General features: G+C 41.9%; 63 protein-coding genes (2 of these 63 cut by a window edge). 33 read left to right on the top strand and 30 right to left on the bottom strand.

What is annotated here, in order from left to right:
• Together GQS54_RS05690 and rmf are read left to right on the top strand one after the other, a co-directional pair.
• A protein-coding gene (locus tag GQS54_RS05690; protein ID WP_166423039.1) for a DUF3466 family protein crosses the window boundary here: on the top strand, positions 1 to 262 show its 3' portion. The gene continues 1,448 nt to the left of window position 1, outside the view; only the last 262 of its 1,710 coding nucleotides appear in the window; its start codon lies beyond the left edge, outside the window; the stop codon is at positions 260 to 262.
• A 258-nt stretch (positions 263 to 520) separates the two neighbouring features.
• Positions 521 to 694 (top strand): ribosome modulation factor, encoded by a 174-nt coding sequence (gene rmf / locus GQS54_RS05685; RefSeq protein WP_166423038.1) that lies wholly within the window; start codon positions 521 to 523, stop codon positions 692 to 694.
• Between the two features lie 74 nt (positions 695 to 768).
• On the opposite strand, the gene fabA is transcribed toward rmf, so the two are convergent.
• Positions 769 to 1,287 (bottom strand): bifunctional 3-hydroxydecanoyl-ACP dehydratase/trans-2-decenoyl-ACP isomerase, encoded by a 519-nt coding sequence (gene fabA / locus GQS54_RS05680; RefSeq protein WP_158770092.1) that lies wholly within the window; start codon positions 1,285 to 1,287, stop codon positions 769 to 771.
• A 167-nt stretch (positions 1,288 to 1,454) separates the two neighbouring features.
• On the opposite strand from fabA, the gene GQS54_RS05675 reads away from it, so the two are divergent.
• Positions 1,455 to 1,691: a hypothetical protein gene (locus GQS54_RS05675; protein WP_158772234.1), complete on the top strand. Its 237-nt coding sequence runs from the start codon at positions 1,455 to 1,457 to the stop codon at positions 1,689 to 1,691.
• Positions 1,692 to 1,792: 101 nt separating this feature from the next.
• On the opposite strand, the gene GQS54_RS05670 is transcribed toward GQS54_RS05675, so the two are convergent.
• The 8 genes from GQS54_RS05670 to GQS54_RS05635 all read right to left on the bottom strand — a co-directional run bounded on the left by GQS54_RS05670 (position 1,793) and on the right by GQS54_RS05635 (position 9,098).
• The gene (locus GQS54_RS05670; protein ID WP_166423037.1) at positions 1,793 to 2,269 is read right to left on the bottom strand and encodes a YchJ family protein; all 477 of its coding nucleotides are present in this window, start codon (positions 2,267 to 2,269) and stop codon (positions 1,793 to 1,795) included.
• 173 nt (positions 2,270 to 2,442) lie between these two features.
• On the bottom strand, positions 2,443 to 2,826 hold the full coding sequence (locus GQS54_RS05665; protein ID WP_166423036.1) for a hypothetical protein: 384 nt from the start codon (positions 2,824 to 2,826) through the stop codon (positions 2,443 to 2,445).
• Between the two features lie 67 nt (positions 2,827 to 2,893).
• On the bottom strand, positions 2,894 to 3,541 hold the full coding sequence (msrQ, locus tag GQS54_RS05660) for a protein-methionine-sulfoxide reductase heme-binding subunit MsrQ (protein ID WP_166423035.1): 648 nt from the start codon (positions 3,539 to 3,541) through the stop codon (positions 2,894 to 2,896).
• Entirely contained in the window at positions 3,541 to 4,542 is a 1,002-nt protein-coding gene (msrP, locus tag GQS54_RS05655) for a protein-methionine-sulfoxide reductase catalytic subunit MsrP (RefSeq protein WP_166423091.1), read from the bottom strand. The genes msrQ and msrP overlap by 1 nt, the downstream gene beginning before the upstream one ends.
• A gap of 88 nt (positions 4,543 to 4,630) precedes the next feature.
• Complete coding sequence (locus GQS54_RS05650; RefSeq protein WP_166423034.1) at positions 4,631 to 5,986, bottom strand: anti-phage deoxyguanosine triphosphatase; 1,356 nt, start codon at positions 5,984 to 5,986, stop codon at positions 4,631 to 4,633.
• Positions 5,987 to 6,381: 395 nt separating this feature from the next.
• Entirely contained in the window at positions 6,382 to 7,146 is a 765-nt protein-coding gene (locus tag GQS54_RS05645; RefSeq protein WP_166423033.1) for a ThuA domain-containing protein, read from the bottom strand.
• A 114-nt stretch (positions 7,147 to 7,260) separates the two neighbouring features.
• Positions 7,261 to 7,872 carry a 5'-deoxynucleotidase gene (yfbR, locus tag GQS54_RS05640; protein ID WP_166423032.1) on the bottom strand — a complete coding sequence of 204 codons (612 nt, stop codon included), beginning with the start codon at positions 7,870 to 7,872 and terminating at the stop codon, positions 7,261 to 7,263.
• 5 nt (positions 7,873 to 7,877) lie between these two features.
• Complete coding sequence (locus GQS54_RS05635; RefSeq protein WP_166423090.1) at positions 7,878 to 9,098, bottom strand: pyridoxal phosphate-dependent aminotransferase; 1,221 nt, start codon at positions 9,096 to 9,098, stop codon at positions 7,878 to 7,880.
• 53 nt (positions 9,099 to 9,151) lie between these two features.
• Here GQS54_RS05635 and GQS54_RS05630 point away from each other — a divergent pair, with 53 nt between their 5' ends.
• The 17 genes from GQS54_RS05630 (at position 9,152) to GQS54_RS05550 (ending at position 26,179) form a co-directional block, all read left to right on the top strand.
• On the top strand, positions 9,152 to 9,361 hold the full coding sequence (locus tag GQS54_RS05630) for a hypothetical protein (protein WP_166423031.1): 210 nt from the start codon (positions 9,152 to 9,154) through the stop codon (positions 9,359 to 9,361).
• A 43-nt stretch (positions 9,362 to 9,404) separates the two neighbouring features.
• Positions 9,405 to 10,199: a DUF2189 domain-containing protein gene (locus tag GQS54_RS05625; protein WP_166423030.1), complete on the top strand. Its 795-nt coding sequence runs from the start codon at positions 9,405 to 9,407 to the stop codon at positions 10,197 to 10,199.
• Positions 10,200 to 10,567: 368 nt separating this feature from the next.
• Positions 10,568 to 11,761, top strand: a complete 1,194-nt coding sequence (locus tag GQS54_RS05620) for a thiamine pyrophosphate-dependent dehydrogenase E1 component subunit alpha (RefSeq protein ID WP_166423029.1) — start codon at positions 10,568 to 10,570, stop codon at positions 11,759 to 11,761.
• Positions 11,754 to 12,731, top strand: coding sequence for an alpha-ketoacid dehydrogenase subunit beta (locus GQS54_RS05615; protein ID WP_166423028.1), 978 nt, complete (start codon positions 11,754 to 11,756; stop codon positions 12,729 to 12,731). Before GQS54_RS05620 ends, GQS54_RS05615 begins: the two co-directional genes overlap by 8 nt.
• A gap of 25 nt (positions 12,732 to 12,756) precedes the next feature.
• On the top strand, positions 12,757 to 14,391 hold the full coding sequence (locus GQS54_RS05610) for a dihydrolipoyllysine-residue acetyltransferase (RefSeq protein WP_166423027.1): 1,635 nt from the start codon (positions 12,757 to 12,759) through the stop codon (positions 14,389 to 14,391).
• A gap of 174 nt (positions 14,392 to 14,565) precedes the next feature.
• The gene (rlmJ, locus tag GQS54_RS05605; protein ID WP_166423089.1) at positions 14,566 to 15,447 is read left to right on the top strand and encodes a 23S rRNA (adenine(2030)-N(6))-methyltransferase RlmJ; all 882 of its coding nucleotides are present in this window, start codon (positions 14,566 to 14,568) and stop codon (positions 15,445 to 15,447) included.
• A 27-nt stretch (positions 15,448 to 15,474) separates the two neighbouring features.
• Positions 15,475 to 17,337 carry a protein kinase gene (locus GQS54_RS05600; protein WP_166423026.1) on the top strand — a complete coding sequence of 621 codons (1,863 nt, stop codon included), beginning with the start codon at positions 15,475 to 15,477 and terminating at the stop codon, positions 17,335 to 17,337.
• A gap of 32 nt (positions 17,338 to 17,369) precedes the next feature.
• Positions 17,370 to 18,224 carry an acyl-CoA thioesterase domain-containing protein gene (locus tag GQS54_RS05595; protein WP_166423025.1) on the top strand — a complete coding sequence of 285 codons (855 nt, stop codon included), beginning with the start codon at positions 17,370 to 17,372 and terminating at the stop codon, positions 18,222 to 18,224.
• Between the two features lie 13 nt (positions 18,225 to 18,237).
• Positions 18,238 to 18,762, top strand: a complete 525-nt coding sequence (locus GQS54_RS05590; protein WP_166423024.1) for a gamma carbonic anhydrase family protein — start codon at positions 18,238 to 18,240, stop codon at positions 18,760 to 18,762.
• Between the two features lie 376 nt (positions 18,763 to 19,138).
• Positions 19,139 to 20,266 carry an alanine--glyoxylate aminotransferase family protein gene (locus tag GQS54_RS05585; RefSeq protein ID WP_166423023.1) on the top strand — a complete coding sequence of 376 codons (1,128 nt, stop codon included), beginning with the start codon at positions 19,139 to 19,141 and terminating at the stop codon, positions 20,264 to 20,266.
• A gap of 145 nt (positions 20,267 to 20,411) precedes the next feature.
• A complete protein-coding gene (locus tag GQS54_RS05580) occupies positions 20,412 to 21,173 on the top strand; it encodes a glycosyltransferase family 2 protein (protein WP_166423022.1) in 762 nt (253 codons plus the stop codon).
• Positions 21,174 to 21,543: 370 nt separating this feature from the next.
• Positions 21,544 to 21,966 carry a MarR family transcriptional regulator gene (locus GQS54_RS05575; RefSeq protein WP_166423021.1) on the top strand — a complete coding sequence of 141 codons (423 nt, stop codon included), beginning with the start codon at positions 21,544 to 21,546 and terminating at the stop codon, positions 21,964 to 21,966.
• 61 nt (positions 21,967 to 22,027) lie between these two features.
• The gene (gene modF, locus GQS54_RS05570; protein ID WP_166423020.1) at positions 22,028 to 23,503 is read left to right on the top strand and encodes a molybdate ABC transporter ATP-binding protein ModF; all 1,476 of its coding nucleotides are present in this window, start codon (positions 22,028 to 22,030) and stop codon (positions 23,501 to 23,503) included.
• Between the two features lie 18 nt (positions 23,504 to 23,521).
• Positions 23,522 to 24,097 carry a GNAT family N-acetyltransferase gene (locus GQS54_RS05565; protein WP_166423019.1) on the top strand — a complete coding sequence of 192 codons (576 nt, stop codon included), beginning with the start codon at positions 23,522 to 23,524 and terminating at the stop codon, positions 24,095 to 24,097.
• A gap of 85 nt (positions 24,098 to 24,182) precedes the next feature.
• Positions 24,183 to 25,103 (top strand): glutaminase, encoded by a 921-nt coding sequence (locus tag GQS54_RS05560; RefSeq protein WP_166423018.1) that lies wholly within the window; start codon positions 24,183 to 24,185, stop codon positions 25,101 to 25,103.
• Between the two features lie 110 nt (positions 25,104 to 25,213).
• On the top strand, positions 25,214 to 25,834 hold the full coding sequence (locus GQS54_RS05555) for a flavin reductase family protein (protein WP_166423017.1): 621 nt from the start codon (positions 25,214 to 25,216) through the stop codon (positions 25,832 to 25,834).
• A 33-nt stretch (positions 25,835 to 25,867) separates the two neighbouring features.
• Positions 25,868 to 26,179: a cupin gene (locus tag GQS54_RS05550; protein ID WP_166423016.1), complete on the top strand. Its 312-nt coding sequence runs from the start codon at positions 25,868 to 25,870 to the stop codon at positions 26,177 to 26,179.
• Positions 26,180 to 26,273: 94 nt separating this feature from the next.
• Here the strand turns inward: GQS54_RS05550 and GQS54_RS05545 are convergent, their stop codons facing one another.
• The 7 genes from GQS54_RS05545 to GQS54_RS05515 form a co-directional block, all read right to left on the bottom strand.
• A complete protein-coding gene (locus GQS54_RS05545) occupies positions 26,274 to 27,503 on the bottom strand; it encodes an allantoate amidohydrolase (RefSeq protein WP_166423015.1) in 1,230 nt (409 codons plus the stop codon).
• A complete protein-coding gene (locus tag GQS54_RS05540) occupies positions 27,503 to 28,690 on the bottom strand; it encodes an alanine--glyoxylate aminotransferase family protein (protein WP_205967642.1) in 1,188 nt (395 codons plus the stop codon). Before GQS54_RS05540 ends, GQS54_RS05545 begins: the two co-directional genes overlap by 1 nt.
• A gap of 99 nt (positions 28,691 to 28,789) precedes the next feature.
• Positions 28,790 to 29,611, bottom strand: coding sequence for a sulfite exporter TauE/SafE family protein (locus GQS54_RS05535; protein ID WP_166423013.1), 822 nt, complete (start codon positions 29,609 to 29,611; stop codon positions 28,790 to 28,792).
• Positions 29,612 to 29,677: 66 nt separating this feature from the next.
• The gene (locus GQS54_RS05530) at positions 29,678 to 31,270 is read right to left on the bottom strand and encodes a gamma-glutamyltransferase family protein (protein WP_166423012.1); all 1,593 of its coding nucleotides are present in this window, start codon (positions 31,268 to 31,270) and stop codon (positions 29,678 to 29,680) included.
• Complete coding sequence (locus GQS54_RS05525; RefSeq protein WP_166423011.1) at positions 31,267 to 32,484, bottom strand: amidase; 1,218 nt, start codon at positions 32,482 to 32,484, stop codon at positions 31,267 to 31,269. Before GQS54_RS05525 ends, GQS54_RS05530 begins: the two co-directional genes overlap by 4 nt.
• A gap of 233 nt (positions 32,485 to 32,717) precedes the next feature.
• Entirely contained in the window at positions 32,718 to 34,052 is a 1,335-nt protein-coding gene (locus GQS54_RS05520; protein WP_166423010.1) for a class II fumarate hydratase, read from the bottom strand.
• A gap of 437 nt (positions 34,053 to 34,489) precedes the next feature.
• Positions 34,490 to 35,308 carry a MurR/RpiR family transcriptional regulator gene (locus GQS54_RS05515; protein ID WP_166423009.1) on the bottom strand — a complete coding sequence of 273 codons (819 nt, stop codon included), beginning with the start codon at positions 35,306 to 35,308 and terminating at the stop codon, positions 34,490 to 34,492.
• A gap of 410 nt (positions 35,309 to 35,718) precedes the next feature.
• Between GQS54_RS05515 and cobB the strand changes: the two genes are divergently transcribed.
• The 5 genes from cobB to GQS54_RS05490 all read left to right on the top strand — a co-directional run bounded on the left by cobB (position 35,719) and on the right by GQS54_RS05490 (position 39,435).
• The gene (gene cobB, locus GQS54_RS05510) at positions 35,719 to 36,429 is read left to right on the top strand and encodes a Sir2 family NAD+-dependent deacetylase (protein ID WP_166423088.1); all 711 of its coding nucleotides are present in this window, start codon (positions 35,719 to 35,721) and stop codon (positions 36,427 to 36,429) included.
• Between the two features lie 4 nt (positions 36,430 to 36,433).
• On the top strand, positions 36,434 to 37,069 hold the full coding sequence (locus tag GQS54_RS05505) for a LysE family transporter (protein ID WP_166423008.1): 636 nt from the start codon (positions 36,434 to 36,436) through the stop codon (positions 37,067 to 37,069).
• A gap of 104 nt (positions 37,070 to 37,173) precedes the next feature.
• Complete coding sequence (locus GQS54_RS05500) at positions 37,174 to 37,917, top strand: hypothetical protein (protein WP_166423007.1); 744 nt, start codon at positions 37,174 to 37,176, stop codon at positions 37,915 to 37,917.
• A complete protein-coding gene (locus GQS54_RS05495) occupies positions 37,910 to 38,770 on the top strand; it encodes a glucosaminidase domain-containing protein (protein ID WP_166423006.1) in 861 nt (286 codons plus the stop codon). Before GQS54_RS05500 ends, GQS54_RS05495 begins: the two co-directional genes overlap by 8 nt.
• Positions 38,767 to 39,435 (top strand): DUF2987 domain-containing protein, encoded by a 669-nt coding sequence (locus GQS54_RS05490; protein ID WP_166423005.1) that lies wholly within the window; start codon positions 38,767 to 38,769, stop codon positions 39,433 to 39,435. Before GQS54_RS05495 ends, GQS54_RS05490 begins: the two co-directional genes overlap by 4 nt.
• Before the next feature lie 122 nt (positions 39,436 to 39,557).
• Here GQS54_RS05490 and rssA read toward each other — a convergent pair whose 3' ends face one another.
• Together rssA and ttcA are read right to left on the bottom strand one after the other, a co-directional pair.
• Entirely contained in the window at positions 39,558 to 40,529 is a 972-nt protein-coding gene (gene rssA, locus GQS54_RS05485; protein WP_166423004.1) for a patatin-like phospholipase RssA, read from the bottom strand.
• A gap of 9 nt (positions 40,530 to 40,538) precedes the next feature.
• Positions 40,539 to 41,468: a tRNA 2-thiocytidine(32) synthetase TtcA gene (gene ttcA, locus GQS54_RS05480; protein ID WP_166423003.1), complete on the bottom strand. Its 930-nt coding sequence runs from the start codon at positions 41,466 to 41,468 to the stop codon at positions 40,539 to 40,541.
• A gap of 139 nt (positions 41,469 to 41,607) precedes the next feature.
• Between ttcA and GQS54_RS05475 the strand changes: the two genes are divergently transcribed.
• Positions 41,608 to 42,321 carry an ABC transporter ATP-binding protein gene (locus GQS54_RS05475; RefSeq protein WP_166423002.1) on the top strand — a complete coding sequence of 238 codons (714 nt, stop codon included), beginning with the start codon at positions 41,608 to 41,610 and terminating at the stop codon, positions 42,319 to 42,321.
• Positions 42,311 to 43,588 carry an ABC transporter permease gene (locus GQS54_RS05470; protein ID WP_166423001.1) on the top strand — a complete coding sequence of 426 codons (1,278 nt, stop codon included), beginning with the start codon at positions 42,311 to 42,313 and terminating at the stop codon, positions 43,586 to 43,588. The genes GQS54_RS05475 and GQS54_RS05470 overlap by 11 nt, the downstream gene beginning before the upstream one ends.
• Positions 43,589 to 43,677: 89 nt before the next feature.
• Here the strand turns inward: GQS54_RS05470 and uspE are convergent, their stop codons facing one another.
• The 9 genes from uspE to ccoN form a co-directional block, all read right to left on the bottom strand.
• Complete coding sequence (gene uspE, locus GQS54_RS05465) at positions 43,678 to 44,610, bottom strand: universal stress protein UspE (protein WP_166423000.1); 933 nt, start codon at positions 44,608 to 44,610, stop codon at positions 43,678 to 43,680.
• A gap of 186 nt (positions 44,611 to 44,796) precedes the next feature.
• On the bottom strand, positions 44,797 to 45,459 hold the full coding sequence (locus GQS54_RS05460) for a sulfite exporter TauE/SafE family protein (protein WP_166422999.1): 663 nt from the start codon (positions 45,457 to 45,459) through the stop codon (positions 44,797 to 44,799).
• On the bottom strand, positions 45,446 to 45,658 hold the full coding sequence (gene ccoS, locus GQS54_RS05455) for a cbb3-type cytochrome oxidase assembly protein CcoS (protein WP_166422998.1): 213 nt from the start codon (positions 45,656 to 45,658) through the stop codon (positions 45,446 to 45,448). The genes GQS54_RS05460 and ccoS overlap by 14 nt, the downstream gene beginning before the upstream one ends.
• Positions 45,659 to 45,675: 17 nt before the next feature.
• Positions 45,676 to 48,057, bottom strand: a complete 2,382-nt coding sequence (locus GQS54_RS05450) for a heavy metal translocating P-type ATPase (RefSeq protein ID WP_166422997.1) — start codon at positions 48,055 to 48,057, stop codon at positions 45,676 to 45,678.
• Positions 48,057 to 48,566, bottom strand: a complete 510-nt coding sequence (locus GQS54_RS05445) for a FixH family protein (RefSeq protein ID WP_166422996.1) — start codon at positions 48,564 to 48,566, stop codon at positions 48,057 to 48,059. Before GQS54_RS05445 ends, GQS54_RS05450 begins: the two co-directional genes overlap by 1 nt.
• 71 nt (positions 48,567 to 48,637) lie before the next feature.
• Positions 48,638 to 49,591, bottom strand: coding sequence for a cytochrome-c oxidase, cbb3-type subunit III (gene ccoP / locus GQS54_RS05440; protein ID WP_158770046.1), 954 nt, complete (start codon positions 49,589 to 49,591; stop codon positions 48,638 to 48,640).
• On the bottom strand, positions 49,584 to 49,763 hold the full coding sequence (locus GQS54_RS05435) for a cbb3-type cytochrome c oxidase subunit 3 (protein WP_158770045.1): 180 nt from the start codon (positions 49,761 to 49,763) through the stop codon (positions 49,584 to 49,586). The genes ccoP and GQS54_RS05435 overlap by 8 nt, the downstream gene beginning before the upstream one ends.
• Position 49,764: 1 nt before the next feature.
• Positions 49,765 to 50,370, bottom strand: coding sequence for a cytochrome-c oxidase, cbb3-type subunit II (gene ccoO, locus GQS54_RS05430; RefSeq protein ID WP_166422995.1), 606 nt, complete (start codon positions 50,368 to 50,370; stop codon positions 49,765 to 49,767).
• 11 nt (positions 50,371 to 50,381) lie between these two features.
• Positions 50,382 to 51,821, bottom strand: a complete 1,440-nt coding sequence (gene ccoN, locus GQS54_RS05425) for a cytochrome-c oxidase, cbb3-type subunit I (protein ID WP_166422994.1) — start codon at positions 51,819 to 51,821, stop codon at positions 50,382 to 50,384.
• Between the two features lie 239 nt (positions 51,822 to 52,060).
• Between ccoN and GQS54_RS05420 the strand changes: the two genes are divergently transcribed.
• The gene (locus GQS54_RS05420; protein ID WP_346766552.1) at positions 52,061 to 52,522 is read left to right on the top strand and encodes a hypothetical protein; all 462 of its coding nucleotides are present in this window, start codon (positions 52,061 to 52,063) and stop codon (positions 52,520 to 52,522) included.
• A 90-nt stretch (positions 52,523 to 52,612) separates the two neighbouring features.
• Here the strand turns inward: GQS54_RS05420 and bfr (GQS54_RS05415) are convergent, their stop codons facing one another.
• From bfr (GQS54_RS05415) to GQS54_RS05405, 3 genes are all read right to left on the bottom strand, one after another.
• Positions 52,613 to 53,080: a bacterioferritin gene (gene bfr, locus GQS54_RS05415; protein WP_166422993.1), complete on the bottom strand. Its 468-nt coding sequence runs from the start codon at positions 53,078 to 53,080 to the stop codon at positions 52,613 to 52,615.
• Positions 53,080 to 53,559 (bottom strand): bacterioferritin, encoded by a 480-nt coding sequence (gene bfr / locus GQS54_RS05410; RefSeq protein WP_166422992.1) that lies wholly within the window; start codon positions 53,557 to 53,559, stop codon positions 53,080 to 53,082. Before bfr (GQS54_RS05410) ends, bfr (GQS54_RS05415) begins: the two co-directional genes overlap by 1 nt.
• 304 nt (positions 53,560 to 53,863) lie before the next feature.
• Entirely contained in the window at positions 53,864 to 54,937 is a 1,074-nt protein-coding gene (locus GQS54_RS05405) for a DUF21 domain-containing protein (protein ID WP_166422991.1), read from the bottom strand.
• 298 nt (positions 54,938 to 55,235) lie between these two features.
• Between GQS54_RS05405 and GQS54_RS05400 the strand changes: the two genes are divergently transcribed.
• The 5 genes from GQS54_RS05400 to GQS54_RS05380 all read left to right on the top strand — a co-directional run.
• Positions 55,236 to 55,469, top strand: a complete 234-nt coding sequence (locus GQS54_RS05400; RefSeq protein ID WP_166422990.1) for a hypothetical protein — start codon at positions 55,236 to 55,238, stop codon at positions 55,467 to 55,469.
• The gene (locus GQS54_RS05395; protein ID WP_166422989.1) at positions 55,466 to 56,296 is read left to right on the top strand and encodes a mechanosensitive ion channel domain-containing protein; all 831 of its coding nucleotides are present in this window, start codon (positions 55,466 to 55,468) and stop codon (positions 56,294 to 56,296) included. The genes GQS54_RS05400 and GQS54_RS05395 overlap by 4 nt, the downstream gene beginning before the upstream one ends.
• A 23-nt stretch (positions 56,297 to 56,319) precedes the next feature.
• Entirely contained in the window at positions 56,320 to 56,847 is a 528-nt protein-coding gene (locus GQS54_RS05390) for a sigma-70 family RNA polymerase sigma factor (protein WP_166422988.1), read from the top strand.
• A gap of 134 nt (positions 56,848 to 56,981) precedes the next feature.
• Complete coding sequence (locus GQS54_RS05385) at positions 56,982 to 57,194, top strand: lipopolysaccharide assembly protein LapA domain-containing protein (protein ID WP_166422987.1); 213 nt, start codon at positions 56,982 to 56,984, stop codon at positions 57,192 to 57,194.
• A 108-nt stretch (positions 57,195 to 57,302) separates the two neighbouring features.
• Positions 57,303 to 57,671: the 5' end (the start) of an OmpA family protein gene (locus tag GQS54_RS05380; RefSeq protein WP_166422986.1), read on the top strand. The gene runs 732 nt beyond the window's last position; only the first 369 of its 1,101 coding nucleotides appear in the window; it begins with the start codon at positions 57,303 to 57,305; its stop codon lies off the right edge, out of view.

Below are 57,671 nucleotides of genomic sequence, written 5' to 3'. Positions count from 1 at the left end.
TTCAGCTCTAGTGCGCACACAGTCTAAAAATATTTTTGGTGATGTGGTGCTAGACAGCAACGGTGATGAAGTCATAGTTGATAGAATTATCAGTGTTCGCTTAGAGCCAATTGCGGGAGGCTTTATCGAGGACTGTGATGTGACAGAACCTGGTGACGACAAAAGCGACAATGACACTGACCGTCAAGGAGCGGGTTTTGGTCTTATCTCACTGTTCGGCCTAATGGTAATAGCAATACGCAGACGTATAAAGTTGTCGTAAAAAAAACTGACTCCTGAAGCCCGCATTTAGCGGGCTTTTTTGTGGATGTTTAGTTTTTTATTACTAAATACAATAAATAATCTGTCTAATATTCGAATTGAGTTTATTAAATTTATATTAATTAAATCAATGTCCTGTCGCTATTTTCTGATTATATTAGCCAAACGCTATTGAACCAATATGCCTGATCTACTATCTCTATACACGTGCTTAATTTAAGCACGGTTATCGCTACGTAAAAATAGGAAACTCGATGAAATGAAGAGACAAAAGAGAGATAAACTTTCCAGAGCGCATTCAAAGGGATACCACGCAGGCATTTCCGGTAGATCTAAAGAAAACTGTCCATTTCAAGCCACGACGGCTCGTTCAGAATGGTTAGGAGGGTGGCGAGAAGCCATGGGAGACCGAAGCGTCGGTCTTAAATTCTAGTTAAATGTAGCCCCTTACGGGGCTTTGTTTTTTACAGCAAAAATTTGCGGTTACTGTTTTTGCTTAGACTTTGCTTAGAAAGTGCTCGTATCTTGAAACAAGCCCACTTTAAGATTTTTAGCTTGATAGATTACGCGGCCATCAACAGACACTTCACCGTCGCCAATTCCCATATACAATTTACGCTTAATCACACGTTTCATATCGATACGGTAAGTGACTTTCTTAGCTGAGGGAAGTATTTGACCTGAAAACTTAACTTCACCCACACCCAAAGCACGGCCTTTTCCTGGTCCGCCACACCAACCTAAGAAGAAGCCAACTAACTGCCACATTGCATCTAGGCCTAAGCAGCCTGGCATCACGGGATCGCCAGGGAAATGACAATCGAAAAACCATAAGTCTGGCGAAATATCTAATTCGGCAATGATAACGCCTTTTCCATGCTCTCCTTCTTCCTCAGAGATATTAATAATACGATCCATCATTAACATGTTTGGTGCAGGTAGCTGGCTATTACCAGGACCAAATAACTCACCTCGACTGCAGGCTAATAATTCTTCTTTTGTAAAACTGCCTTGATTCATTGTCATAGTATTCCGAGTCTAATATTTTTAAAGGACGTAATTTAGCGAACACTTGTAAGCTAAACAACTCTGAGCAGTTAATTATTTTACATCTCTGCCATAGTAATGGATGATATCAGCGAATTTATCATCATTTTAACCTTAATAATGACATTGTAATGAAAAATCCCAAAATGGTTGCCAATGCTCAGAAGCAACGCAGATTTAGAGAGCGTCAAAAAGAATTAGGAAAACAACAAGTTCGTGGTTATGTAACCCCTCAAGGTATGGAGAGCTACAAAGAACTATCTGCGAAAACAGGTTGGTCTGACAGTGAATTATTGTCTAATGCGTTACGCATAACCTATGCAGCCTATAAGTGTGGGCAAATAAAGCTGTTAAACGAGTGGCTTAAAGACAACGATAAATAAGTATAAATAATTAACAGAAAATAGCGCTTAAAAAGGCCAGAACTTATCTATCTTTGTCACACGCTTTGTTTAGTTACTTATAAGTGGTAGTCAACTGACGTTTATATGCAGCACTTTTTAAATTTTTTTCCACTGCCACATAAACAACTATCATTGCGTTGGGGTTTGTACACGCCACCGTCTTCAAATAATACTCCTGAGTCATACCGCCATTGATCTTCTTCACGGAAAAACTTCGAACGCTCGTGCATCTGGTAAATTACGTTGTTTTGCCGGTAATAGGCAACAAATTCAACTTCACCTGCCTGAGTGCGATTGTCTGTAAACGTGTCTAATACATCTAAACGAAGCCAATGGCTGTCGTCACCGCCTTGAGATAATACTTGCAAGGTCAAATTTTTGCGCTGGGTGATAGTGTAGGTATCTAAAATGTACTGGAAGTTCTTTGTGGCATATGCGCTAAAACGTGAGCGCATAAGCTGTTCAGGTGTCTCAGGACAGCTAACATTGTGTATATAAGGTTTGCAACACAGCTCAAAGGTGCGGCCGCTATTACAAAAGCATAAAGGATCATTCATTTATTCTAGTTAACAGCAAAAAATATCGCCATTTCCTCCATATCGTTACAAGATCAATAAATAGATTATACACTTTTGACAATGGAGATAACGCTATTGTTCAGCGCTAAGCTAAGCATAATTGTTTGCCTTTATGTATTAATGCACACATCCGTATTGTTCAGTAAACATACTCAGTTGTTTAGCCATGGACCTTTTATCACGCTAGCTTGATTTTGCGTCATTAAATTAACCACATTTACGTTGTGAATAGCACATAGTTGAGTGAGACGTATTTGATTCATTTCGTCTAGGTGTAATTGCTCAACGTAAATATTGGCACATTGTTCAGCGGTAATAAGTTTCTCTAACCAAATAGCCATTTGCGCCTGAGTGGGTTTTTTTAGCTTAATGCAGCGCGTGTTAGGGTGAGTAAACGCAATATTATCTGCAATAAGATACGACCATTTTGTTTTACTTTCGCCCCTAAGAATTGTTTGTAAGCGTTTTTGATTAAAAACTGAAACACTGTCGAAGTGGCTAATTTTAGGGTTTGATATTGCATGTACGCTGGCCATTTGCTTTTACCTGTTTGTTTATACAGTGGTTGCAAATACAATAGTACTGTATAAAAACACATGCAAGTTATTTTTTGCTTATTTGCGTATTATTTATTCGATTTTTTACCCAACGTTTTAACTTACCTCGTCTGTAAAGCAGCAGTGATAAGGTTAAGAGTATATAGATAAGCGGTTCTATTACATCTGACTTAACTGACCATAAGAAGTGAAGAGCCACAAGCCCCACCGCTAGATAAACCCAATTATGTAGTTTTTGCCAACGTTGGCCTAAATTGCGCTGAGCTTTTTTGTTTGATGTTAAAGTGAGACAAAACAAAATTATCCAGGCGACAAAGCCTACCGTTATATAAGGGCGTTTGACTATTTCGCTCAGTAAAAGCGACCAGTCGAGTTGTAAATCGAATAATACGTAACTTGCCAGATGAGCAAATGCATAACTGAAACTATACAGCCCAAGTAATCTGCGAACATTGATAAGTAAGCCTTGCTTAAATTGTCGCGCAAGGGGGGTGATAAGTAATGACAGCAACAGCAACTTAAACGCACCTAGACCAGTAAAATGTATAAGTGCGGTGACGGGATCGCCGCCTAATTGGTCATTAAAAGCTTGATAATACGTTATTAGTAAGGGCAACAATGCCCCTAAATGAATGCCAAGTTTTAACCAAGGCACGTGTGCCTTGGTTAGCTTAAAGGAAGGAGTCTTTGCCATTAGAAATTTTTTCTTAGATCCATGCCTTGATAAAGCGATGCCACTTCATCGTAACCGTTGAACATCTTGGTATCTATTCGATTTCGCGAGAACAAACCGGCCGAGCTAATGCGGCGTTCGCTAGCTTGACTCCACCGGGGGTGGCTAATCTCAGGATTCACATTGGCATAGAAGCCATATTCGCTGGCTGCTAAAATATTCCACGTTGTAGGCGGGCGTTTATCGGTTAGGCGAATACGGGTAATAGACTTGATACTTTTAAAGCCGTATTTCCAAGGCACTACGAGTCTAATTGGTGCGCCATTTTGAGCAGGTAACGTCTTACCATAAAGTCCAACAGAAAGTAGGGTAAGAGGATGCATGGCTTCGTCTAAACGTAATCCTTCAACATAAGGGTACTCAATACCGCCACCTGCAAAGCGATTTTTTTGCCCCGGCATTTGCTTAGGATCATATAACGTTTCAAATGCAACGTATTTGGCTGAGCTTAACGGTTTGGCTTTTTTGATTAATGCCGCCAATGAAAAACCAATCCATGGAACGACCATGGACCATGCTTCAACACATCGCATGCGATAAATTCGTTCTTCAAGAGGAAATTGGCTGAAAAGTTCATCGTAATTTAACGTAAATGGTTTCTCAGCTAACCCTTCTACGCTCAGGCTCCACGGGTTCACTTTGAACTGTTGAGCATTTTCAACCGGATCTGATTTAGCTGTACCAAACTCATAAAAATTGTTGTGAGTGATTATTTTCTCTTCGGGCGTAAACGCCTGGCTCTGTTGCTGTTTTGCCGCCGGGGCATAGTCAAGCGCTCGGGTTTTAAATGTCTTTTTATCGTCGTCAGAGAAAAAACTAGCTTGAGCAGATTGACTAGTGAGTAGCGCTGAAGCACCGACGAATCCCATAGATTTAAGGATGTCACGGCGCTGGTTGAATACCTTCTCGTCGGTGATTTCGCTCTCTTTGACAGCGCTTGCTTTGGGTACATTGATTAACATGGTGGCCTTAATTGCGTTAAATACCTTAATGATTACTACTAAGGACAATGAATTAAGACCAAAAATTTCAATTGTTTTTAATCGGCAGCTAAAGTCCTATGCTATCGGGAATAACACCACTTTTGGGAATAAACAAATTTGCGTACAGGCGCGAGGCAAATTCATCTGTCATACCGGCAATATAATCACAAATTATACGCATTCCGTTATATTCGTTCTGCGCATTAAGCCAGCGAAGGCGAGTATTTTCTGGCAATAAACGCTCAGGATCTGATGCGAAGGCTTCAAATAGCCCCATCACAACTTGCTGTCCTTTGTATTCCAGTATTTGTATTTCTGGTTTGCGGATCACCCGCTGATAAACAAACTGTTTAAAGATAGACAGAGCCTGTTCAAACTCAGGTTGGAATACTGCGTTGTATTTGAGCAAGTCATGCTCAAAGGCAGGATCCGTTTGGATTATTTCTATATTGGTAATGAAACTATTGACCAGCGCGCCTATCGCATCTTTGCGTTCGTGATGGTGCTTACTGAACAGTTTTTTAGCGAGCATTGAAATATGCCCAGCCAACCATGTTTCACTTAATGCCTCTATTGGTTCAACAATTTGTTCTTCAAACTGCGGTAGGTTAACGATCCCCATAACAATGGCATCTTCTAAGTCGTGTATGCCATAGGCGATATCGTCGGCCAGTTCCATAATTGAGCAGTCAAAGGATTTAAATGTGGTTTTATGGTGTCGCTGCAATGAGGTACTCGGCGCTATCTGGCAAAGTAAGGCTTGATCTTGCAAAGACAAAGGCTGCAATAGCCAGTCAAACATTCCCTTCTCACATGCATACAGCCCCTTAGGGGGAACCCAATCAGCGGCTTTAATATTGCGATGTGATGAAGTGTATATATTCGTGTCTGCTAAGGCAGGTTGGATGTTGGTTAATGGTTCAATAAAGTTTGGATACTTTACCAGCCCAAGTAAAGTTCGGCGACTGAGGTTCATTCCATGAGATGGGGTATAAGGCTCTAACTTGGTAACGATTCTGAATGTTTGTCCATTTCCCTCGAAACCACCATATTCACGCATCATGAAATGCAGAGCAATCTCACCGCCATGGCCAAAAGGAGGGTGTCCAATGTCATGCGCTAAACACAAGGCTTCAATTAGCGTGTCGTTAAGGCCAAGTTTATCTGTAAGAATTGGATGTTTTTGGCGAAGCTGTGCAGCAATTCCCTGACCTATTTGCGAGGCTTCAAGGGAGTGGGTCAATCGTGTGCGATAGAAATCGCTCATGCCCACGCCCAATACCTGCGTTTTGGCTTGCAGACGTCTAAATGCCGCAGAGTGCAGTATACGGGCTTTGTCACGTTGAAACGGTGAGCGATGATCGCCATCACGTTGTACTTGCTGTGAAAAATGTCTCGCTGACCACATGTTAGGTTGCTGCATGGACGTTTATACCTCTGTGAATACCTCTGGGAATGATTGTTTTGCCGGAATTCCCTTACCTGTTGTCGCTCAATATATACCACCGTAAATGTACTGTAAAAACGCATTGTCTTGATAGGCAATAGATTTATGCCCTAGCGCAGTATAAAAAACGCTAAGGCATAGAATTGGTGGTACTAAGAAATAGCATGAAACTAGTCCATACCGTCACCTGTATTGTTCCTCGGCGGAGCATAATGTATATGCTTGTTTTTATGGGAATTAACAACCACGCCAAATGCTACTGCAGGTAGATTGAGCGGTTACCCTACGTCAGTTAAAAAGCCATTTTTGGCTGATCACAGGGTAGGTTGCTGCACGGACGTATCATGCTTTAAATATATCGCTAAGAATTATTATTTCGCTGGGATCCCTTTTCCTGTTGCTGCCCAATATATCCCGCCGTAAATATGCTGTAGAAATGCATTGTCTTGATAGGCAATTGGTTTATGTCCCAACGCAGTATAGAAAGCGCGTCCACCATCGAATTGGTGATACCACGAAATAGGATGAAACGTACCCATGCCATCGCCTATATTGTCTCCCCACTGAGCATGAGGAGCAAAAGTATTCTCATCTACTGTTAGGAGGTAATGTAAGTTTTTGCTTTGAGCAGGGCCAAATTCATACCATTCATCAGTCCACAGCAATGTGTTAGGCAAATACTCCAGTCCAGGAAAATCTCTAGAGACAACCTTCATCTGTGCGCTTTGTACTTCAGGATGGATTTTAAACACATGCCCCACCAGCTGATTATACCAAGGCCATGTTTTCTCTGTATCGGATGCGCTATGGATCCCCACAAATCCTTTACCGGATTGAATAAACCGTTGTAGTGCTGATTCTTGCGGCGTATTTAATATATCGCCAGAAGTAAGCAAAAATACCACCGCATCATAGTTTTTAAGGTTGTCATCATTAATAAGTGTTGCATCTTCTTGCCAGTCAACCCCAAAATGATGTTTAGTCCCTAGGGTCTCAATGGCTTGTACTGCGCCGTTGATTGACTTGTGATGCCATTCGGCTGTCTTGGTAAAAAGTAATATATTAAATTGCTCGGCATGCGCAAGAGATGATGTGATTAATAAGCTGGCGCATAGAATGATGGTGGCGCTTTTCATAAGGTAACGTCCATTTTCAAGTTGACCAGCGATATTATTGGCTTCTTGTAGAAATAGTATTCAGTTAGTTCATTATTCCATTAACAAATTTTGTGTAGCGTTTATCCGCTATGTTTAAAGCGCATTATCTTCTTGGGTAATCTCGTCCAAACTTAAGCTAAAGCTAGGTACATAAGCGCGCATAAAATAATCCACTTCCTCGGAATGGTAATCTTTAAGAATTTTATCTAAACGTTTTTTTGCTAGGCCAAACTCCTGATTACCTGCAGAGAGTTCCTCTAAGGTTTTTAAATACGCGCAGATAACATCAGCGGCTTTGATGATGAAGGCTTCCGTTTCATCTTGGCCTTCATGCTGTATCAGTGCCGCGTAGTCTTCTTTAAAATCGGCCGGTGCCATATCAATGAGTTTTTGCTCGGCTATTTTTTCAATCTTTTTATATTCAGCTTGAATAGCTGGATTGTAGTATTTTACAGGGGTAGGTAAGTCGCCGGTTAGCACTTCAGATACATCGTGAAACATCGCTTGCGTGGCTATTTTGTATGCGTTGACCTTTCCGTCAAAATATTTGTTGCGAATTAATGCTAATGAATGGGCGACCATAGCGACTTGCAAACTATGTTCTTGTACATTTTCCGTTCTTACATTGCGCATTAACGGCCAGCGATTAATGAGTTTCATGCGTGATAGATGGGCAAAAAAATGACTTTTTTGTGGGGTACTCATAATAGTTAGTCAGCCTGGCGGTAGTGTTTAAAGAAATTTGCAATACGCTCAATTGCCGGGCGCAGTACATCAACATGTGGAAGAAAGACTAAGCGGAAAAAGCAGCCCTGGGATAAATTGAATGCGTTACCGTGTACCAGTAATACTTTTTCACTGCGTAGCAAGTCCATAATCATTTGCTCGTCACTGTGAATATTGAATTTTTCAGCATCGACTTTAACAAAGCAATACATGGCACCGTTAGGCGCCACGCATTCAAGTCCATCAATTTGATTGAGCATAGTGGTGGCTAAGTCTCGTTGTAGTTTAAGACGACCGCCATCAACAATCAGATCATTGATGCTTTGGTATCCACCTAATGCGGTTTGAATGGCGTGTTGGCTCGGTACGTTGGCGCACATGCGCATTGACGACAACATGTTTAACCCGTCTATATAGTTTCGGCCAAGTGCTTTATGTCCACTTACCACAAGCCAGCCCGCGCGGAACCCTGCAACCCGATAATTCTTAGACAGTCCTCCAAGGGTAATAAAAAAGATATCCTCCGCCAATGCAGCGATACATTGATGTTTAGCGCCGTCATACAGAATTTTGTCGTAAATTTCGTCACTAAAGACCATTAATTCGTGCTCTCGAGCAACGTCAATTATCTTCAGTAGTAATGCCTTACTATAAACTGCGCCAGTTGGATTATTTGGATTGATAAGAACGATAGCCTTAGTATTCGCCGTGATCTTATTCTTGATGTCATCTATATCTGGCTCCCATCCAGCGTTTTCGTCGCAGCGATAATGTACTGGTTTACCCGAAGACAAACTGACGGATGCGGTCCACAGTGGGTAATCCGGGCTTGGCAGTAATACTTCGTCCTCGTCATCAAGCAATGCTTGCATCGCCATTACGATAAGCTCGCTTACACCGTTGCCAATATAGATATCATTGACCGATATATTTTTAATTTGTTGTTGTTGGTAATACTGCATCACAGCAACACGCGCTGGATAAATGCCCTTGGAATCTGAATAACCTTGGGATTTTGGTAAATGATGAATAACATCTTTCAAAATATCATCCGGTGCCTCAAATCCAAATGAGGCAGGGTTACCAATATTAAGTTTTAAAATACGGTGGCCTTCATCTTCCATTTTTTGAGCTTGCTCTAAAATAGGGCCGCGAATGTCATAACAAACGTTATCGAGTTTTTTTGATTTTTTGAAAGTGCGCATGATCATGATGTATAACAAAAGGTGGTAGCAAGAGTAATACAGGGCACTAGGGTATGTTAAGTATAATTGCGCCTTCGGGACGATTATTTGCGTATTCTATGTCGTTTCCAGTAATAGGCGTTAATGCTACTAAAGCCTGGGGGCATGGCGATGTGTTACGGGCAGTTAAAACACGGATCGTCGAGATCCACGAAAACTCTCCTGACAGTGGCAATTTTTACCTGACAAGTTTGATTTATAGGATTAGTCTTAAAGAGCAGTAAGATAAAACAGACACAAATTCCCTTTTGTTTGGAGTACCTCTCTATGTCACAGTCTTTTAAAGAAGCCCCGCAAAATGCCATAACCGGTAGCAGTATTGCTCGCGTCATACCCTGTAGGGAATTGACTATTACCGATCCTATTAATTGGCTCAGGTTGGGTATTCAAGATGCTATACGCGCCCCTATATTGACGTTAATTTTTGGATTGTTTTTTGCCGTTATCCCGTGGTTTATCACCTATTTAGTTGAACTAACAGGTTGGCACCTCGTTATTTTACCTGCCATCGTGTGCTTTATGCTCATTGGACCGTTTTTAGCTGCAGGTCTCTACGATATCAGTTGGGAATTGGAGAAAGGGCATAAACCCTCCTTGTGGCACAGTATTAAAGCGGTTAAACGTAACGCAGTGAACGAGTGGGGTTTAGGCATCTTATTAATGGTACTGATGATTTTTTGGTTACGTGTTGCATCATTGATACATGCTTTATATCCCCCTTACCTAGATGAGAACTACGAGAACTTATTTCCGTTTTTAGCGTTAGGAGGGGTAATCGGGGCAGGTTTTACATTGTTAGTCTTTTTTCTTAGCGCATTTACTCAGCCTATTTTAATGGAGCGTAAGGTAGACTTGGCTACCGCGGTATTAACCAGTATGAATACCGTTTGGAGTAATAAAATTCCAATGCTGTTTTGGGCGAGCATTATTTTAGTATCCGTGTTAATCGGCTTCGGAACCCAATTCTTTGGGTTTATTATATTAATGCCTATTATTGGTTATGCTACTTGGCATGGTTATATTGACAGCGTTGAAGTTAAGCGTAAGCGTTTATACGCATAATTCTTTTTTAGTGTCTTAAACGCTGCCTGTGTTAGGTATGGTCACCCACATAGGCGGCGAACACTTTATCTTATATTCAGCCGTTTTGCGCTGTGCACCCTGTTATTTCACTATTTTCGCCTTCATTAATCATTTCCTCTAGCACGAACGTCTCTACAGCATGGTTTTACCGATAAAGTGGTCAGAAAAAAAGGCGGATGAACATCATGTTTTCGTACGTTAATTAGGTTAAGCATTCTTTCTTTCAGTCATTTCGTTACTAATTTGGAAATGTCCTATCCTTAAATTCACATTACTATTAACACTCAAATAACAATTTTTAAACATCGTCTATCGTGACGGTGTTAGATAAATTAAGAGGGTTCGTGGTGAAAGATAGAAATCATCTCTTCGATGTGGGAATTAGTCATACGGTGAATATCATCGATAAAGGGACCGTAGATATTCCCATGCTACAAATTTTACAGCCCGATGGTAGTGCCCATAGTGATGCGCAGATGCCAGATATGAGTCAGGAAACGGCCCATAAAATATTTCAAACCATGCATTATATACGGGTGCTCGACGAGCGTATGGTCGGAGCTCAGCGTCAAGGGCGAATCAGCTTCTATTTGGCTTGTAGTGGTGAAGAGGCATCAACGGTAGGCAGTGCTGCGGCGCTAAGTGAACACGATATGATAATGTCCCAATACCGAGAGCAGGGAGCGTTAGCATATCGAGGTTACCGTACTGAGCAATTTATGAATCAAATGTTCAGTAACAAGCTTGATCCCAATAAAGGTCGTCAAATGCCTATTCATTACGGGGATAAGGCGTTGAACTTCATGACTATCTCATCACCACTGGCGACGCAAATTCCTCAAGCTGCCGGCTATGCTTACGGTCAGAAAATGGCAGGTAACCAGGCCATAACCATTTGCTACTTTGGGGAAGGTGCTGCATCAGAAGGTGATTTTCATGCAGGGCTGAATATGGCTGCTGTACTGAGTTGTCCCGTTATTTTCTTTTGTCGTAACAATGGCTATGCCATATCGACTCCATCGAGTGAGCAGTTCTGCGGGGATGGAATTGCCGCTCGCGGATTGGGCTACGGTATCAAAACCATTCGCGTTGACGGCAACGATGTACTAGCTGTTTATCTCGCCACGCAAAAAGCGCGAGAAATTGCCCTAACTGAAAATTGTCCTGTGTTAATCGAAGCGATGACTTATCGCCTTGCCGCGCATTCTACATCTGACGACCCGACGGGTTATCGCTCAAAAGAAGAGGAGCAAAAATGGCGGGAGAAAGATCCCGTGCAACGTTTTGAAAATTGGATGAAGAGCAAAGGTTGGATAAACGAAGAGCAACATAAGCAATTTATTGAACAAACCCGCCAAGAGGTTTTAGCAGCAATGAAAAAAGCTGAACAAGTCGATATTTGTGAGATTGATGATTTGGTTAACGATGTTTACGACATGCCACCTTGGCATTTACAAGAACAACTGAGTCAATTGAAAAAACATATTCGCTTATATCCTGATGCTTACCCGAAGACTGCCGGGAGAATTCGCCATGATTAAAATGAATATGCTACAAGCAATCAACGATGCTTTGGTTACCGCAATGAACGACGATGAAAAAGTCATGGTATTTGGCGAAGATGTAGGTCATTTCGGTGGTGTATTTAGAGCAACAAGTAATTTACAACAAAAGTTTGGTAAAGGGCGCTGCTTTAATACGCCATTAACAGAGCAAGGCATTATTGGTTTTGCCAATGGTCTTGCGTCTCAGGGCTCAGTACCCGTCGCTGAAATACAATTTGGCGATTATATTTTCCCAGCATTTGATCAAATCATTAACGAAACCGCTAAGTTTCGTTATCGCTCAGGTGGACAATTTACGTGCGGTACACTCACCATACGAACACCTTATGGTGGTGGTATTGCTGGTGGTTTATATCACTCACAATCCCCTGAAGCCTTTTTTGCTCATATACCTGGAATGAAAGTGGTGATCCCTCGTAATCCTTATCAAGCCAAAGGACTATTATTAGCTTCTATTAGAGATGATAACCCAGTGTTGTTTATGGAGCCTAAGCGCTTGTATCGTGCGTCAGTGGGAGAGGTACCAGAAGAGGACTATGAGTTGCCACTTGGCAAGGCAGATGTTGTTAAAGAAGGGGAACATATTACCTTACTCGCGTGGGGAGCTCAGGTCGATGTTATTGAAAAAGCAGCTGAAATGGCTGAGAAAGACGGCATATCATGTGAAATCATCGACTTGCGCAGCATTTTGCCATGGGATGCTCACACCGTTAGCGAATCAGTTAAAAAAACCGGACGTCTGATTATTAATCATGAAGCTCCTCAAACGGGCGGCTTTGCCAGCGAGATTTCTGCCACCGTACAAGAGCGATGTTTCTTATATTTGGAGTCGCCTATCACGCGTGTTTGTGGCTTAGATACGCCTTATCCTTTAGCCCATGAAAAAGAATACATGCCGGATCATCTAAAAACGTATGAAGCAATTAAACGTTGCGTGAATTATTAATCATCAATATCGAGGAATAGCTGAAATGAAAGATTTTATCTTGCCAGATATTGGTGAAGGGATAGTGGAATGTGAACTACTAGCATGGTTAGTATCAGAAGGGGATATCATCGTCGAAGACCAACCAGTTGCTGAGGTTATGACGGATAAAGCCACGGTGCAAATTCCTGCCATGTACAGTGGTAAAGTGCATAAGCTTTATTACCAAACAGGCGAAATCGCACAGGTGCATAAGCCTCTGTTTGCAATGGACATTGACCTTCAAAGCGACGACGCTCGAATGCCTGATAGCCAAGATCTTGGTTCACAAGAGGCTCTTATGCCAGAGACGGATTCTACAACAAGTCATAAAGACAATGCCCCTGCGTTACGCGAACATCAAAGTAACGTGCCGGCTCATAGTGGGTATATTGAAACGTTTATCTTGCCAGATATTGGTGAGGGAATTGTTGAATGTGAATTGGTTAAATGGTTGGTCAGCGAAGGCGATGACATAGTCGAAGATCAGCCGGTGGTTGAGGTGATGACTGATAAAGCGCTGGTAGAAATCCCAGCAAAATACAGTGGTACAGTGGTGAGTCTGTGTTATCAACAAGGTGAAATTGCGAAAGTACATTCTGCTCTTTTTACCATGCAGGTGACAGAAGCTAACAGCGTAGAAGGTGACATTAAATCAAGTTTAGATTTGCCTGTCTCTACTGCTAACAAAGCGCAGAAAGACGAAATAGGCAACCGAGAAACTAAAACGGTTACAGATAATGGCGTTAACCTTAATCATAAAGTGTTAGCCAGTCCTGCAGTGCGTCGTGTCGCAAGAGAAAAAAGTATTGATCTATCACTTGTTCATGGTTCGGGTGATAAAGGCCGTATTTTAAAGAGTGACTTAATGCAAAAGCCGGTTGAGGTTGCAAAAACCAGTACAACATCGGTAGTGACAAAAAGCACAAATCAAGGACAAACTAGGGTAGAGCGCATAAGCGGTATTAAAGCGGCGATGGCGAAACAGATGGTGAACAGTGTTTCAACTATCCCGCATTTTACTGTGAGTGAAGAAATACAGATGGATGCCTTGATAGCGTTACGTGCTCAGTTAAAAGATGATTTCACCGTACAAGGGGTTAAATTAAGTTTTATGCCGTTCTTTATTAAAGCGATGTCTATGGCACTTAAAGCTTTCCCGGTCATTAATAGTCAAGTGAATGATGATTGCACTGAATTGACCTATTTTCACGATCATAATATTGGTATGGCAGTGGATGGCAAATTCGGATTAATGGTGCCAAACATAAAAGGGGTGCAAGACATGTCCCTTTTAGAAATAGCCGTAAGGGCAGGTGAATTGATTGAGCAAGCGAGGCAAGGCAGACTAAAAACAAGTGATTTAACCGGTGGTACCATAAGCATATCCAATATTGGCGTGTTAGGTGGAACGGTTGCTACACCTGTTATTAATCATCCGGAAGCAGCGATTGTTGCATTAGGGAAAATTCAACGTTTACCTCGTTTTGATGAGCATGACCAGGTGCGTCCAGTCAATATAATGCATGTGAGTTGGTCTGGTGATCATCGCATAATTGATGGAGCCACTATGGTGAGGTTTAATAATCTTTGGAAATCTTATATAGAAAAACCGATGACCATGCTCAGTACAATGCGTTAGGGAATGATTCATTATTAAGCGTTTGGTCAGCTAGGTAAGCCGTTACACAAACCCGCATTATGCGGGTTTGCTTTTACTTACTTTTACTTTTGCTTAAGCATAGGTTACAGGTAAACTAGCCAGCTACAGGCTATTTAAGTCTATTAACGTATTGCACAATAAGGAATGAATCAGTTGTTTAGTTATCGCCACGGCTTTCATGCAGGTAATCATGCGGATGTGTTAAAACACATTTGCCAGATGTTGATCATCGACAAGTTAAAACGTAAAGACAAAGGATTTACCTATATTGACACACATAGCGGTGCCGGTATGTACGATTTGGCTTCTGAGCAAGCCCGAAAAACCAATGAATTCAAGCAGGGGATTACGCGACTAGTCGACTACGCCGGTGCTGAACCAACACTTTTAGCCTATCAAGAGTTAACGGCCAGTTATATTAAACATCAGCAATACCCTGGCTCACCAGAAATAGCACGTGTGCTAATGCGTGAACAAGATAGCTTGCACTTGATGGAATGGAATAATCAAGAAGTTGTTAACCTTAAGCGCCAAATAAGAGGCCATAACGTAGCAGTACATCACAGAGATGGCTACGAAGGATTGATCGCTTTGACACCACCTGAATTGAAACGTGGTTTGGTACTCACTGACCCTTCTTATGAAACCCCAGACGATTATCAACAAGTCGTCGACAGCATTAGCAAAGCTTACAAGCGCTGGCCTACAGGCATTTTTGCTATTTGGTATCCGTTATTATCTAAACGGGACGATGAGCAAAGCGATGGTTTTGAGCGAGCAACGTCTAAACATCAAAAAAGTCAGCAGATGCTTGAGGCGCTTAGTCAAGTGGGTTTTAAAAACTTACTACAAGTAGAGCTAGCAGTACAAGATCCCAGTACGTACGCTGGTATGTACGGGTCAGGTATGGCAATCATTAATGCGCCGTGGCAATTAGATGAACAAATTAGTGATTGTTTAGCTGAGCTAACCCCCTTGTTAGCGCAAAACAAAAGTGCGTCTTACCTAGTCAATTGGCTGGTGGCAGAGGCTTAACGGAAAATTTAGGTATCGATCATCCACATGGTTTCCCAAACTGATCTAAAACACTTTTATATCCCGGACGAGCAATCTATTTATTTGCTATCCCATAAAGATGCGCAAAAGCTCAAGGCTTGGTTTAAGTTATGTACCGAGCAACTTGAGCGGTTGGGCTATCGAGATATTGAGTTGATTGGTAAAGGAGCCTTTGGGTTCGCATTTGCCGGTACCCCAAAGTTAGATCAAGAAAAACAGTACGTTTTTAAATTCTCTCGGGCCAATTTACCGCAACATGTACAAGACCGCCTTGAAGAAGAAGCCTATATGCTGGGTCACGTTAGGCACCCTCATGTGCCCGGATTAATAGAGTTTCAGCGAGTTAAAAAGCAATCTATCTTGGTAATGCAACGCGCAAAGGGAAAGGATCTCGAAAAAATATCATTGGAGTATGGACCTTTATCACCCCGGCTGGTGGTTAAAATAGCCGTTCAACTCAGTGATATTTTACAAACGTTACGAACTTTTACTGAAAACGGCCAAATAAAGCCTATTGTTCACGGTGATATTAAGCCGTCAAATATCGTGTTTGACCCACTGACTGAAGAGGTAGGCCTAATTGATTGGGGTTCCTCGGTCTTTGCACAGTTAGACGAGCAGGGTAATTATTTAGCAAATAATGTGATGGATTTAATGTCCAGTGATATGCAACAAACCAATGCTCGTTTAGGGGATGTGTATTTTATTGGTCCAGAGCAATTGAGTGGTAATTTATCCTCACCGCGCTTCGATGAACAAGGCCTTGCAAGTACCTTGTATGCATTAGCTTCTGGGCAGTCAAGCCGGTTTGGTGCTCAGGTCATTCGACCAAATGCCCTTGGTTTGCCTAAAATTCTAGGAGAGATACTGACAGCGATGCTCAGTGACGATGAACAAAAAAGGGCACAGGGCGGCGATTATTTACTGAACAATACTCATTATTTGAAAAACATGGTATTTCACCCCAAAGATCCGCCCCTTAGCGCCCCCCTTATTCCAGGCTGGTGTCATCCAAAAGCACGAGAAATAGACACGGTGGTTTATAGCTCACGTAAATCCTTTCTACGAGCTGAAGCATATCAAAGTACAGAGCAGCTTCGTTATCTTAACGACGAGCAGTTCGAACGTTATTATAAAAACTACTTGCAAGGTATGGGGGAAACTGAAAAAGCATTTATTTCAGAGGTGAGTCGATTAGGTAAATATCCGGTGGTTGGCGGTTTAGCTGTGCGCTGGGCACCGCAAGGGGTCTATATCGATTCAAGTTTAAATATCTATGATCCTGCATTAAAAAGTGCGTTTGATGCAACGGTTAATAATATCGTGACGTTGGCCCGATCTATTCATCGCGTAGGGGTGTTTAAAAGCTGTATGTTTAATGCGCGGGATACCCTTCATATTGAACGAGATGATGAGAGTGCGCCGTTTATTCCTGAATCTGGTACACATATTCCTTATGAGCTGAATAAAACGTCCGTTAAAGAAGACGAAAGTAGAATGCATTCTTACTTTGAAGATGGGGCCGATCCTGACGAGCTTCTGACATTGCCTGATGAACTGATGAGCATTATCCATCAGTTAAACGCCATACACCATACAGGTTGTATTATATTCGAGGCGTTGCCAACCCATCTAAAAATTCATAGCTATTACACCTTGTTAGATCATTCAGCGGTAGATGAATTTAAAACATTACTAAATGAAATTATTAACCTGGTGCCAACGATAAACGGGGTAGGTATGTCAGGTTTTATGAAACTACCTTATAAAGATACGCGTTTTTTCGAGCATCAAGCCCATTTACCTGATAAGTTTTATCCAAGAAATCCCTATGCAGATCGGGTAACGGTCGCGGATAAAATCCAGTAACAGCCATTATTATTGAAACCTTTTGAGAGATTATGAGCGATATTAAATTAGTAGATTTATTAACATTAGAAAAAATAGAGGAAGGTTTGTTTCGTGGGCAAAGTTGGGATCTCGGCTTTCGCGCATTGTTTGGTGGGCAGGTTATGGGGCAAGCCATTGCTGCTGCACAACTCACATTACCAGAGGGACGCGTCGCTCATTCATTTCATGCTTATTTTTTGTTGCCAGGCGATGCGAAAAAGCCAGTGGTATTCGATGTGCAGACAGTCCGTGATGGGCGTAGTTTTTCAACGCGCAGAATCAAAGCTATTCAAAATGGTCGCAGTATTTTTTATATGACAGCCTCCTTTCAGCAGCCTGAGCCGGGTTTAGAGCATCAATTTGCCGTTATGCCGGATGTACCTTCGCCAGAATCATTGCCACGAGATACCATGTTTGATGAGGTGGCGCCAGAAAGCATGTCGACGCGTATGCGAGAGGCGCTTGGATACCACAAACCCATTGATATGCGCTCTGTACAGCAATTTGACTCTGCATCTTCAGGGATACATGAACCAAAACGCTATATTTGGATGAAAGCAGAAGAAGTGTTGCACGGTAATGTACATCTAAACCAAGCCATGCTGTCTTATGCATCTGACTACCATTTTTTATCTACCGCTACTCAGCCTCATGATGTCTCGGTAAGAGATAAAAACCTAATTATGGCCACTATTGATCACGCTGTATGGTTTCATCATCCGTTTGATTTTGACGATTGGTTATTATATTGCGCGGAAAGTCCGTTTAGTGGGGGCGCAAGAGGCTTAGTTCGGGGGCAATTCTTCAACCGTCAAGGAAAGCTAGTTGCATCAACTATGCAAGAAGGATTGATGCGTAAAATTTGAATAAGGAGTAAACATGTTGTATTCATTAGGCGATGATCGCGTCAGTGTTGGAAAAGATGTATTTATCGCACCAGGCAGTCATGTAATGGGTAAGGTGAAACTTGCTGATAACAGCAGTATTTGGTTTAACGCAGTATTACGTGGCGATTGCGATGTTATTTCAATTGGCGAGGGCAGTAATGTACAAGACGGTAGTGTACTGCACACCGACGTTGGCATACCGCTGACTATAGGAAAAGGGGTAACGATAGGCCACAAAGTGATGTTGCACGGCTGTGATGTGGGAGACTTCACACTTATCGGTATCAATAGCGTTATTTTAAATGGCGCTAAAATAGGTAAGCACTGTGTTGTTGGTGCAAACAGTCTTGTGACAGAAAATATGGTGATACCCGATGGCTCACTTGTGATGGGCTCACCAGCAAAGATAGTGAAAAGTATTCCTGACCAACAAAAGAAAATGTTAGAGGCCTCAGGAAAGCATTACGTTGAAAACGCCAAGCGTTTTTTACGGGATTTAACGCCGCAACAAGCATAGTTTTAATAATTAGTGTTCGTTCAAGAGTTTAACGTTTGGCAAGATTTTTTAGTATCAAGGCAAAAAAAACTCGGATCATAATAATCGATCCGAGTCTAAGGGAACGGCTCAATTAAGAGCCTAACGCTAACTATTTCCAATGTTCAAATAAAGTGTAGGTTAGTTATTGGTTTTTACTAATTTATTCCTTAGTTTATTACCTTTGTAAGTTTGAGTTGTTTTATTACCATCAGGTTAACAATAATAAGCATTCATAAACTCCTATATCACTACATTTTTCCATTCATCTTATTTATGTCGGATATGCAAGCCTTGTTGAAGGAGTCAATCAAGGTAATATAATCGGTAAATTAGTAAAAATAAGGCATAGCTACTCATGACAGTGCAATTTCACACTTTTATTCCTCCTGTTAGAACATTGATGGGTCCGGGACCGTCAGATGTTGATCCGCGTATATTAAATGCACTCTCACGTCCGACGTTGGGTCATTTGGATCCCGCATTTATACAGTTGATGGACGAAGTAAAACAGTTATTACAATATGCTTTTCAAACACAAAATCAGTTGACTATGCCAGTGTCGGCACCAGGTTCAGCAGGAATGGAAGCCGTATTTGTCAATTTACTCGAACCGGGTGATAAAGTAATTGTTTGCCAAAATGGCGTGTTCGGTGGGCGCATGCAACAAAATGTTGAACGATGTGGCGCGACTGCCATTATGGTGCAAGATACGTGGGGCAAGCCAACCGATATAAATAAGCTAGAAGACGCATTAAAAGCGAATCCAGATGCTAAAGCCGTCGCTTTTGTGCATGCTGAAACATCTACAGGGGTGCGCAATGACGCACAAGCGCTTTGTGCTTTAGCCAAACAATATAATTGCCTAACCATTGTCGACGCAGTGACCTCATTAGGGGGAATAGAACTTGATGTTGACGGTTGGCAGATAGACGCTATTTATTCTGGTACACAAAAGTGTTTGTCATGTGTGCCAGGTTTATCTCCCGTTTCATTTAGTCAACAAGCTGTAGAGGTCATTAAAGGCCGCAAAACTAAAGTGCAAAGTTGGTTTTTAGACATGGAATTAGTCATGGGGTATTGGGGACAAGGTGGTAAACGTGCTTACCACCATACCGCTCCGGTCAATAGCTTATACGCCTTGCACGAAGCACTGCGTATTTTGCACAATGAAGGTCTGCAATCGGCTTGGCAGCGTCATGCTGACATGCACCTGGCATTAAAAGCGGGTTTAGAAAATATCGGCCTTGAGTTTGTTGTCGAAGAAGCGTATCGCCTGCCACAACTCAATATGGTGAGCATTCCTCAGGGGATTGATGATGCGAAGGTTCGTGATCAGTTACTCAATGAATTCGGCCTTGAGATTGGCGCCGGGTTAGGGGAGTTAGCCGGTAAAGTATGGCGCATAGGGCTTATGGGCTATGGCTGCAATAAGAAAAACGTAGATTACTGTGTTAGTGCGCTAACAAGCGTTTTAAAACGTTAATTCTTCATATAGCAAGACAGACCCTATTCTGGGTCTGTCAGATTTCAATCAGAGTTTATTAAACCCCACTCTATACGCTAGTGAATTAACTGTTATACAATTAAAAACTTCTGGGCATTATCCAATCGAGTATTTGACGGTATAAATGAAAAATAAAATATCTGTAGTTATTATTTGTAAAAATGAAGAGCGAATTATACGAAGCTGCCTCGATTCTGTGAGGTGGGCAGATGAAATTGTGATTGTTGACTCAGGTAGTACAGATAAAACTATCGAAATTGTGTCTGAGTATACGGACAAAATATTTGTTAACTCCGATTGGCAAGGATTTGGATTTCAAAAGCAATTAGCGGTAAGTAAAGCGTCTAATGATTGGGTGTTGTCACTTGATTCAGATGAGGTGGTCAGCGACGAACTAAGAGATGAGCTATTGAATCAGCTTGATTCATTAAATGATCAAACAGTTTATCGTATTAACCGACTAACACATTTTTGTGGAAAGTTTATATATCACAGCGGTTGGTATCCTAGCAGGATAGTCCGATTGTTTAATAAAAAAAATTATGGCTTTAATGACAAACTCGTACATGAGACTGTTTCTTGTAAATCAGCTAAAAAAATAGACATAAAAGGTAATCTTTATCATTATACCTTTGATTCATTAGAAGAATACATTGATAAACGTAATCGTTACGCGAGAGCTTGGGCTAAAGGCAAGTTCGAGCAGGGTAAAAAAGTGAATGGATTATCAATCATTACACACTCTCTTTTTGCCTTTATACGTCATTACGTTATTCAACTGGGTTTTTTGGACGGTTACCATGGATATTTAGTCGCTACAATTCAAATGCAGTATACCTTTAATAAGTACAACTTTTTAAAATTTAAGAACTTATCAAATAAGTAGGCTCATAGCTTAATCTTCATTTCCCCCTCGCATTATCAGGTTGCGAGGGTCATCACACATTTTTCTTTTTCTAATAAATATTCTCAATATCAATCCTTATTTTTAAAAAAAACATCAAAAATTTACTAACTTATTTTCATAATAATAAAAATACGCAAGTACTAACTATCTCTGTGGGTCAATCTAATGTGGGCTTAAGAAGTTTTTTAGTATGACTAATATAATTCGCAAACTTAATAAATGGTTGATTTATTGTTGTTTGGTATTTGCGGTATGCTTGATTAGTCAATGATTTGTGTTACTTATCTATTTACGTTAAAGTGGGCTCATTGACACTATCTTATTTGCTTCTTACTTGGAGATAATCAGCATGGAACAACTCCCTTCCTCTTTAGCCTTATTATTTTCACTGTCGGGAAGCGTGTGGAAACTGACGAAAAAAGCAGACCGCGTACTGGGTGTACACGGTATAAGTTTGAGCGAGTTTATGGTGCTGCATCATTTAAATTATGCACAGAATCAAACGATGAGCCGCACTGAATTAGCCGAAGCTGTTAACCTTACTGCGTCAGGTATTACACGTTTATTGACACCCATGGAGAAAATTCATTTAGTTGAAAAAGAAAAAAATAGTCGTGATGCACGGGTAAGCTTAGTTAAACTCACGTTTACAGGACGCGACATATATAAGTACGCTTTCCTTAGCTGTAAAAACACGTTTGACGAATCAGTTAAGGATATAAGCCAAAAACAGCTCGCTACTGTATTAGAAGTACTAAACAAATTAACGTGAGCGTAGCAGCATCCACGAGCACGTCATGTATTTATCACTGTATTGGTAGTCAAGGACCTTCATGAGTATTCATTTATCGGACATTAGTGTCGATTTTTCACAACAATTTAGCGTAAAGCACGTAACGTGGTCACTAGAGCAAGGGCAGCACTGGGTTTTAGTGGGGCAAAATGGCGCGGGTAAATCTGCATTAGCAGCGTTGCTTGCTGGACACGGTGAGATAATTAACGGCACATTAACCACGACGTTTAAACGCATTGCGCTGGTTTCCTACGAGGCACAACAAGCGTTGATTGACAAAGAGCGGGAAAAAGACTCTGCCGATATTTTAGATGTTGTATCCACACCGAGTACCGTTAAGCAGATATTGTGTGAAGATTTACCAGACAACAGCAAAATCATGGATTCTGCTGGGTGTAAAAGGTTGCTCAATTTATTCGAATTTTCAGATTTATTGACGCGAAATTTCATCGATCTTTCGACTGGTGAAACACGAAAATTATTGCTAATTAAAGCGTTACTTTCACAGCCAGATTTATTAATTTTGGATGAACCCTTTGATGGCTTGGACAGCAAAATGCAGGATAATCTGCGTCGGCTCTTAAATGAGTTACACCAGGATATATGTATTGTGTTTGTGCTAAATCGTTGGTCTGAAATTCCATCATTTGTCACCCATTATGCACTCGTTGTACAAGGTCAATTGCAGTCTACCGTGAACGCAAATGACATTGATGCGATAGGGGATTTGCAAAGATTATTGAGCTTACAACACGATGATTTCATTCTCCCTGAGTCAGATCATGATATTACGCGTAACCATTATAAGCCAGGTGATACAATTGTTTCACTGAAATCTGTCAATATTCGTTATCCTCAGGGCGCGATAATAGAAAATCTTTCATGGGAAATTAAGTGTGGTCAGCATTGGCAATTAAGTGGTCCAAATGGTTCAGGTAAAACGTGTCTATTGCAACTCATATCAGGTGATCATCCACAATCATACGTAAATGATATTTATGTCTTTGGTTATCAACGTGGTTCCGGTGAGAGTATCTGGGATATTAAGCAGAATATTGGATTCCTTTCCAATGCGTTCCATCTATCTTACAGAGTGAATTGTAGCTTGCTGCACGTTATACTTTCTGGTTTTTATGACAGTATTGGTTTGTACCAACAACCCTCTAAAAAACAAACTTATCTGGCCAAGCAATGGCTGACGTTGGGTGGCTTAATAGAATATGAAAACACGCCGTTTCAGCAGTTGTCATTTGGTGATCAGAGGTTAGCGCTTATATTGAGGGCAATGGTTAAGCATCCCCCATTACTTATTCTAGATGAGCCTTGCAATGGACTTGATGAAATCAATCGTCAGCGAGTTTTGGCGGTAATCGAAACGATTACTTTGAGTGATAAGACATCCATTATATACGTTAATCACCATGGCGATGATGTTATCGGTGGCATTCACAATCACATTGAATTAGAAGGGGGCTCATCGGGCTCGAAAATATATTATGCCTCGATTAATGCTTAGCTTACGAGCAGCAAAACCATGAATAATATCCGTATCAGAGAAGTTACTGAGGCTGACTTTGTGCGTATTATCGGCCTCAACCAAGCAGAGGTTGCTCATACCAGCCCCATGAACCTTGTGGATATAGCTAAATTACATGGCTTTTCGGCTTATCATAGAGTGATAACAGTTGATGATGCCGTTGCTGGTTTTTTATTAGTGATGTGCCCAGAAAGTGAATACATCAATGAAAACTATGGCTGGTTTAAAAAGCATTACGATAACTTTATGTATATCGATCGTATTGTGCTTGATATCCGCTACCAAGGAAAACAATTAGGGCACGCTTTATATCGTGATTTATTCTCATTTTCGCTACTTCGTGGCTGTCAGCGTGTGGTATGTGAATATAATGTTGTACCGTCTAATATCCCTTCAGCAAAATTCCACCAACGTATGGGATTTACAGAGGTAGGGAGTCAATGGCTACCAAGTGCGCAAGCCGTTACAGCTGATATTAATGACAAAGAGAACAGGTTACCGGCGTTGACAGCAGAAAATCACAAGGGGCAGAAGAAAGTTTCGATGCAATGTTGTCATTTGCTATCACAATAACGCTTTAACCCTATGCGATAAGGAAAGAGTACTTACCTTAGGCGTGAATGTCATTCAAAATACCGCATCTATCTAAGGCGTAATAATGCAAAAAATCGTTGATAATATATATCAAAAAATGTGCGCGCGTACGGATCGCGGTAAAGTTGCTAACTATATTCCGCAGTTAGCCTGCGTAGATCCTAATCAATTTGCATTAACCATCGTTACTCAAGACGGGCACGTCTATAGTTCAGGCTGTGCTGATACCTTATTCTCTATTCAAAGCATCTCTAAAGTATTTACTTTAACGATCGCCCTTGGCAAGTTAGGGGATGCATTATGGACACGTGTTGGGCGCGAACCCTCTGGTGATCCATTTAATTCCATTGTTCAGCTTGAGCATGAAAGCGGGATCCCGCGTAACCCTTTTATAAATGCAGGTGCTATTGCTATAGCTGATGCCGTAATGGGCCAAAACGCACCGAAAGAGTCTCTTGCTGAAATATTACATTTTGTGCGCTTTATTGCCAATGACGATAGTATTTCCATTGATGAAAAAGTGGCTCAGTCTGAAATGAATACTGGCAGTAGAAATGCGTCGCTCGCTTATTTTATGGACTCATTTGAGCGGTTGGATAATCCAGTCGAGAAAGTGCTGGGCACGTATTTTCATCATTGCTCTATTTCTATGAACACTCAGCAGCTGGCAAAAGCGGGGATGTTTCTGGTATCAAATGGTACTAATCATTGCACCGGCGTGCGCGTCGTTCCTGAGCACCGTGCCAGACGTATTAATTCTCTGATGCTTATGTGCGGCCATTATGATGGGTCAGGCGAATTTGCTTATCGCGTTGGACTGCCGGGTAAGAGTGGTGTTGGAGGTGGTATTTTAGCCATTGCCCCGGGCAAAGCGTCAATTGCAGTGTGGTCACCGGGCTTAGATAAAATTGGTAATAGTAAATTGGGTACCGAAGCACTTGAAATGTTAGTCCAGGAAACTGGTTGGTCCATTTTTGGCTATTAATCATTTTCATTTTCTAAAATAAGTTTATAAAATAATAAGATACGGTTTATTTTTGTCTATTCCGTCCACACCTTTAATTGGTTTTTAACAGTATCTCCAAGGATTATTATATGTCGGAGCACAGCCATTTCTATCAACCTAGTCAGGGCCATGGTCTCAAACATGATCCATTTAACGCATTAGTCGCGCCACGTCCTATCGGATGGATTTCGACAAGAAGTTTAACTGGCATATTAAATATAGCGCCATATAGCTTTTTTAACGCTTTTAACTATCATCCTCCCATCATCGGTTTTGCCAGTATAGGGTACAAAGATACCGTTAAAAACATTCAAGAAACCGGCGAGTTTTGTTGGAATCTTGTTTCTGCATCATTGGTGGACGCAATGAATCAAACCAGTGCGGCTTTACCCAGTGATGAAAGCGAATTTGAGTTCGCTGGTTTAAAAACACGGAAATCTAAAATCATCAATGTTCCCAATGTTGCGGCGAGTCCCTCGGTCTTAGAATGCCGTAAAAGCCAGATCATTCAGTTAACTGGTGCTAACGGTAAATTGGTCGATACATGGATGGTATTAGGAGAAGTTGTTGGCGTGCATATTGATACAGCATTTATTCAAGATGGTGTTTATAACACAGCTGCAGCTAAGCCAATATTACGTGGCGGTGGGGCAGGTGATTATTTTAATATTGATTCTGCACAGAGGTTTACCATAAATAGGCCACAATAAAGGCGCCCGGGCAGTTAATTTAAAGAGGAATATATGGAAATTATTAGAAGTAAAAAATTTACCGCATCACTTCCTTGGGGTTCACTAAAAATTGCTAATATGAGTGGTATTACGACCAAGTTACATTGGACTAACGAACCATATCGATGGCATGTGAATGAGGGGGAGGAAGTATTTGCGGTGCTAGATGGTATGGTTGAAATACAGTATAAACATGATGGGGTAGTGCACACAGACTTACTCAACCCAGGCGATATTTTTTATGCCAATGAAGGTACCGAGCATGTTGCTAGTCCTATAGGCGAAGCTAGAATTTTAGTTATAGAAAGTGAAGGCAGTATCTAACATTATTGTGATCAATTATGTAAACATGCCGCTCGTGTTAATTACATTACAAAACGTTGGTCAACCTTTTTATCGTTCGGGTTGACCCGTTTGCTTATTCGCTATAATCCTCGATAAACGCAGACATAACGCCTAATGCGATTTCAATGTCGCGTACCGTAATCGCTTCACCAGGATGATGACTTAACCCTTTTTCGCAACGCATAAAGAGCATCGCAACGGGACAGATTGCCGCCATTGCCATGGTGTCGTGCCCCGCACCGGAACTTAGAATAAATTGAGGAACATCACTTTTTACGCTTGCATCTAGTAAGCGTTGTTGTAGGCGTTCATCACACTTTACTGCCGGTGCTTGATGGGTAGGCGTGATATCCATCTTGATACGCCGTTTATCTGCAATTATGTGAAGTTGTTCGATAATTTCATTAAGTGTTTCATCGCGCAATGTGTCATCAATACTGCGAATATCCAGACTAAATGTCGTCGCGCCTGAAATCACATTAACCGCACCAGATAGGCAACGAAGGAACCCAACTGTTGCTACAATACCCTTTTGCGTGGCTATTTTTTCAATCGCTAGAATCATCTCACTTGCACCAGCCAGTGCATCTTGACGCATGGGCATGGGCACCGTGCCCGCGTGTCCCGCTAAACCTTTTAACGTTACGGTAAAACGTTTAGCGCCTGCAATTGCGTTAACAACACCCACGGCTAAATCTTGCTCTTCAAGGACGGGTCCTTGTTCTATATGAAACTCAAAAAAATCGTCAGTATTGGCATTGTTGCGCGCAGCTGTATGTACTTCGTTAATATCTAACCCTGCATCAGTGAAAGCTTGGGTTAGTGATATTCCGTTTTCGTCAGTTAGGGTATTCCATTTTTCCTGCCAAGTGCCTGCTACAGCACAACTGCCTAGTAGTGTTGCGCCAAACCTAGTGCCTTCTTCATCACCGAAACCGACTAATTCAAGATGAAATGGCAGTTCGATATGATGATCATGCAAATATTGAATTAAACTTAGCGGCGCCAAAACACCAAGAATGCCATCGTACTTACCGCTATTGGGGACCGTATCTAGATGACTACCGATCACCAGCGTTTTAGCTTGTGGATTGGTACTTGAATAGCGACCCCATTGATTCGCTGCTGAATCTTGCCAGGTAGTCATACCGGCTTGTTCCATCCACAGTGAAACTTGACGATTGGTTTGCAAATGCTCCGGCGTTAAATATCGCCTATCTATGCAGTCTGGATCTTGACTAAAGTGCGCGAGCACATCACAGCGCTCGTAGGTCTGAATTGCATAAGGCGCAAATGTGGTCATTAACCTTTCTCACTATAAATACTAAACGCACTATCTATTGCTAGGCCCGGTTGAAGCTTGTGCCCAGCTCGGCGAAGTAGCGTCTCGAGTGACTGTAGTGTGTGTAGTACCGTATCTTGGCGGGCGTTATAACCCATTGTGCCGATACGCCAAATTTTTCCATGCAATGGCCCAAAACTGGTGCCAATTTCAATATTGAAATCATGAAGTAGCTGCTGACGAATTTGTTCGCCATTTACACCATCGGGTATATATACACCAACGACGTTATTCATCTTGTTAGACAGATCACCGAAAGCTTTAAGATTCATACCCTGAATGCCTGCTAGCATAGCGCGGCCATGTAATTTGTGGCGAGCGATAGATGCCTCAATACCTTCTTCGAGTAGGGTAATTGCACATTCGCGGGCGCAATAAAGCATTGATGTCGCTTCAGTGTGATGGTTTAAACGTTCCTCCCCCCAATAATCAAGGATCATGGGTATGTCGAAATAATTAGAACGAATACGACTGCCTGTGCCTGCACTGTGATGGTCCGCCTTTATGCCTGCTTCAACGTGTTGACGCCCGCGCACTAAATCCACATAACGTTCGCTAAGTGTAATAGGGGCACTGCCACTGGGTCCGCCTAAGCATTTTTGCAATCCCACAGAGACTGCATCAAGTTGCCATTTGTCTGTTTCAAATGGGTTGCCACCGATCGAAGCAGTAGCGTCAGAATAAAAAATAACATCAAAGCGTCGACAAATTTCACCAATATGCTCAAGAGGCTGCAACATAGTGGTGGACGTATCACCTTGAACTAGCGCAAGCACTTTAGGTTTTACCCGTTTTATCGCATCTTCTATTTGTTGGGGCTCAAATATTTCGCCCCAAGTTGCTTCGATACAGTGCACATCGGCGCCAGCACGTTCTGCAATCTCTTTAAGCAAGTGGCCAAAACGACCAAATATAGGCACCAATACCTTATCGCCAGGTTCAATACAAGAAACCAAGACTGCTTCAATTCCGGCACGAGAAGTGCCATCTATCAGTAATGTGGCTTTATTTTTAGTAGCGAACACATCTCGATATAAGTGCATAACTTCATTCATATAGCCAGTCATAACGGGGTCATATTGACCAATCAGTTGGGTAGACATGGCACTCAACACCCGGGGATAACAGTTTATTGGTCCAGGTCCCATAAGAAGGCGAGGAGGGGGAGTAAGGTTTTTCACTATGTGTTGTGCTCCGACGTTAAATTATAATTTGAATGGTTGACTGATTGTTGCTGACACGCTGCGTTAGATAAACAACTGCGCTAACATGCGTGTCCCGGTAATAAGTAAAACGACGGCAAAAATCTTTTTCAACATATTTGCATCAAGCTTAGATGCTATACCAGCACCGATTGGCGCGCATAAAACCGTTAGAGGTACGATACATACAAAGCCTACGAGGTTAATGTATCCGAAGGTACCAAGTGGCGCATCCTGAGGAGTTTGACCGAATATCAATAAATACAAAGCTGCCGGAAAAGATATAACAAGCCCGATGGCGGCCGCAGTACCCACTGCTTTATGCGCCGGGTAATTGAACGCGGTTAAAATAGGCACCGATAACGTGCCACCACCAATACCAACCATTGAACTGAAAAAGCCAATGCATCCTGCTATAACAGATTGCCCAACACGGCCAGGCAAACTGTCAGCCAGCGCTGATTTACCTGTTCTAAACAACATATTTAAGGCTGATAAAGTCGCGACGATACCAAATAGCGTCGTAAGGTAACTACCATCAACTTTTGTCACCAACCAGCTACCAAGTAGAACGCCTATCAAAATGAGTAATCCCCACTGTTTCAGCAAAGCGACATCAACATTGCCCTTTTTTTGATGAGATCGAATGGAGCTAATCGAGGTAGGAATAATGGTTGCCAGTGATGTACCGGTAGCAATCACCATGGCGCTTTGTGGGCTAACACCAAACGATTGAAATAGAAAAAACAGCACAGGGACAATAACAATACCGCCTCCTACACCTAATAATCCTGCTAATAAGCCAGCAAAAATACCGGTGCCGATCAACGCAGCAATCGTCGGTAGATTGTTTAACACTAATTCCATAATTTTCTCATTTACGTTGTATTTTAAGCAATGGGTTGGTTTTTATTTATTATTTATTGGCAGCGCTTACTCATAGGTATGCGCTGCAAACGCGTTGCCATCACTACGGGGGTCTGTTGCTGCGGAAACGTTATCGTCTGGGCGCATGACAACTGCACCAGCGTGTCCCATTAATTCATTACGCGAATCTACAAGTGCAATGTCATGGCCCTTGGCACGGAGTTCGCTTTGAATTTCATCCGCTAAGTCTTGCTCTATTTTAAGATTATGACTTTCATCTCCCCACGTTCGTCCGAGTAGCCAACGCCCTAAACTGATGGATTCTGCTAGAGATTTTTGTTGGTAAACATAGCGACTAAATATTGCCGCCTGAGTTTGTGGTTGGCCTTCGCCTCCCATTGTGCCGTAGCTGATACGACGGCCATCGTTTAGTTCAGCAAATGCGGGATTTAACGTGTGGAATGGTTTCATACCCGGAGCAAGCTGCTGCAAACTGTTACGTTGCAGTGAAAACGATGTGCCACGGTTGTTCCAAACAATCCCCGTTTGTGGAGATACCACACCGCTACCGAATTCCCAGTAAATACTTTGTATGTAACTGACCATTCTTCCTTCGCGGTCACAGGCCCCCATCCAAATGGTGTCACCTGGTTTTGCCATATGTGGCCAGGACAGTGCACGGTCAAGACTAATATCAAGCACCATCTCATCAAGTGACTTAGGTGCAAGCAAGCTTTGTAAATCGATACTCACCCTGCTTTGATCTGCAACATATTGATTACGCTTAATAAAAGCTTGTTTAGTACATTCAACTAATAAGTGGACAAAATCAGCCTCGCTTGTGGCTAGGTGCTGTACTTTGTCGAACAACGCGAGAATCAATAACGATGCGATCCCCTGTGTTGGCGCAGGCAAATTATATAGTTTGCCTACCGAGGTCTTGACCGATAGAGGCGGAACAATTTTAGCTTCGTAAGCGTTAAGATCTTCAAGGGTAATAGGCGAGCCTGCGGCGCGTAAATCTTCAGCTAAAGCCTGTGCTATCTCTCCTTTGTAGAAATCCTCAAGACCATTTTCTGCCAGCTTAGACAGTGTTTTAGCGATAGCGGGTAATTTAAGGATCTTACCTTTTTTAAGGCTTTTCCCTTTAATCAAAAACTGCTCAAAATGCGGGATGGTTGATAAGTCATCAAATGTTTTTTCGCTGGCATCCTGCAGACTTTGAGTGACTTCAATACCCCATTCGGCTTGACCAATGGCAGGTGCAAGTAATTCGCTTAAGGGTAAGCCAGATTGCCAGGTATGACTTATCTCCAGCGCTTTTTGCCAACCAGCAACAGCGCCAGCCATGGTCAGTGCTGCGTCTGGTCCACGAGAGGGTATAGAGCCGTGTTTTGCGTAATAAGCGAGATCAGCTTTAGCACAGGCAGTGCCACTGGCATCAATAGCCACTGGTTCTTTGCCGGGTTCGCTGATAAGCCAAAAGCCGTCGCCCCCCATACTGTTCATATGTGGGTAAACAACTGAAATAGAAGCGGCAGCCGCAACCATTGCTTCAATGGCTGTGCCTCCGTGCTGTAATACATTTTGTCCTACTTGGCTTGCTGCATAGTGTGGGGCCGTAAAGGCGACAGGCCGCAACGTGGTTGAATTGCTCATGATAGTGTCTCTAAAAACATGCGCGCGATTTCAATTAATTGTTTGTCATGATTTTTTTGGCCAATTAATGAAAATCCCATGGGCGCATGGGAGTTAATCGATAACGGAATATGTAACTGGGGTAGACCACATAAGCCTGCAATGCAGGTTAGTCTCATCAGTGTATTCCGATAATGTGCTAAATCGTCACCAGCCATACTTAAAAGAGGAGCAGGGCCTGGCGTCGTAGGTAAAAATATCACATCACATTGGGTAAATAGATGATTAATATGTTCAATAAACGTTTGTTGTTGCTTTAACGCTTGCTGGTATTGGGATTTATCTATTGTGGCACACCACATAAACCGATCTTGAATATCAGGCGCAAAAGTAGGTTGGTGGTTGGTGATCCATTGACCGTGAGTTTGCCATATTTCATAGCCTTGCAAGATCCGAAATGTTTCACTGGCTTGACTCAAGAGTGTGCTAGATAGGCCAGATGAAAGTTTATATGACGTAGCGGAAATTTTGCGATAGGTCTCTGTCAGCATATCAGCATATTCGCACTGAGCAACGAGCTCTTCAGCGAAGCCAATTCTCGGTGCAGTATTGGCACTAATTTCCACCAAGTCTAACTCTTTGGTGTCTTCAAATAGCACATCGGCGACGGTTGCTAAGCTATCTAAATCTCTGGTTATCCAGCCTACTGTATCAAAGCTTGGTGCCAAGCTGACCATATGTTCGCAACTGATCCGCCCATGAGTCGGGCGAAGACCAAACAAACCATTGTAGCTGGCAGGTACGCGAATTGAACCTCCGGTATCGGTACCCAAGCCTATTCTTGCACTGCCTTCTCGAACCGCAACTGCTGAGCCACTTGAGGAGCCACCAGGTACGCGATTTGGCGCAGAAATATTGAATGGCGTGCCGTAATGTAAATTCTGGCCATTAAGACTGTAAGCCAGCTCATCGGTGATTGTTTTACCGACCAAAGATGCACCTTGTTGTAATAACCTTTCAACCGCTGGAGAGGTATGCTCAGGTATAGGGTGACTTGCTAACCAGTCAGGATTACCAGCAGTTGTTGGCAGACCCTTTATATGAAATAAGTCCTTTACCGCCAATGACATACCATACAGAGGTAAATCCGTTGATTTTGCTTTGTCGTCAACTTTTACGTCTAAATGCAATACGTAAGGTGTCTGACTGGTAAAATGTTTAGCAGCGTGGCTCATGGATCTTAAAAAGTTGACTAAATGGTCTTATATGAAACAAATGTTTCATCAAATAGTCAAGAGAAACATTTGTTATAGTGGATATATCGTTTAATTTAACAATTTTTTAATAATTGTTGTTTTATAATCAACTGTTGCGTCAATTCTACAATAACAAATTTTAACTTTTAGAATGAAACAAGCGGAGGCAGATTCACCAATACCCTTGCTCGCTATTTCATAACGTCAACGTGTTAAGTCATAGATTTAGGATCTAATAGTGTGCGTAATGTTTCGATTGGAATATCAGTCATTTCAGCAGCCACATCTACCACAGGTCGCTTTTGTTCATAGGCGGCTTTGGCGATAAGGGCCCCCTGTTCGTAACCTACTTTACTATTTAACGCGGTAACCAATATCGGATTCATGCCCAGTGATTGTGCCATTTTATCGATATTGGCTTTCATCGGTACAATGGCTTTGTGCGTTAACGCACTGATACCATTCGTCAATAAACTTAAGCTGCTGAGTAGGTTGAATCCGATAAGTGGCAGCATAGTATTGAGCTGAAAGTTACCTGATTGCCCTGCAATGGTGATACTTTGATGGTATCCCATTACTTGCGCGCACACCATGGCAACCGCTTCTGGGATCACAGGATTCACTTTGCCTGGCATAATACTGCTACCTGCTTGCAGTTTCTCCAGTGATATTTCGCCCAATCCAGTCAGCGGCCCGCTATTCATCCAGCGAAGGTCATTGCATATTTTCATTAAACTAACCGCTAGAGTATTTAAATGACCGCTGACCTCTACCGCCGTATCTTGGCTGCTGATCGCGGCAAAATAATTATCTGCTGGTAGAAAACGCAATCCGGTGAGTTGACTCAATTCACGACAGGCTGAGCGAGCAAAATCAGGATGGGTATTTATACCTGTTCCTACTGCGGTACCGCCCAGAGCGAGAGCAGAAATTCTCGGCAACACTTCTATTAAGCGTGTTATAGCGAATTGAATTTGCTTGCTCCAGCCACTTAATTCTTGTCCGAGTGTAATCGGCATAGCGTCCATTAAGTGCGTGCGGCCGGTTTTCACCGTCTCGCGATACAATATACTTTTAGCGTCAATCGCTGACATTAAGCTTTGTAATGCAGGGATTAATTCTCGGCTGATAGCTAAGGTAGCACTGACATGGATAGCGCTAGGAATAACGTCATTAGAACTTTGTCCCATGTTCACATGGTCATTCGGGTGAACGGGTTTACCAAGCTTATCAGTGGCCAGCGAAGCAATGACTTCATTCACATTCATATTCGTACTGGTGCCTGAGCCGGTTTGAAATACGTCAACCATAAAGGCATCATCATGCTTACCTTGGGACACTTCCATCGCTGCTCGCTGTATATCTATGGCTATTTCGTCATTTAGGCCCGCATGTTCTGCGTTAGCTTTGGCAGCACTGGCTTTTATTAGCGCAAGAGCGTGGATAAATTCGCTTGGCATAGGCGTGCCGCTGATCCTAAAGTTCTCTAGGGCGAGGGCGGTTTGCTCTTGGTATAATATAGGCTTTTCGATTTCAGGGGATTGCATAGTATTTCCTTAGTCTTTTGTGTCTATAGGGATTTCATCGTCTAATAGATTTCGCATTGATATCGTGAAGTAATGTTTAGCGCTAGCTCGCATCGTCACTTTTTACATGCACATGCACATTCACATCAAGAATACTCTCGCTTGGGCACTATTCATACTCAGGTGCTGTATGAATTGTGACATGTTGAGAACTGAAAATTAGCGAAACAACAGGGTTTCTCTTCAATGATTATTTAGCAAATTGAAAATCTAGTTATGCCACGACTTGTGCCATCTTCCCGCTTCTAACGAGGAACACCTTATCATTAGCAAGTGTGTCACTCGTTATTTAGTTGTTGGTGTAATAATTAATCTTTCAAGGTGGGATGAACAAGAATTCTTTCAGTCAATTAAGATAGGGTCATTTCTCCAGAATATGCACTTTTGAGGAAGTTTAATTAACGTTTTTCGAGTTCATCTAGTTCTTCGTAAAGAGATGATATCTCGCTGATCCGTTTGTCCGAGGAGTTCCCGAGTAAGGTAAAGACCTGATTACAAATTATAGAAATGACACTCATTGGTGCTGCGTAGCTATCAAGGGCTTGCTCTTGACCAAGTTGACAAATAATTAACTGTTTAACTTGTTCGGCGTATATTTGACCAGACGGATCCGCTAGTAGCGCGACATTGTGGTGTTGAATTTTGTTAAGCAAAGGTTTGAATATTTTAGGTCTACGCCGAAAACCAATTAAAATAACCAATTCATCGTCACTAATATCACGCAGTTCTTCACTTAACGTTTGCCCAGGTTGGGGCAAAAGACGCACCTTGCTGCGAATTTGTAATAATTGTTGGCGAAAATGAAGAGCCACTGGATAGCTATTACGAAAGCCAATAAGCGTAATGCGAGACGCTTTGCATATAGATTGAATTAGCGCATTTAACTGGACTTGATCTAGATTACTCCAAGTTTGTTCAATTCGCTGTATTTCTCGACTTAAGGCACCGCCCTGATCTGACTCCATGTACATCGGGTAGCCATTTGCCCTAAATGCATTTAGCTCTTGTTTTGCATCTGAGTGTGAGTCATAACCAAGCTGACGAAAAAAACGACTCACGGTTGCTTTAGACGTATGGGTTTTTTGAGCAATTTCAGCTACCGAACAACTCAATACATCAAGCGGGGTATGTTTAAGGTGATCAGCTATTAACCGAGCATTAGGAGAGAGTTCTTGGTATTGCTGTTCTATGCGATCAATAAACGGAATTTTTGCCAAAATAGAGTATTCACAATGTAAAACGGCTATATAGCTTATACCAATTAGGTTGCATAAAGGAAATATGCCGGAAGTCTTATCGTTATATAAGTCGGTTATGAAGGGTAAATCTATTTGTAAACGCTGGTAACGCTCACATTAAATAGAACCTATACCGCCGATTTAGCTTATTCACGCACTGTAAAGAATAGCGTGCATAAACCTGACTTTTTACCCTTGGGGTATTAAGGCATAATAGACATGACATTCATTCTGAAACGTTATGTCCTTGCGCCGAATTTTATGGCTGTGCCTGTATTCGTTAATCTTGGCATCGTGGCATAATATAGGACTTGAGTTGACCCTAATAGAAAAATTAAAGAGGAATTTGTGTCATTAACCATCTTACCGATTACGTATTAGGGGCGGGGATCCCCCCCGATGCAAATGTGGTGTTCTTAACAGGGGCAGGGATATCTGCTGAATCTGGATTGCGCACATTTCGCGATAATGACGGTCTATGGGAAGAGCATTCTATTGAAGATGTGGCGACCCCTGAGGCCTTTTTACGCGATCCTGAGCTAGTATATCGATTTTATAATCTACGACGCGCACAATTGCAGAGCAACGTGGTCAACCCTAATAAAGCGCATTATGCATTGGCTGAATTCGAGAGATGCCACAAAGGTAAGGTGTTAATTATCACCCAAAATGTTGATGATTTACATGAGCGTGCGGGCAGCCAAAACATTCTGCATATGCACGGTGAATTATTGCGCGCAAGATGCTGTCATAGTCAACGAACTTTCTCTATGACTGGAAGTTTTGATGGTGCCGCTCGCTGCATATGCTGTACTCCACAGCAGTCAATCAGGCCAGATATTGTATGGTTTGGTGAAATGCCGTTTTATATGGAAGAAATCGAACAGGCCGTGGTCGAAGCTGATTTCTTTATTTCTATTGGCACCTCAGGCAATGTTTACCCAGCTGCGGGCTTGGTTCAACTGGCTAATCATAACCAAGCGCATACAGTGGAATTAAATTTGCTACCCAGCGAAATGAATAATGCATTCAAAGAGGCGCATTATGGAATGGCTAGTTTGATTGTAACGCAATATTTAACACAAAACGTCGAGGAATAATAAAGTGGATCTGAGTCTATATTGGGGAGAATTTTTAACGATTGCTGCTGTGCATTTATTAGCTGTGGCAAGCCCTGGACCAGACTTTGCAATCGTATTGAAGCACAGCATTAATTACGGCCGCAGACTAGCGATGATTACAAGTATTGGTGTGGGCGCAGCAATATTATTGCATGTTACCTATTCGTTGTTAGGAATTGGGTTATTACTGAAAACGAACCCCATGGTATTTAAAATATTCAGTTACGTGGCTGCTGCCTACTTGGTTTATATTGCTATTGGAGCGATTCGAAGTCCTGCTCCAAACACGGTTGGCGGGGTGCAAAACGGTGCTGATTTGAAAATGATCAGCGACAAAAAAGCGTTTACGGTTGGGTTCCTAACGAACGGTCTAAACCCCAAGGCGACGTTGTTTTTTCTTTCAGTGTTTGCCGTGGCGGTTTCGGCGGAGACGCCCTTCGGCGTGAAATTGGTATACGGTTTGTACCTAGCCGTGGCAACGGGTATTTGGTTTTGCTTTTTGTCTTATTTGCTCAGTACACGCAAAGTACGCGCTTTTATTAGTCAATACAGCCACTGGTTCGATAGAGTGATGGGGGCTGTATTGCTTGTCTTGGCTGCAAAACTGGTTTTAGCATAATAGGTTTGTCGAAAGGTATCATGGCGCTATTATCATTCGATGAGTTTCCCTCTGGTTATAAAGTTCGGGTATTATGTCGTAAGTGGTTTTTTAAAGGGTAATTTGTGGAACAACAGAACAAACACACGCAAGGTGGCAACATCGATAAATCGCTTGCCGGCGAAACAACACTTGATTTAAGCACCTGCGCTAAAGAAGGGTGGGCGATATCAAAGCAACACTTTTATAGCATTTTGCAAGGCGGGTTATTCACGCTGGGCATGATACTACTGTTACTGATGTTAATTGGGCGTTTTGTCAGTATCGACGATTTACAAAACCCGTCAGTATCATTGAGTTTTGGTTTAAACCTGCTATTTACCTTGATCACCACACCTCTTATTACGGCCTTGATGATGATGGGTATCAGCCATAGCATAGGTTTAAAAACGTCTTTTATAGGGCTAGTGAAACGTTTAGCAGCATCAGCGATGTTAATTTTTTGTGCTTTAATGTTGGGTGCATTGGTTAATTTAGGTATCGCATTGTATATTTTGCCTGGTATCTATTTAGCAATGTCTACTGGTTTTGCGTTGGTGCTGTTGGTAGAAAAAAAGTATCGACCTAGCCAAGCAATTTTAATGTCGATGCGTGTTTTTAATCGGTATTGGTTACCATTGAGCCAGTTTTATATTTTGTCTTTCGTGTTATTTATTGCGGGTCTATTTACCTTTGGCATTGCACTAATTTGGCTTGTTCCTTGGTATATTCATACTAAAGGCGTGTTGTACCGTACCTTATTCGGTGTTGAAGTAATTGGACAACCTTCTACTAATACAGATAAAAAAGATTCGGTTTTCTATGCTTAACACTCACAACTCATTACATAAATTTCGTTACTTTGCGGTCGCAATAATCCTGTTTGGTATTATGTATACCGCTGACAATTATTTTGAATCTCAATTACCAGACACTGCGTTGCATCTGGACGACACAGAGCTACGTATTCTGATCGACGATTTAGCGGGAAAGGCCCAGGTATTACCTGACGCTAGCGCTTCTAAAAAAATCCCCAATTTTAAAAAATATGAGGATATTACAGATAAAAAGCGGGCTTTTTTTGCTTACTTACTACCTGAAATTAATCGTCAAAATAATATTACCTTAATTAAACGTAAAGCAATTGTCAGCATGGCCCAACAACTCGAACAAAAAGCCACGTTAAGCCCGTTTAGTGTTAAGCTTTTAAAGCGCTTACGACGGGATTACAAAGTTGATAAGGCACTGTCTATGCAAGAATCTATGGCCGTACTGCTTAAACGTGTCGATATGATCCCAGCTGAATTAGTTCTTATTCAAGCCGCGAATGAGTCAGGATGGGGTACGTCGCGATTTGCCCGTAAAGGCTATAATTTTTTTGGATTATGGTGCTTTAAAAAAGGCTGTGGTTTTGTACCCAAACGCCGCAATGAAGGTACTGTCCATGAAGTGGCTAAGTTTAAAGACTTATCTCATGCAGTTAAAACCTATATAAGAAACCTTAATCGACATTATGCGTATCAAGAATTGCGCGATATTAGAGCAAACCTACGAGCACAAGATAAGCAAATTACGGCTAAAGCTTTAGTCCATGGTTTGCACAGCTATTCAGAACGTGGGCAAGACTATATCGATGAATTACTTAGCATGATGAGAGTCAATAAAGAGCATATGGATTTATGAAAAAATGGTTACTCGCAGCTTGTATTATTCCAAGCTGCTTTGCAGTTGCACAAGAAGAACTGAAGGCTTTATCTACATTTCCTCAAGCCTCTTTAAACGTTGATTACAGCACTTTTTACAGCCATGTCCGTAAGTTGCAAGATGAGGACAATAACGCCTTGCAGTTTGCCTTTGGCTTCAAGCATGTCACAACGGGCGACTTATGCCATATAAGTTCAGCCTATATTCATACCCAAAAACTCAATATCCCTTTACCGGTATCTTCTGAGCAACGTTTTACGGTTCCAAGTGAAAAAGCATTAAAGATGGCTAATGCAACGGTTGCCCTGGTTATAGAAGAACCAGTGAATCAATGTGATATGTCTGTGCAACTCGAAACGACTCCCCAATGGTTAAAGATGCAATACAGCGCTGAGGACATAGAGGTGCTATATCAGCAATATCAGACATTCTTTGCTGATATGGGCAGTTTTTTATCGTTCTTAATGCCCTCTGTCGACGGCTTGATTGTTCATTTTGCTGACTCGCAGTTAACTCAACCCTTGAATAATGGATTGAATATTAGTGAGGGGCGTTTAGTGCTTGAAAAAAGCTGGTTGGATGAAAAAAAGAGCTTATCGTTACCTACTATTCCGTTACGCATAACCGCTAGAACTACTAAGTAACAAGACTTTTAATCGGATTATGTAAATCATTGTTTAGGTCAGATTAATTAATTATATTATTTGACCTGACCTTTTGAATTAATTTATGTGTTGCTTTGTCTGCTTAAACTTAGCCATAAAAACTAATCTAAGCGCAATTGATAACGAATTTGGTCAGCTATGCGCTTTACGCTATTGCGGCCTTCTTCTATCAATTCACCCGCACGATAAAATTCCATCATACCGAAATCACGCAATTGTGGTTCTATCAGAATGTCCGGTGGGTTTCCTGCTAAACGAGAGCGGGTCACCCGAGCCTGTAAAATATCCAATGAGCCTGCCATAACACCAATCATGCTGGGTGGATGGTTTTTAGCCGCACGAGGTTTGGCTATTTCACTGTTTAACTCTACGTCATCTTGATCGTCCGGTTTATCTGGGTCACTTTCTTTGACCTTACTATCGCTTTTAAACCATTTAGATAAGTGGTTTTGGCTTTTAGTAAACATATCGGTGATCTTTTGTTGGTTTCGCTCTCGTTCTTTTTCGTTGTTGTCCATCGTTTGTGGACGAAAGTCAGCGCTCAAATTCACGGCAAAAACAATGTCGGCCCCTAAATGACGACACAAATTAACGGGAACGGGGTTAACCACACCGCCGTCGACTAACCAACGATCATTAAAGGTTGTAGGTGGAAATAAGCCAGGTATGGCACAGGAGGCACGAACAGCATCAACAACAGAGCCCGTTAGAAAGTTAATTTCTCGGCCGCTATAAAGGTCAGTCGCCACGCAAGCAAAGGGTTTGCATAATTCTTCGAAGGTTTCTTCACTAAAATTATCCTGTAACGCTTTAAAGACCTTTAAACCGCTGACCAATCCTCCGCGATACAAACCGACGCCCATTAACGCAAAGACTTGCCATTCAGTTAAACTGCGCACCCATTCTTCAAGTGGTTCAAGTTTGTTAGACGAGTAGGCGGCGCCTACGTATGCTCCAATAGAGCACCCAGCGACAACATCAATTTTAATCCCTAATTCTTCTAAGGCTTGTATGACGCCGATATGCGCCCATCCGCGAGCCGCGCCGCTACCGAGGGCAATTCCTATTTTCACAGTGTATTCCTAATCTATACGTAAAACAGACACAGCTTGCGTGTCATAGCTTTGTACTGGTTTTATTTCAACAGGATCAAATGCCAAATCACCTTCACCTTCGCCAAGCTGTTGTTGATGTAAATCGGCAAAGTTAAACGCTGTCGGATCTGCTAAGTGTGACGGTACTACATTTTGTAACGCTTTAAACATGGTTTCGATACGGCCTGGAAACTGAGTATTCCATTGGGCTAACATGGCCTTAACTTGCTTACGTTGTAGGTTTTCTTGTGAGCCGCATAGGTTACACGGAATAATTGGAAACCCTTTATGTAGGGCATAATCCGCTATATCTTGCTCACTGCAATAAGCAAGGGGACGTATGACTACATTTCGCCCATCATCGCTGGTCAACTTTGGCGGCATCGATTTTAAGCGGCCGTTATGAAACATATTTAAAAACAATGTTTCAAGCATATCGTCTCTATGATGGCCAAGTGCAATCTTTGTGACACCTAACTTAACCGCGTTGGTATACAGAATGCCGCGACGAAGCCGGGAACATAATGAACAGGTTGTTTTGCCTTCGGGCACCTTATCTACCACGATAGAGTAGGTATCTTCCTCGATAATAGCGTAATCAACAGCTAAATCATTAAGGTAGTTAGGCAGGATATGTTCGGGAAAACCGGGCTGTTTTTGATCTAAATTGACCGCTATAATCGAAAAATTAATCGGTGCAGATTTTTGCATATGGAGCAAAATATCCAGCATGGTATAACTGTCTTTACCGCCTGATAAACACACCATGACTTTATCGCCTTCCTCAATCATATTGAAATCGGCAATCGCTTGGCCAGTTTTACGACGTAGTTTAGTGGTGAGTTTTTTGAAATTCAGCGCGAGCGATGACGCAGTATTATGTGTGGCAGCAGATATATTATTAACAACGTGATTCATGAATAAGGCAACTAGTGGATAATGAAAAGAAAATACTGGCGGATTATAGCGAAGTTATCGTTTTTATTTAAGTCACATTCGCTTGCTGATAAGACAAAAATGATTACCCTATGCTTTCAGTTTATTTAACAGGAACACTATGTCGTTAGCTATTGACATTGAAAATCTCACTTTTACTTGGCCTAAGCAAGACAAACCGACATTAACTATCCCTCGCTGGCAAGTAGAAAGAGGCGAGCATGTGTTCTTGCACGGTCAATCAGGCAGTGGAAAATCTACATTATTAAATTTGCTATGTGGTGTTTTGGAATCGCAAAGTGGTCGGTTATGTGTGCTCAATAGCGAGCTAAACCAGTTGTCTGCTCGACAACGCGATAATTTTAGAGCGCGAGAAATGGGCGTTATATTTCAACAATTCAATTTATTACCTTATTTAAGTGCCGAAGAAAACATACATTTGGGCCAGTGGTTTACGGCTCGAGCAAACGGAACCAACCCAGCATCTGATGTGGATAATGATTTTGAGAATTTAACCGCTTCGTTAGGATTAACTGCGGATATGCTTAAAAGACAAGCCGGTGAACTGAGTGTTGGTCAGCAACAACGAGTCGCTGTAGCTAGAGCGTTGTTATCTAAACCTGCACTTATCATCGCTGATGAGCCCACTTCAGCCCTTGATAGTGAGCATAGAGACAAGTTTATCGCGTTATTACTTGCGCAAAGTCGTGCGCATCACGCCACGGTAATATTCGTCAGCCATGACCGTTCGTTAGCATCAGCATTTACTTCTGAAGTCACTATGCATAAGTTGAATTCATCTTACATTGAGCAGGGAGGGGCCGATGTTAGTTAGACTGACCTTAGCCAGCGTAATGGCGCGTAAATTAATGGCGGGATTAACGGTTATCTCCATCGCGGTGAGTATGTTTGTGCTATTCAGTGTCGAACATTTGCGGGGCGAAGTGCGGCAAAATTTCGAACGCGCCGTTTCCGGAGTCGACCTTATCGTAGGGGCCAGGACAAGCCAACTAAACCTGTTATTGTATTCTGTATTTCATGTCGGTAGCCCAAGTAGCAATATTAGTTGGAATGAGTATGTAACATTAGCTAATGCTAAAAGTGTTAAGTGGGCAATACCCATTTCACTGGGGGATTCCCATCAGGGATTTCCCGTTGTTGGAACCACAGAAGATTACTTTACGTACTTCCGTTATGGAAATAAAAATGCCTTGGACTTTGCTTTAGGACAGTCTTTTACCCAGCCCACAGATATAGTTTTAGGCGCCACCGTGGCTCAAACATTAGGATATCAAATTGGCCAAGAGGTCGTGCTAGCTCATGGCAGTGCAAAAGTAAGTTTTACCCACCATAAACAATATCCGTTTATCACCGTAGGGGTTTTGCACGCCACTGGTACCCCGATCGATCAAAGTGTTTTTGTGCCAATTAAATCAATTGATGGGATGCACAGCGTTCATCAAACAAGCACAATCAGTCGGCATACGAGCGAACACACGGGCAACGATACTCATGAAGATGACCATGCTCAGCACGACACTATCGAGAGTGACCTTCAGGTCAGCGCGATTTACTTAGGGTTAACGAGCAAAATATCGACTTTACAGGTGCAGCGTGTAATCAATACTGATCAACAAGCGCCTATGTCAGCTATTTTGCCCGGCGTAGCACTGGCTGAGTTGTGGAACTTAATGAAGGGGGTAGAGACAAGTTTGAGTTTGGTTTCAAGTTTAATCTTATTGGCTGCGATGCTTGGCATGCTTACTATGTTATTAGCGTCTATTCACGAAAGACAGCGCGAAATAGCGGTATTACGCGCATTAGGTGCAAACACGTTTTTGATTGTGCTGATGATTGAATGTGAAGCAATATTTCTTGCGTTGTCAGGGTGTGTCATCGGTTATGTAATGACAAATGTATCTATCTGGTTGTTAGCAGACTACGTGCAGACCGAATACGGGTTATTGATCAGTCCTTTGGGCTATTCTGATGCGGTGTTAGAATATGTATTATTAGCGCTTGGTTTAGCGATGCTATTGGCTCTGGTACCAGCACTAAGTGCTTATCGAAGTGCGTTAAGCAATGGTTTAAATGCCAAATGATAATAGCTAGTATTAAGTTATAATTAACCCTAAGCGCTATAAAATCAGCGCCTGAGGTTAATTTTGGTTATTTATAAACGGGTAAGTGTTTATGAACAATCCACTGGGGACTCGTAGCCATCAGGTTTAATCGCCAAAACATCACAGTTTAATTTGTCGATAACATGTTCGGCAGTGTTACCAATTAATACGCCTGAAATTCCCTGTCGTCCAACGGTACCAAGAACAACTAATTCAGCGTCAATTTTCTCTGCTAAAGCAGGAATAACATCTTCTGGTAATCCTTCTTCTATGTGACTACAAGTGGCTGGAATATTGTGCTTGTGGGCATGACGTAACATTGCACTATGGTGATGCTCTTTGACTGAATCACTGTATATCTGTGGGTCAAATTCAGGTATTTCAATCGCAATATTAATCGGCGTTCCTGGGTAGGCATTAACTAAATGCACCTCTGATGACAACAACTCTGCAAATCCTTTTGCGGTGCGCGTCACGCAATCATTCAAGGCTGTATGTTCATCATCTTCAACCCCAAGGCTCACCGCTGCAAGCACTTTACCTGCTACCGGCCAATCGTGATCCTTAACCAATAAAACAGGCACAGGGCTTTTACGCATAATGTGCCAATCAGTTGGGGTAAAAATTACTGCTTTTAAGGTATCGTTTAATTGTGTGCCTTTAACGATAAGATCGTAACCATGTTTAATCACTCGGCAAATAACGCTCTCCCAAGCGCGATTATGCCATTCAACGTTCAAATCAATTTTAAGGCCGCATTCTTTCTCAATGGGGGCGACTAAGTCTGCTAACCAGGCTGTTTTATCTTCAATGACTGCAAAACGCATATTTTCACGCTCGTCAGTAGATAACATCGTGGTCATTTCATAAGACAAGTCATAAATAGGTAAAAATGCCGTTATCTTGCCCTGGGTTATTTGCGCGATTTCGATGGCGCGCAACAGTGATTTTTGCTGGTCATCTTCAGGGTCGATAACTGCGAGTATTTTTTGATATTTCATCGTTATTCTCCGTCGCTGATGTGACGCTTTGAGTGTATGAAACTAATGTTAACTTTGCCATCCAAGTTACTATTTTACTGATTTTACGCAAGTTATTTTAATCAGTTACAAGAAAAAGACATCAAATTAAAAGACATCAAATTAACGCTACTCGTGAAGCGAGGTTAATTAACTTACCTCACTATATTAAGCGTAAGCACGCCAGAGCATTTGACCAGCAAAGGCGAGTAAGCACAAAGCCACAATTTGACGTGTTTTCGCATTGGCGAGTAACTTTTTAAGGGATTCAATTCCAGCGGCCATAACGATCAAAGCAGGCAGTGTCCCTAAGCCGAAAAACAACATGATGAACGCGCCATTTGACGCGCTGCCGCTGGCGAGACTCCAAGTCAAAGTAGAATAAACTAGGCCGCAGGGTAACCAACCCCATATTACGCCATAAGGCAGTGCGTATAGAGGGTTTTTGAACGGTAATAATGATTTAGATAAAGGCCGCAAATGACGCCATAACTTACTACCTGCGCGCTCTAAATAGTGCAATCCATGCCACCAATTGCCGACATAACAAGCCATAGCGATAAGAAATAATGCACTGATAGTTTGTAAAACAGGTATTTGGCCAAGGGCATCATTTCGCTCCAGCATACTACCGAAATAACCGGTAGCAGCGCCGAGTAGGGTATAACTAGCAATGCGTCCTATGTTATAAGTCAGTACGTAAGGCCACTGCTTGGCACCTTTAGGCACGGCAAAACTAAATGCGCTGACCACGCCGCCGCACATGCCAAAGCAATGTACGCTGCCTGCTAAACCAATCAAAAAGGCCGATAAAATACTAAGACTGTTCATCGTCTTTTTGAACGTTTACTTTTGGCGATTCTGAAGCTGTTTTCTTTGCATTGGATTTTATATCGTCGTCGAACAGTATGCTGTAGCCATGACGCTCTAAATCGTCAAACTGATTACTCTTTACGGCCCAAAAGAAAATCCCAATAGCGAGCGAAACAATGATAATGGCCAACGGGATCAATATATAAATTATGCTCATTAATTTACCTTGCGTAATTACTTCAGCAGTCGTACCGAGTTGACGACCACTATAAGAGAACTTAGCGACATACCGATAACTGCCATCCATGGGGTCAATATTCCGCTGACAGCTAAGGGTAACACCAAAATATTATATCCTAAGGCCCAAGCCATATTTTGCCTGATTTTTTGTTTACATCGATGGGCGACAGTAAATAAATTTGGCAACTTTCCAAGGGCGTTTTTAAGTAAAATCACATCCGCCGATGATTTGGCTAAATCAGCACCGGCTCCCAAGGTTACCGCAACGTCAGCTTGAGCCAAAACTGGCGCATCATTGATACCATCGCCAATCATCAGCACCTTATGATCATGTTTTTGCAATGCTTCTACAAACCGCAATTTTTGTTGCGGTGATTGCTGGGATAACCAATCAGAGATGCCAAGATTATTTGCTACTTGCTGCACATTTTTCTCGTTATCACCACTAAGCAACGTGATGTCCTTGCGGCTTAATCGTTGCAGCATATCCCCCACATCAGGACGTAGGGTGTCACTTAATTCAAATCCGCATACAAATTCTTTATCGATTTGCATAACAATACTGCAATTGTTTAAGGTTTTAGGTATTGCGTCATCGCCTTTAACACGATGAGTGGCCAATAATGCGACCTGTTTTTTGTTTACTGTGGCACTTACTCCTTCTCCTAAGGTAAAACAAAAATCAGTCACATTAGGAAATACCGGACTATCGTTAAATGCTCGCGCGATAGGGTGTTCAGAAAATTGCTCGACGCTGTGGGCATAGCGCAACAATGTTTCATCGACGTAATTAGAGATGTTATGGATAGCCGCGATAGATACCTTTCCTTCGGTCAACGTACCTGTTTTATCCAGTACGATATGATCGACCTGAGTCAATTGTTCTAATACGTCTGAGCGTTTGAGCAGCACACCTTGCTTGTTCAAATTTGCCATGGCAAAGGATAGGGCAGATGGCGTAGCTAAACCAAGTGCACACGGGCAGGTTGCGATAAGTACTGATATGGCAATCCAAAATGCGTCAGGATTTCCTTGCCACCACCAAAATATAAAACTACCGAGGGAAAAAACCAATACAGCGAGCACAAAGTACTGAGCAAACTGATCTGCCATCGTCGCAATTTTTGGCTTATTGGCCATAGCTTGTTCTTGCAAGCGTGCAATTTGGTTAACTAATGCGTACTTAAATTGCGAGGTAACTTTGATGGTCAAGGTACCGCTTTTATTGATTGTTCCGCCGTATACTAAGTCATCTACATCTTTGTCTATGGGATAAAATTCCCCAGTCAGTAACGATTCATCTATCTGAGCACTGCCATGCAAAACCACGCCATCGATTGGTATTGTTTCTCCGGCTTTAACCAATATCATATCGTCAATTTGTAGGGTTCTAGCCAACGTAGGTTGTAGTTCGCCATCGACTAATACGTTTGCCGTTAACGGTATATACTGCAGCATATTTGCGGATATTTGCGCCGCCTTATGACGAGCCTGATGTTCGATAAAACGACTCACTAACAATAAAAAAATAAACATACAGACAGATTCGAAGTACACCTGACCTTGTTCAAATATAGTCGCCCAAACCCCGGAAAAATAGGTGGCTAACAGGGCAATGGACACGGGAACATCCATATTCACTGCGCGGCCTTTTAAAGCTTTGAAAGCACTTTGATAAAAGCCTGCGCCAGAGTAAAACACCACAGGCGTACTCAGAACTAAGCTGACCCAGTTAAAAAATGAACTGGTTTGCGCCTCTAAATCATCGAATAAATCGAAATAAACACCTATGGCAAGCATCATAACTTGCATGGTCATTAAGCCCGCTAGACCAATACGCTTGAGTTGAGTTTTGTGATCTTTTTGAAATAAAGCTTCGTGTTGTTCTTGTTGAAAAGGACTCGCGTGATAGCCAATGCGTTCTATGGACGCCATAATTTGGCTCAAACTTAGCGCGCTTGAATACCAACTGATCAACGCCCGATTGGCAGTAACATTGACTGACACTTGTTTAATACCAGCTAATTTACTCAATTGCTTCTCAATCAGCCAGCCACAAGCGGCGCAGCTGATACCACTTAAACTCAGTTGAATTTCGCTGATATCGCCTTGATGAATAACAAAGTCTTGTTGAATGCTTTGCTCATCAAAAATGGATAATTGCGCAAGGGTATCTTGCAGATTATCGTCCGCTTTAACGCTAGGTTCAGTTCGAAATCGATAGTAATCATCTAAACCATTTTCTACAATTGCTTCGGCCACTGCTTGACAGCCAGGGCAACACATAATGCGTTGTTCGCCTAACACCAACGCGTGATAAGTTTTACCATCATCTGCGGGTAAACCGCAGTGATAGCAAGGAAGGATATCTTTCATTAGGGATTAAAAACTATACTGTCTTCTTGAGGTAGAGAAAGTGTTTGCTGAATTTTCCATTCTTGATCATGAGGCGTCAGAGCAATCTGCCACTTTCCAGTCAAATCGTTCTCTGCGTTGCCACGATAAATGCCATTAGCATCACGGAATAAATCCACACTTTGATCTTTTGGTTCTTGTGTTACGTGATAAAAAGACAAGCGTAATGCAGCACCGCTTGAAGGGGCACCATCAATAAAGCGTAAACTAATGTGTTTTTGGTTCACGGTGAGCTCTGTTTGCATACCGAGCTTCTTAGCTTCTTGCACTTTTTCAAGGCTGAGGTTAATGGATTTGCCTTGTTTATAATAATCATCGACCACCATGGTGTCTTGCCCAACTAAAGCAAAGCGCAGCATATTAAAACTTAAAATCATGGAACACACAGGTATGGTAATTAAAAACCATGGCCAAAACTGCTTGTACCATTTGGGGGTATGCGTAATCGACGGTTCAGAAGAAGGGGACATAACAACCTTAAATAAAAAATGAATATAAAAAAGCCTCACCGAAGCGAGGCTTATTCTAACCGAAAACGAGGTTACTTATCTTGCGATAAACTGTAAACATATGCTGCAACCAAGTGAATTTTTTCATCGCCCAAGGTTTTCTTGAAAGATGGCATCACGCCGTTACGACCATAAGTTAATGTTTCAGTTACGGCTTTATGACTGCCACCGTATAACCAGATGTTATCCGTTAAATTAGGTGCACCAACTAATTGGTTACCTTTACCATCTGGACCATGACAAGCTGAACAGATGGCGAAACGGGCTTTACCTTTTTCCGCTAAATCGGGATCAACTTGACGACCACTTAGGCTTAATGCGTAAGCAGCGACTTCCTCTATGCCTTGCTCACCCATTGAAGCAAGCTGAGCTGGCATGGCAGCCTGACGGCCTAGGGTCAAGGTTTCGGTTATCTTGGCAGGCGTACCGCCATATAACCAGTCATTATCTGTTAAGTTAGGGAAGCCTCGCTGACCACGTGCATCTGAACCGTGACACTGAGAGCAGTTTTGACTAAACAAACGCTGACCAACTTTGAGTGCTTCCGGATCATGGGCCAATTTTTCAATTGGTTGCTTAGCATAGGCTGCAAAAATAGGTGCAAAACGTTCTTCCGCAAAATCTAATTCACGGTCATATTGCACAATTTCACCATTTTCTTTTGCTGCAATGCGCGCTGCATCCGACTCTGCTAATGAACGGATATCTTGGTTTGAACTTTTCCAACCAAGCAAACCTTCAAAACTACCCAAACCAGGGTAAAGCAGAAAGTACAAGAAACCCCAAACAATAGTGGCGTAAAACATAATCGTCCACCAACGTGGCAGCTGATTATTGATCTCAATGATGCCATCAAATTCATGATGCATGTCATCGCCTTCGGCTACGCCTGTTTGGTTACTTAAACACCAACGCAATAACAAAAAACATCCAATAATTGTTCCCAGTGTAATAACTGTGATCCATATGCTCCAAAAGCTACTCATGTGTGCCTGACTCCCGCTTTTCTTTTTTGTCCTTGTCCTCATCAGCAAAAATCAAATTAGCGGCTTCGTCGAAGCCTTTTTTTGATTTTTTACTGTAGGCCCAAATAACAATACCTATAAATACAATAAACACGACTAAGGTAAATATGGTTCCAGTGATTGCGTAATCCATATTACTTCAACGCTGTTCCAAGAGACTGCAAGTATGCAACCAGTGCATCAATCTCATATTTACCTTCAACTGCTGCTTTAGCGCCCGCAATATCTTCATCGGTGTAAGGAACACCAAAATCACGAAATACAGCAAGTTTTTTAGCGGTAAGGTCACCTGTCAGTTGGTTTTCAAACAACCAAGGGAAACCAGGCATGTTTGATTCAGGTACCACGTCACGGGGATTTCTTAGGTGAACACGGTGCCATTCATCGCTGTAGCGGCCACCTACACGTGCTAAATCAGGTCCGGTACGTTTAGAACCCCAAAGAAATGGATGTTCCCAAACTGATTCGCCTGCCACAGAATAATGGCCATAACGTTCCGTTTCGGCACGAAATGGACGGATCATCTGGCTATGACAGCCAACACAACCTTCGCGAATATAAATATCACGTCCTTCCATCTGCAACGCTGTGTATGGCTCAAGACCATCTACAGGTTTCATTGTTTGCTGTTGAAACATTAACGGAGTAATTTCAACCATGGCACCAAAGCTAATGGCCACCAAGATTAAAATAGTTAATAAACCAACGTTCTTTTCTACTAACTCATGTGCGTTTTTCATCTAAACTATTCCTACGCTGGTTGTACTTCGGCGTCTAAAGGAGAAGTTTCTTCCTCAGACTTAGAGCGGATTGTCATGTAGCAGTTGTAAGCCATGATAAGCATGCCAACAACTACAAATACACCGCCTACAAAGCGTACGAAGTAGAAAGGTTTAGATGCCTCTAACGCTTCCACAAAGCTATAGGTTAATGTACCGTCAGCGTTAACTGCGCGCCACATTAGCCCCTGCAATACACCTGACATCCACATTGCGACGATGTACAACACCACGCCAATTGTCGCCAACCAGAAGTGAACATTGATGAGATAGATGCTGTGCATTTTTGGTTTATTGAACAACACAGGAATCAAGTGGTAAATAGAGCCAATCGATACCATCGCAACCCAGCCTAGCGCACCAGAATGCACGTGACCGATAGTCCAGTCAGTATAATGTGAAAGAGCGTTAACCGTTTTGATTGCCATCATAGGGCCTTCAAATGTTGACATACCGTAAAACGACAATGAAACCACTAAGAAACGTAAAATGGGGTCAGTACGTAATTTATGCCATGCACCTGATAGGGTCATGATGCCGTTTATCATACCGCCCCATGAAGGTACGAATAAGATAATTGACATAACCATACCGACAGATTGAGTCCAATCTGGTAAAGCAGTGTAATGTAAATGGTGAGGACCAGCCCAAATATACAGTGAAATCAGTGCCCAGAAATGCACAACTGATAAACGATAAGAATAAACGGGGCGACCCGCTTGTTTAGGCACGAAGTAATACATCATCCCTAAGAAGCCAGCAGTCAAAAAGAAACCTACCGCGTTATGCCCGTACCACCACTGCATAATGGCATCTACAGCACCAGCATAAATCGAATAGGATTTAAACAGAGACACTGGCACTACCATGCTGTTACCAACATGTAGGACTAATACGGTTAATATAAATGCGCCAAAGAACCAGTTGGCTACATAAATATGCGACACTTTTCGGATGATCATCGTGCCGAAAAAATTAATCATATAAGCGGACCAAACTAAGGCAATCATAATATCGATTGGCCACTCTAATTCAGCATATTCTTTAGTTGATGTTAATCCCATAGGAAGGGTAACAACAGCCGAAAGAATCACAGCTTGCCAACCCCAAAAGGTAAACGAAGCCAATTTATCACTGAATAAACGTACCTGAGAGGTACGCTGAACAACATAAAAGGAGGTTGCCATCAATGCACATCCACCAAACGCAAAAATCACTGCGTTAGTGTGTAATGGTCTCAAACGCGAGAACGTTAACCAAGGTGTATCGAAATTTAAGGCCGGCCAATATAATTGGGCTGCAATAAACACGCCTAACGACATGCCAATGATGCCCCAGACGACCGTCATAACTGCAAACTGACGCACAACTTTATAGTTGTACTCAGGGTGTACTTGAATAGCTTCGCTCATTTTAATGAATCTTCCACTTCAATAAGGATGTATGAGTATCTCGTGTGTGTCCTAAAACATGTTGGTTTTGTGTATGCGCACATTAACCGAAGTTATCTATACCCATACGCAAAATTAGCATGTTATTAACCCACGTATAATAATCAAAATATGCCTGAAAAGATAGGCACAAACGCACTTGTAAGCTTAGTTTCTATATTGCAATATTGATTCAAATCAAGTTACTAAAGCAGTTGCTAGTGAATCGTTCAATTATTACTCGCTTTTGGCCATTCGCCTTAATTTTATTGTTAATATGTTTTACTTACGTTTATTCCGTAAAAAATGTTCAACAACAAAAAGGAACTCAGTGTCAATTGTTTAAAACGCAAACTTGCGTGGTTTCACTGCAAGGGCTTGATTTTAGCGGACGTCTTTTACAAAAAGCCCAAATCGAGGAGGAAATACATATCGAACTGGTTTATCCCAGTCAGTACACATTGCAGCAAAGTTATATTCAAGGCATCAATATGTATATGGGCCAAACTGCTTTGATTAATACGGCGTCTTCAACTAAAGATGGCATGACAACCTCTAAAAATCTTTTTTTCTTAGGGGCATGCAGTGAACGAGATATGCGTTGGCAGCTTGTTTTACTTTTTGTTAATCCAGCTACACAAGACGAAAAGCGTTTGTTTTTTAACTTTGAAACACATTTTTAATTACCATCACCAGACTTTACAAATATTCCCATAAAAAACGCCTAGACGGGAAACCTGGCTAGGCGTTTTTAGGCAATGATTAAATGAGATCTACATTTGTGACTGCAAATAGTTAGACAGTCCAATGCGCTTGATTAAGCCAAGTTGTTGCTCTAACCAATGGGCGTGATCCATTTCGGTATCGTCTAATAACACCATCAATATGTCACGCGTAACGTAGTCTTGCTCTGATTCAGCAACAGCAATCACTTCTTTTAGTTTGTCACCCACTACATACTCAACTCGCAAATCGCTTTCAAGCATAGAAGGTACGTCTTTACCGATAACTAGCCCATCACGGTCAACCATGTTTGGCGTCCCTTCAAGAAACAATATACGCTCTATCAGTTTTGTGGCATGACCTTTCTCGTCGTCAAATTCATGATTGATGCGCTCGTAAAGTTTGTGCAAGCCCCAATCAAGGTACATTTGAGAATGTACAAAATATTGATCCATGGCTGCCAGTTCATAAGCGAGTAGGGCGTTTAAACCCGATATAACATTACTTTTACCTTTCATTAGGCTTCTCCTTCAATAACTTGAGCTTGAAGATAGTTCTGTAAGCCCATATTCGAAATTTGATATTGCTGCGTTTCCAACCAATCTAAATGGTCTTCTTCGTATTCTAAAATATCGGCTAACAATTCACGGGAGACATAATCCTGTTCTTGCTCGCACAAGCTAATGGCGTTTTTTAAAACGGGGATCTGGGCTAATTGAAATGTCATATCGCATTGCAGCATTTCTTCGGTTTCTTCGCCAATAAGCAATTTACCGAGCATTTGTAAGTTCGGCAGCCCTTGTAAAAAAAGTATCCGTTCAATGACCGCGTCGGCTTGTTTCATATCCTTGATGGATTTCTTATAACACTTCTTGTCCAAGGCATTTAAGCCCCAATTTTTATACATTCTAGCATGCAGAAAATACTGGTTAATCGAGGTCAGTTCGCCTGTTAACACCTCATTTAAAGCAGATATGACTTTTTTACTGCGCAACATAATTTCACCTATAAAAAAAACGCTAATAAGCACGTATTTGGCTTATCTACCAACGAATGCGACGAGTATAGATTACAAACAGCATTAAATCAAAAAAAGCTTTTAATTCATATAGATAGAGAATAGAAATGAGAATAGTTGACGATCGCGCCTTAGTTCTTAATGCCATCAAACCTCTACTTCTATATGAAGTGCTAAACAGGGGGGAAATGAGTACGGATGTCTTTTTTGTTGGCAAGGCAGCGGCAATCGAGTTTAGCAATCAGATAATTGAATAACAGTTTAGCCCGAAGGCAACGGCGCCTTAATCAGCCGTTGCCTCTTTAACTTTTTGTTCCAGCGCATCAATAGGTGACGAGGGGCGTCCAATTCCTTTGAGTAATCGGCCTAATATATCGGCGCCTGTGATTAAACGAGGCGAATGGGAAGACCAAACCACTATGACATCCGCGTGCAACACTTCATCAGAACTCGCATCAATGTCTTGCGTGATCTTCAACCTTTGCATGGCATCGCCCAAAGTACAATTTTCATCTTCAATGATAAGGGGGCGATGACAGAAGGCATAAGGGTCGCAAGGAGCATTGTCGACTAACGTTGCACGGATAAATCCATCGGCATCTAACATAAGCAACGGATTTTTTTGTTCGTCGAGTAACAGTACCCATTTATGTCCTGACGCATTCACCGCGTCAACGAAGTCAGTAAAACCTTCACTGCCTTGTTCCGGTAATAAGGGCAAATCGAGTTTGCAGGGCATCATTAACATGCTTTTAGGGTCAATCACTTCACCTTCTTCGTTAACAGTGATGTTATCTATCTGCAAAAAATTAAGGGCTCCAACACCTTGTACATGCTCCACATCAGTCTCATCAGCTTCAATATGGGCGTTAATAATGGCGGTTAGTTCTTTCTCTCGAAAATAAGTAATACCTTCACGGCCTAGCCAACCATCTAAAATTAATGCGGTTGGTTTCGCAACGATAAATAGTAGTAGTTGGTAGAAACGGATAATAGGGGTCAGTTTGGACGCCACTTGCAATGCGTTACGTGAAAAGTATGCTTGTGGGAAAATTTCACCCAAGAATGTGATGACGATTGTTGAAAACATAAACGAATACATGCCAGCCAGTACTGAGTCAGACAACAACGTTAGCAGTACGTTAATTGATACATTGCCCCATAAAATGGTTGAAAGTAAAAAATTAGAGTCTTCGCGCATCGATAAGATCACGGCCGCATTTGCATTGCCTTGTTTTGCTTCCACGTCTAATTGCAGGCGACTAAGGCTAAAGAAGGCTAAGTTTAAACCAGAAAAAATTGCTGACTGCGTCACACAAAACGCGATCCCGAACCAAATTAATATATCTACCGTCATGTTATTTCTCGTAAGTAAGAAGCTAAGCTTTTAATTTTATTATATATTCGAAAAAAGAATCTATCTTGCATGCATTCCTACATTGCAAAGTTAAGACGTGATTAAGGAATAGAAAGTCACACATTATTCATTCTTATTCACGTTATTTTATTAATGAGTAACGATTTAAAAAATATTACCGTTAATAATGTGACTTTTTTGACACGTTGGCCGTCCAGTATTTAAGTCATTGTCAAAGCAGAGCATCCATTTTGATGGGAACACTTATCAGCATGCTATTTCCAATAGGAGAAAATACATGAATAAAGAGAATTATCAGGAATTTGAGCGAAAACTCGCTGAGGAAGTACTGTCGAATCAGGTTCTCCCAGAACCAGAGGCACTTGCTGCAAAAGTATCTAAACAAGATAAATCTAAAGAAATCGTTCGTCTGGGTGTGCACGGTGTTTTTTCTATGCTGTTGACTCTATTTGCTCCTTTGATGATGAGCCACAGTAAAAAACTCTTAAAGAAAAAGGTTAAACCCCAATGAAAGAAAACATCAGTATTTGGTTTGAAGCGGTGTCGGGTTCGCTTGCTACCTTATTAGCCGAAATTGCCGCATTTATACCCTCACTCTTTGCCGCACTCATCATCTTGCTGGTAGGTTATTTTATATCGCGAGTATTACGTTTTGCAGTATTTGCCATACTCAAGAAAATAGGGCTCGATAAGCTATCTCAAGCAACGGGAATTGATCAGCAACTTTCTAAATTCGGTAGCCAAGTTTCGGTTTCAAGTACCCTAGCTATGCTTATTTTCTGGATAACCTTTCTTATATTTATTGTGACCGCTGCTGACTCTCTGGGGCTATCACAGCTCGGTGAAACAATGGATCAGTTTCTACGTTTCATTCCGAAAATTATTGCTGCGACACTTATTTTACTATTCGGTCTTGCTGCGGCTAATTTGATTAAAAATGCTATTTTTAATGCAGCCAAAGCGGCAGATTTTGATTTCGCTCGCCCGCTATCGAAGGCCGCCTATGGCTTGGTTGCGATTCTAACGCTGTCTTTGACCATCAATCAGCTAGATATCGATACGGTGTTGCTCGATACTATCATAGCGATCGCACTGGCAACGCTCGGGGTAGGCACGGCCATATCCTTGGGTCTGGGTAGCCGCGAAGCTTCGCAAAATATTATTTATTCTTTATACGTATCAGATACCGTGAAAGTAGGGGATACCGTTACCACTAAAGACGGTATAAAAGGGGAAATTGTAGAAATCACTGCTGTGGTAACGATTATACGTGCCGGTGATGAAACATTAAAAGTCATCGATAATAAATCATTCTTAGACGGCCTGACCATACATTAGCAATAATGTAAGGTCTGACTGATTTGCAGCACTTAACGGATATTCAATTAGTTAAACGTACTTTGCAGCGCCGCGGCGATGCATCGTTGGCGTTTGCGAAATTATATGGCCGCTATCAAGCAAAAATTGCTGCGTATATTGCAGCGAAAGTATCCTACAACTCCTCTTTAGTGGATGATGTTTTGCAAGATACGTTTATGACTGCGTGGCATAAATTAGAGCAACTCAAAGATCACGATAAATTCTTCCCGTGGGTTGTTACCATTGCACGTAATACGGCCATGGACGTATTACGTGAAAAGAAGCGAGTCGACGACATTAGTCATCTATTAAATCAGGAAGAACCCGAAACAGAAGAAGAGCTAGATCTTGGTGCAACCGAGCAGATGTTGGCGAGTCTCGATGCTGTAGACAGGGAAATAGTGGTAATGAAAGCCGTGTTGGAATGTTCTTTTGAAGAAATTAGTGCGCAATTAGGTTTAGCCCTAAGTGCCAGTAAAATGCGCTACTACCGAGCCCTAGATAAAGTAAAATCAGAAGTATCTCTTTAGCCTGTCAAATCATCTCAACAGAATTAATCACCTAAATACTCTTAATAATGTGACTTTATCAAAACACCTAACGTCTATTCATTAATAACGTTATGTGAGTGCATAAATGTGCGCGTTTATCGAAGGAGTAACCAATGACTAAAAGACAATATGCTTATCTGACATTAGCTGTTTTGTTTGTAATTTTCGTCCTGCAAAATATGCAATTAGATTATGTAAGCTTTCTATTTTGGGATTTTTCAATGCCTCGCTTACTCCTTATTCTAAGCACATTATTGATAGGGATAGTCATTGGCGCCTTGGTTCCATTTAGAAACTTACTGCCCGGGAAAAATAAACAAAAGTAATGTGACTAATTTTGATGTCGTCTCGTCTATTGATGAAATTACCCGCTTACATGCTCTCGCGTTAAGCGCCAATATTATAAAAATTATAAATATTTAATGGAGAATAAAATGAAGAAACACACACTCGCTCTCGCTGTATCGCTTGCTTTCATAGGTTCGTTTGCCAATGCTCAAGAATCATCAGACAAAGAAATCTGGGGTGCCCTGTTTGGTGAGTATTACTCTGCATATCCAGAGAAATTCGAACCTAATACTGCTTACGACAGCGGTATGGGTTGGGGCGCAGAAATTGGTATGAAGCTTAATCCTGATTGGGGTTTTCGTTTTGAATTCGCTAAACTTGATCTAGATGCCGAACGTGGCAGCGGTAATATTAGCGGCGAACGTATTGGTGTAGATGCCCTTTATTTTATTGATCAAAGTAACTATTACATCTTTGGTGGTTTGAAAAACCAACGTTTGGATGAAAGTTATCGC

Origin of the sequence: Paraglaciecola sp. 20A4 (assembly GCF_011378905.1) — a bacterium.
GTDB lineage: Bacteria > Pseudomonadota > Gammaproteobacteria > Enterobacterales > Alteromonadaceae > Paraglaciecola.
Note: the sequence above shows the minus strand (reverse complement) of the source record. Positions and strands in the feature narration are given on the sequence as shown.

Coding starts and splice junctions, on each gene's coding strand:
- rmf (WP_166423038.1), top strand. CDS start 521: ATGAAGAGACAAAAGAGAGATAAACTTTCCAGAGCGCATTCAAAGGGA.
- fabA (WP_158770092.1), bottom strand. CDS start 1,287: ATGACAATGAATCAAGGCAGTTTTACAAAAGAAGAATTATTAGCCTGC.
- GQS54_RS05675 (WP_158772234.1), top strand. CDS start 1,455: ATGGTTGCCAATGCTCAGAAGCAACGCAGATTTAGAGAGCGTCAAAAA.
- GQS54_RS05670 (WP_166423037.1), bottom strand. CDS start 2,269: ATGAATGATCCTTTATGCTTTTGTAATAGCGGCCGCACCTTTGAGCTG.
- GQS54_RS05665 (WP_166423036.1), bottom strand. CDS start 2,826: ATGGCCAGCGTACATGCAATATCAAACCCTAAAATTAGCCACTTCGAC.
- msrQ (WP_166423035.1), bottom strand. CDS start 3,541: ATGGCAAAGACTCCTTCCTTTAAGCTAACCAAGGCACACGTGCCTTGG.
- msrP (WP_166423091.1), bottom strand. CDS start 4,542: ATGTTAATCAATGTACCCAAAGCAAGCGCTGTCAAAGAGAGCGAAATC.
- GQS54_RS05650 (WP_166423034.1), bottom strand. CDS start 5,986: ATGCAGCAACCTAACATGTGGTCAGCGAGACATTTTTCACAGCAAGTA.
- GQS54_RS05645 (WP_166423033.1), bottom strand. CDS start 7,146: ATGAAAAGCGCCACCATCATTCTATGCGCCAGCTTATTAATCACATCA.
- yfbR (WP_166423032.1), bottom strand. CDS start 7,872: ATGAGTACCCCACAAAAAAGTCATTTTTTTGCCCATCTATCACGCATG.
- GQS54_RS05635 (WP_166423090.1), bottom strand. CDS start 9,098: ATGCGCACTTTCAAAAAATCAAAAAAACTCGATAACGTTTGTTATGAC.
- GQS54_RS05630 (WP_166423031.1), top strand. CDS start 9,152: ATGTTAAGTATAATTGCGCCTTCGGGACGATTATTTGCGTATTCTATG.
- GQS54_RS05625 (WP_166423030.1), top strand. CDS start 9,405: ATGTCACAGTCTTTTAAAGAAGCCCCGCAAAATGCCATAACCGGTAGC.
- GQS54_RS05615 (WP_166423028.1), top strand. CDS start 11,754: ATGATTAAAATGAATATGCTACAAGCAATCAACGATGCTTTGGTTACC.
- GQS54_RS05610 (WP_166423027.1), top strand. CDS start 12,757: ATGAAAGATTTTATCTTGCCAGATATTGGTGAAGGGATAGTGGAATGT.
- GQS54_RS05600 (WP_166423026.1), top strand. CDS start 15,475: ATGGTTTCCCAAACTGATCTAAAACACTTTTATATCCCGGACGAGCAA.
- GQS54_RS05595 (WP_166423025.1), top strand. CDS start 17,370: ATGAGCGATATTAAATTAGTAGATTTATTAACATTAGAAAAAATAGAG.
- GQS54_RS05590 (WP_166423024.1), top strand. CDS start 18,238: ATGTTGTATTCATTAGGCGATGATCGCGTCAGTGTTGGAAAAGATGTA.
- GQS54_RS05585 (WP_166423023.1), top strand. CDS start 19,139: ATGACAGTGCAATTTCACACTTTTATTCCTCCTGTTAGAACATTGATG.
- GQS54_RS05580 (WP_166423022.1), top strand. CDS start 20,412: ATGAAAAATAAAATATCTGTAGTTATTATTTGTAAAAATGAAGAGCGA.
- GQS54_RS05575 (WP_166423021.1), top strand. CDS start 21,544: ATGGAACAACTCCCTTCCTCTTTAGCCTTATTATTTTCACTGTCGGGA.
- modF (WP_166423020.1), top strand. CDS start 22,028: ATGAGTATTCATTTATCGGACATTAGTGTCGATTTTTCACAACAATTT.
- GQS54_RS05565 (WP_166423019.1), top strand. CDS start 23,522: ATGAATAATATCCGTATCAGAGAAGTTACTGAGGCTGACTTTGTGCGT.
- GQS54_RS05560 (WP_166423018.1), top strand. CDS start 24,183: ATGCAAAAAATCGTTGATAATATATATCAAAAAATGTGCGCGCGTACG.
- GQS54_RS05555 (WP_166423017.1), top strand. CDS start 25,214: ATGTCGGAGCACAGCCATTTCTATCAACCTAGTCAGGGCCATGGTCTC.
- GQS54_RS05550 (WP_166423016.1), top strand. CDS start 25,868: ATGGAAATTATTAGAAGTAAAAAATTTACCGCATCACTTCCTTGGGGT.
- GQS54_RS05545 (WP_166423015.1), bottom strand. CDS start 27,503: ATGACCACATTTGCGCCTTATGCAATTCAGACCTACGAGCGCTGTGAT.
- GQS54_RS05540 (WP_205967642.1), bottom strand. CDS start 28,690: ATGGGACCTGGACCAATAAACTGTTATCCCCGGGTGTTGAGTGCCATG.
- GQS54_RS05535 (WP_166423013.1), bottom strand. CDS start 29,611: ATGGAATTAGTGTTAAACAATCTACCGACGATTGCTGCGTTGATCGGC.
- GQS54_RS05530 (WP_166423012.1), bottom strand. CDS start 31,270: ATGAGCAATTCAACCACGTTGCGGCCTGTCGCCTTTACGGCCCCACAC.
- GQS54_RS05525 (WP_166423011.1), bottom strand. CDS start 32,484: ATGAGCCACGCTGCTAAACATTTTACCAGTCAGACACCTTACGTATTG.
- GQS54_RS05520 (WP_166423010.1), bottom strand. CDS start 34,052: ATGCAATCCCCTGAAATCGAAAAGCCTATATTATACCAAGAGCAAACC.
- GQS54_RS05495 (WP_166423006.1), top strand. CDS start 37,910: ATGCTTAACACTCACAACTCATTACATAAATTTCGTTACTTTGCGGTC.
- GQS54_RS05490 (WP_166423005.1), top strand. CDS start 38,767: ATGAAAAAATGGTTACTCGCAGCTTGTATTATTCCAAGCTGCTTTGCA.
- ttcA (WP_166423003.1), bottom strand. CDS start 41,468: ATGAATCACGTTGTTAATAATATATCTGCTGCCACACATAATACTGCG.
- GQS54_RS05475 (WP_166423002.1), top strand. CDS start 41,608: ATGTCGTTAGCTATTGACATTGAAAATCTCACTTTTACTTGGCCTAAG.
- GQS54_RS05470 (WP_166423001.1), top strand. CDS start 42,311: ATGTTAGTTAGACTGACCTTAGCCAGCGTAATGGCGCGTAAATTAATG.
- uspE (WP_166423000.1), bottom strand. CDS start 44,610: ATGAAATATCAAAAAATACTCGCAGTTATCGACCCTGAAGATGACCAG.
- GQS54_RS05460 (WP_166422999.1), bottom strand. CDS start 45,459: ATGAACAGTCTTAGTATTTTATCGGCCTTTTTGATTGGTTTAGCAGGC.
- ccoS (WP_166422998.1), bottom strand. CDS start 45,658: ATGAGCATAATTTATATATTGATCCCGTTGGCCATTATCATTGTTTCG.
- GQS54_RS05450 (WP_166422997.1), bottom strand. CDS start 48,057: ATGAAAGATATCCTTCCTTGCTATCACTGCGGTTTACCCGCAGATGAT.
- GQS54_RS05445 (WP_166422996.1), bottom strand. CDS start 48,566: ATGTCCCCTTCTTCTGAACCGTCGATTACGCATACCCCCAAATGGTAC.
- ccoP (WP_158770046.1), bottom strand. CDS start 49,591: ATGAGTAGCTTTTGGAGCATATGGATCACAGTTATTACACTGGGAACA.
- GQS54_RS05435 (WP_158770045.1), bottom strand. CDS start 49,763: ATGGATTACGCAATCACTGGAACCATATTTACCTTAGTCGTGTTTATT.
- ccoO (WP_166422995.1), bottom strand. CDS start 50,370: ATGAAAAACGCACATGAGTTAGTAGAAAAGAACGTTGGTTTATTAACT.
- ccoN (WP_166422994.1), bottom strand. CDS start 51,821: ATGAGCGAAGCTATTCAAGTACACCCTGAGTACAACTATAAAGTTGTG.
- bfr (WP_166422993.1), bottom strand. CDS start 53,080: ATGAAAGGTAAAAGTAATGTTATATCGGGTTTAAACGCCCTACTCGCT.
- bfr (WP_166422992.1), bottom strand. CDS start 53,559: ATGTTGCGCAGTAAAAAAGTCATATCTGCTTTAAATGAGGTGTTAACA.
- GQS54_RS05405 (WP_166422991.1), bottom strand. CDS start 54,937: ATGACGGTAGATATATTAATTTGGTTCGGGATCGCGTTTTGTGTGACG.
- GQS54_RS05400 (WP_166422990.1), top strand. CDS start 55,236: ATGAATAAAGAGAATTATCAGGAATTTGAGCGAAAACTCGCTGAGGAA.
- GQS54_RS05395 (WP_166422989.1), top strand. CDS start 55,466: ATGAAAGAAAACATCAGTATTTGGTTTGAAGCGGTGTCGGGTTCGCTT.
- GQS54_RS05385 (WP_166422987.1), top strand. CDS start 56,982: ATGACTAAAAGACAATATGCTTATCTGACATTAGCTGTTTTGTTTGTA.